This window comes from Novosphingobium sp. 550D (assembly GCF_057401885.1).
In genome coordinates, this window is the sequence record NZ_CM171613.1 from 1,346,565 (window position 1) to 1,404,032 (window position 57,468).

The window sequence follows — 57,468 nt, forward strand, 5'->3', positions numbered from 1 at the left end:
TGACACCAAGGATTTCGCCGGTCTGGGCAATGGAAAAATCCTCAAGCTGGTTCAGCAACAGCGCCTGACGCGGAAAGCTGGGGACGCGGGCGATTTGCGATGATGTCTCGGCGGCAAAGGCGCCGGCATCGCGGGCAAATCCGGCGTCCGATGTCGTCCATACCTTGGTAAAGGCGCGGAACAATCCCACCGCCCCGCCGTTAATTTCGGCAAGCAGCGCAGGATCGTTGAGCGAAGCCTCCAGCGTGGCGCGGACAATGGCATCGCCACTGGACTGACGCCCGGTGACCGAGCGCGCATAGCGGCGCAAAAAGGGAAGCGACGAGGCAAGATCGCCGGACTTCCGGGCAGAACCGGCACGCTCAGTTGTCAAAGTCATATATTCCTCGAAGCGAGTATGTGTAGGCGAGTACCATACACTTGGGAAAGACGGGCACGCGGGACGAATCCCGCATGCGTTCCAAACAGATTATCCGGCGCAGGGTTCCATGGCGCGCGCAAATTGCGAAGATTTTTTTGATTGAGTCTGGACGATTGACTAATATACTGATTTATAATAATAAAAAATAATGAAGAAAATCCAACCCCCGATGGAACCTTCATTGCGGCGGGGCGTTAGGCTGAGTGAGGACCTTAAAAGGAAAATCCCATGACCGAGCGTTCCGACAAATCCAGCAAGCACGGCACTCTGTCTGGCGCACCACTTTGTGATGCCGACTTCCACAAGGAGCTGACCGCCGCCATCCCGCATCTTCGCGCTTTTGCCCGCACGCTTTGCGGCAACCGCGACCGGGCGGACGATCTGGCGCAGGAAACCTTGATGAAGGCCTGGGCCGCGCGCGACCGTTATGTTGCCGGCACCAGCTTTCGCGCATGGACCTTCACGATCCTGCGCCACCACTATTTCGGCCAGTTGCGCCGCGAGCGCTTTGTGGGCGAATATGACGAAGGCGTGGCCGAAACCATTCTGAATACGCCGGGCGATCAGGAAGGCCAGATGGAAGCCACCGACGTTCTGCGCGCGCTCCAGACCCTGCCCGATGCACAGCGTGAAGTGTTGATCCTGATGGCCGTCGGCTCGGTCAGCTATGAAGAAATCGCGGAAATCTGCGGCGTGGCCGTGGGTACCGTGAAAAGCCGCATCGCCCGCGCCCGTGCCGCCCTGTCGGCGGTGCTCGAAGGCGGCATCCTCCCCGACTTCCGCCACAATTTTGTTCTGGAAGGCGAGGTGTTGGAGGCGTTCATCACCCAATTTCGACAGATTGCGCCCGCGCACATGACTTTGCGATTGGCAGCTTAACCCCCCGCCAGCCAATGCAAATGCGCCGACGGTTCTCCAAAGTGGGAGCCGTCGGCGCAACCCGTTTGGGGCCGAATTTTTTATCAGTCAGCGCAAAGCTGGATCATCGGAATGCGCGCCTGCATGATCAGGCCGTCGGCGTGCCACTGGCGCGAAATCACCCCGCTCAACTGACGCTCGATCGTCATCTGGATCAGGCGGGTGCCGAAACCGGGGGCGGGATCGCCCGCAATCGCCGGTCCGCCGCTTTCGCGCCAATCGATAACGACCGCATCTTCATCGCGCCCGATGGACAGGGCGATCTGGCCACCGGCGGTGCCGAGCGCGCCATATTTGACCGAATTGGTCAGCATTTCGTGCAGGAACAAAGCGATAGGCGTCGCCGCGGAATCGCCGACCAGCACATCCTCGCCTGAAATCACGACGCGTGTTTCGCCTTCGGGCTGAAACGGCGCGATCAGATATTTGGCCAATTCGCGCAACATGGTCTGCGACGAGGATGGCCGCCCATTGACCACCCGCGGCCGCACCAGATCATGCGCCCGGCCCAAAGCCACCATGCGCGATTGCAGCGCCCGGCTCACTTCGGTCATTTCGGGGAATTGCCGCAGGCCCATCGTGACAAGGCTCTGCACCACCGAGAACAGGTTCTTGATCCGGTGGCTCAATTCACGCGACATGATTTCCAGCGATTCGGACGTCGCCACCCGGTCGTTGATGTCGGTGCATGTCCCGATCCAGCGCGCCACATGGCCATCGGCGTCCAGCACCGGCAGGCCGCGCGCCAGCATCCAGATATATTCGCCATCATGGCGCCGCATCCGATATTCGATCTGATAGGGCTGGCTGGTTTCCACCGACTGGCGCCAGGCGGTTTTGGTCAATTCGACATCGTCGGGATGCAGGAAATCCATCCAGCCGGTGCCGAAACTGGCGCTGGCCTCCTTGCCGGTGAATTCGACCCACTGGCTGCTGAAATAATCGCTCATCCCGTCGGGGGGCGTCGACCAGACCAGTTGGGGCAGGGCATCGGCCAGCGTGATGAAGCGGCGCGTCATCACGTCAATGTCGCGCTGCGCCTGTGCGGTGCGTTCGCCATGGGCGCGTTTTTCCGCCCAGTTTTCCAGATAGAGCGTCGCGGCATCGGCCAGCGTCGCGAGATGATCGAGCTGTTCCTGTGTCAGCCCATCCTTGGGCGCGGTATCAATCACGCAAAGGCTGCCCAACGGAAAGCCTTCCTTGTTGCGCAAGGGGTGGCCGGCGTAAAAGCGGATATGCATGTCGCCGGTGACAAGGGGGTTTTCCGCAAAACGCGGGTCAAGGGTGGCGTTGGGCACGACCATGGTATCTTCACCCACCATCGCGTGCAGGCAAAAGGAGACGGCGCGAGGCGGCTCGACCCCATCGAAACCCTGTCGCCCCAAAAAAGTTTGGGCATCGCGCCCGACCAGAGAGACCAGCGCGACCGGCGTACCGCATATCCGCGCCGCCACCCGCGCCAAGCCGTCCAGCTTGTCACGGACATCGCGATCGACCTCTAACAGGCTGTCGACAAACAGCTCACGCTCGGTTGACGATAGCGCACGCATTGTCGCTCCGAACAGCACAGTGCCATCCTCACCGACTGTATTCATAGATGATTTCATAGATAGCGCTGACCATTCTTGCTTCAGGTGTTCATCCCGAGGCCGGTCGGAGCCGCAGAGACAAGTGGCAAGGTGACAGGTGCGCCGGATAAGTCAATCGGTTGATCAGACGTAGGCGCGCGATAGATGTTGACCTGCAACCCTTTGCCCGTGGTGGAAAAGCTGTGTTTGGCGCCCAGCGAACGGGTCATGGCGGTGATGATCTGTGATCCAAGGCCGGTCCCCTGGGGCTTGGCATCATCCTGCATCCCCACGCCGTCATCCTCGACGCGCAGGTGATAGCCGTCGGTTCCTTCCAATTCGAAACGGATGCGCACTTCGCCCGATTCTTCCTTGCCATAGGCATATTTGCAGGCGTTGCTGACCAATTCATTGACCAGCACGCCCAGCGTGACCGCCGTGGCCGCGGGCAAGGTGGCATCCTGTGCCACCACCTTGATCGAGCGGGCCACGTTTTCGCTGGAAAAGGTTCCTGTCAGGTCGCGCGCCATTCCTTCGAGATATTCGCGCATGTTGACCGCCTGAAAACTCTCGCCGGTATAAAGCTGGCGGTGGATGCGGCTGATCGCCTGAATGCGGTGGCGCACGTCCTGCAACATGGCGCGCGCTTCCTGCCCCGTCGCCCGGCGGGTTTGCAGGCTGACCAGAGAGGAAACCATTTGCAGGCTGTTGGCCACGCGATGGTTCATTTCATGCAGCAGCGCTTCCAATTGCGCGTTGGTTTCGCGCAATTGCATCTCGAACTGCTCTTTCTGCTTGCGCAGGCGCAGCGTGCCCAGCGCCTGATGCAGCGTGCTGGTCAAAAGTTCGAAGAAATCACCGCTGCCGCTTTTGACCACATAGTCAACCGCCCCTGCCTTGAGCGCGGCCACCGCCACGCCCGTTTCATCCGACCCCGTCACATAAATCACCGCCGGCGGCGAGGGCAGCGCCATCAGATGGCCCAGAGCCTCCAGCCCGCCCATGCCCGGCATGATATGGTCCAGCGCAACCAGATCAAAAGGTTGCGCCCGGGCCAGTTCAATCCCGGCACAGCCCGAATGGGCAAAGGTCAGCGTGCAGCCCAGCCGTTCGAGATGACGCTTGGCCAGATGACACAAGCCTTCATCATCGTCGACATAGAGGATGCGGGATCCCGAAAGCGGCATCAGCCCCCCGTTTCCGGGATCTGGATCACCGACAGGAACAGACCCAATTGGCGGATCGCTTCGGCAAAGCTCTCATAATTCACAGGCTTGGTGATATAGACATTGCAGCCCAGATCATAGCAGCGCTGAATTTCCACCCGGTCGTCCGTGGTGGTCAAAACGACCACCGGCGTGCGGTGCAGCTTGGGGTCTTCCTTGATCCGCGACAGGATCGATGTCCCGCTCATATCGGGCAGGTTGAGGTCAAGCAGGATCAGCACCGGGCCATGGGTGGCCGGATCATGATCGGGCGAGAACAGATATTCAACCGCCGCAGTGCCATTGTCAAAATGGGTGATGTGGTTCGAAATCCCCGCACGCCGGATGTTCTTTTCGATCAGGCGCGCGTGGCCCAGATCGTCCTCGATCATGATAATCGTCACAGGCAATGGATTGCTCATGAAACCTGACTCTGCTCCTCGGAATAATGCAGGGGTATCGAAAGGATGAAGGTGGTGCCCACGCCCAATTCGGATTCCAGCAGGATAGAACCGCCCAGACGGTAAACTACCGCGCGGACATGCGCCAGCCCTATGCCTTCACCCGGACGGTCTTGAGTACCGGACCGGCGGAAAAGGTCAAATACGCGATCAAAGTCGCGCGCGTCGATGCCGCGCCCATTGTCCGATACGCGGAATTCGGCGGTATCGCCAATCCGGCGCCCGGCGATACGTACAATCGGGGGGCGGTCGGGGTGATTATACTTGATCGCGTTTTCGATCAGGTTCGACAGGATCTGTTCGACCGCCACCCGGTCGCCATAGATTTCGGGCTGATTGGGGCCGACGATGATCTGGGCATCGGCCTGTTCGGCGCGCACCTTCAGGCTTTCGGCGACGTCGGAAATCACCCGATTCATGTCCAGCCACGTCGGGTTGAGCGCGCGATTGCCTTGGCGGGACAATTGCAGGATGGCGTTGATCAACCGGTCCATCTTTTGCGTCGAGGAGCGGATGAAATGGATCGCTTCGGGCAAATCCTGCTCGATCAACTCCTCCGTGCCGGGAAACAGTGTGTCGGGGCGGGTCTTGCGCGCCTCCTGCAACATTTCGCCCAGCCGTTTGGTGGCGATTTCCAGCTCGGATGTAAAACCCATCACATTGACCAGCGGCGAACGCAGGTCATGGCTGACGATATAGGCAAAGCGTTGCAATTCGCCATTGGCGCGTTTGAGGTCGGATGTACGTTCCTGAACGGCTTGCTCCAACCCGGTGTTGGCGTCGCGCAGCGCCTGACGCGAATCCATCAGATCCTGGGTAAATCTGCGCAGGCTGGCAAAAGTCAGCAGACCCACGACGATCAACAGCACCCCCGCCGCGCCCATCACGACATAGAAACCATATTGGATCCGCCGCATTTCCGCGGCCCGAAATCCCTGCAGGCGCAATTCCTCATCCTGCATCGTCTTGGTCAAGACGTCGAGCATGTTGATCGGGTTTTCAAACCGGATACCCTCGCCAAATTCGGCTTTGGTGATCGCGCCGACCTCCAAAAGCACCTGCGCCTCCAGCCCTTCGAGCATTGGAACGCGCGCCTGTTGGCGGGGGTTGTCCTTGGTCAGTTCGCCAAAATTGTCGATCGCGCTGTCCAGCCGCATGCGATAGGTTTTCAGATCATCGGCATTGCGTTCGGCTTCCTTCTTGCGGCGGAAACTGTCGATACGCAGCAGGGACAGGCGCATCTGCGCCACCTGACGCTCGACCTGATAGGTATGGGCGACACCGTCCATCTGGCGCTGGTTCATGATCATCAGGATCGCCGCCGAACCGACAATCCCGGCCAGAGCGACAAAACCCAGCACGATCATGCCGATCAACTTGCTGCGAAACTGACTTTGGGCTTCGACCATCTGGGGCATATCAGCGCACGACTTCCTGACAATTGGCGATGACGCCGTCCTGTGATGGTGCGCATCCACGGGCACAGGCAAAGCCGGAGGTTACTTTGGCCTCCAGCGTATAATCCTGCATCGCGGCGCGGCATTCCTGGGCTGATTTATAGGGGCGGGACATGGCGCCTTCGGCATTCTGCCTCAGGTCGTCGTAATAATAACCGTACCAGACGTCATCATCGGTTTTGCCATCAAGGCAACCGCCAAGCAGAAGGCATGCCGCCAGCGCAAAAAAGGCGCCTTTCGGCCAGAATTTCATAGATACCCCCCGCGCGTGTCACGCATGAACCATGAGGTTAGACGCGCCAGAATCCAAAAGGTTTCATCGCGGCGCGTCAATTTTGAAAATAATTCATTCATGGAACCCGCGCCCCTGTCCAGACATTCCCCCTTCCGAAGGCTGACCTTCAAGTTTCCAAACTTTGAAACCACAGGAGAGATATCATGGGTTCTGTCAGCGATCGTATTTCGGGCGCCACCAACTCGCTGGTCGGCAAGGCCAAGGAAGCCATCGGCAAGGAAACCGGCGACGCCAAGCTGGCTGCTGAAGGCGCGGCCCAGGACGCCAAGGGCAAGATTCAGACCGCCACCGGCAAGGCCAAGGCCGCGCTGGGCGAATAAGCTGCCGCAAGGCAGGGCGTTGGCCTCGCTGGCGAGAGCGGGGTCAACGCTTGCCTTTACAGGTCGGGGCCGCAGATAGCGTATGACAGACACAGCACTCCCCAGATCGCTCGCCCGGCTTCGCAATTGGGGTATCGGCATCCTTGTGACGCTGGTTGCCCTGGTTGCGGCCATCTGGCTCGTGCTGTTCCTTACCAAAGGGCGTTTTCTGCGGCCCTATTTCGAAAAATTCGCCAGTTCCTCTCTTGGGCGACCAGTGGGCGTAACGGGCGAATTCAATCTCTATTTCGCCCCCATCGACATCGCCTTTCGCGCCGATGGCCTGACCATCGCCAATGCCGATTGGGCGGGGGCAAAGCCTTTCCTGCACGCCGACCATCTGGGGCTGAGCCTTGAAACCCTGCCTTTGCTGACCGGCAAGCGCCGGATTTCGACCATGCAGGCCGATGGCTTTCAGGTGGCCGCGCAATGGGACAAGGCGCACAGGCGCAACAACTGGACCTTTGGCTCCGGCCCGCCCAAGCCTTTGACCATCCCCGACATCATTCAGGCCAGCTTGCGCAATTCGTCGATCACCTATGATGATCCGTTGCTGCAACTGAATGCCCAGATTGCGATCAAGCCGCTCTATGCCGCCAATTCGGTGTTGCAGGGCGGATTGATGTTCGATGGCACGGGCCGATTGCGCGGCCGCCCGATCCGCTTTTCCGGCAATATTGCCCAGGCCGACCGTGCCCTGCTGCGCGGCGGTTCCTCGCGCGTGACGCTGCATGGCGAAGGCGCGCGCACCCGTATCGATCTGACGGGCACGATGCCGGGCATCACCAGTTTTGATGACGGGCGCTATCACCTTGAGGCGCATGGCCGCAACATGGCCGATCTGTTCAACCTGATCGGTGTGGCGGTGGTGGAAACCCGCCCCTATGTGGTGGAGGCCGATGTGTCGCGGCCAAGCGCCGATTGGACCTTTGAACGCATCCGCGGGCGTTTTGGCGACAGCGATCTTGCCGGTCTGCTCCGCGTCGGGCTGCGCGGTGAACGGCTCTATCTCAAGGCCGATCTGCAAACCCGCGCGCTCAACCTGCTCGATGCCGCGCCCTTTCTTGGCTATGATCCCGAACGGCTCGACCGGCTGGGCACCAAGGGTTTGGTGACGCAGGAAAATGGCCACCCGCGCATCCTGCCCGATGCGCCGCTGCGTTCCGATGCGATCAACCGTTTCGATGCCGATGTGCGCTATCGTGTGACGCGGATCGTGGCGCAGGATTTCCCGGTGGGCGATATCGATGCCACGCTGCATCTCGATCATGGCCTGATGCGGCTTGATCCGGTGACGGCGGTGGTCGCCACGGGCAAGTTTGACGCCAAGGTCACGCTGGACGCCCGCGCGCCGCAGGTCATCACCGATTATGCCATGCACCTTTCTCCCACCCCCATGGGCAAACTCCTCTATCGCTTTGGCGTAGAGGAATCGGGCACCACCGGCACATTGGGCGCGCGGCTGGCCATGCGCGGGGTGGGCAACAGTTTGCGCGACAGTCTGGCCCATGCCGATGGGCGCATGGCCTTTATTATCCCGGCGGGCACGATGTGGGCGCGCAATATTCAATTGGCTGAACTCGACCTTGGCACATTCCTGCAAAAGATGTTTGCCAAGAAGCTGAAGGAGCCGGTGCAGATCCGTTGCGGCCTGTTGGGCTTTACGGTCAAGGATGGCATTTCCAGCGCGGACCCGATCCTGATCGACACGAAAAAGAATGTGATCACCGGGCGCGGCCAATTCAGTTTCCGCGATGAGTCGATCAACATGGGCCTGCGCGCCGATGCCAAGACGTTCAGCCTGTTTTCCCTGCAATCGCCGGTCGGCATCAAGGGCTATTTCGCGGCGCCGGGTTTGAAGGTCATCACCCCGCAATTGCTGACCCGCATGGGCGCGGGCGCGGCGCTGGGCGCGGCGGTCAATCCGTTTGCGGCGCTGATCGCCTTTGTCGATCCGGGCGATGCGCAATCGGCGGCCTGCGGCCCGGTGCTGGCCGGTGCCCGCGCCTCGGCCCAGCGTACGGTCAAGGGCAAGGTGCGCAAGGATGTCGGTCCGGTAAAGAAGTGATGGAGTAACAGGGCCGGTTATCTCCGCCTCGCACATGCAACAATTTGTCCGCCCGAAAGTTAGTTCAGCAGATGATCGAACATTCGGAGGCATTATGGCCCGCACTTTGCTGCAATTCTTTCACTGGTACTATCCTGCGGGCGGCCAGTTGTGGCGCGAGGTGGCGGAAAAGGCCTCTGATCTGGCACAGATGGGCGTCACCGACATCTGGCTGCCGCCTGCGACCAAGGGTGCGTCCGGGGGCCATTCGGTTGGCTATGACACCTATGACCTGTTCGACCTTGGCGAATTTGACCAAAAGGGCAGCCGCGCCACCAAATATGGCCCGCGCGAGGAATTGCAGCATGCCATTGCCACCGCGCGCGAGGCGGGACTGCGCGTGATCCATGACGCCGTTCTCAACCACAAGATGGGCGCCGATGAAACCGAGCGTGTCCGTGTCCAGCGTGTGCGAGAGGAAGACCGCAACGTGCTGGACGGCGAACCCTTCGAGGCCGATGCCTATACGCGCTTCACCTTTCCGGGGCGGGGCGGGGCGCATTCGCAATTCGAATGGAACGCCTCCTGTTTCTCTGGCGTCGATTATGTCGAGAACCCCGATGGCACCGGCGTCTTTTCGATCCTGAACGAACATGGCGATGGATGGAACGAAGAGGTCGATGAGGAACTGGGCAATTTCGACTATCTGATGGGGGCCGACGTCGAATTCCGCAACAATGCGGTGTATGAAGAGGTCAAGTTCTGGGGCCGGTGGATGGTCGAACAGGTCGGGGCCGACGGGTTCCGTATGGACGCGGCCAAACATATCCCGGCATGGTTTCTGCGCGATTGGGTGGGGCATTTGCGCGAAACAGTGGCGCCCGACATTTTTGTCGTGGCCGAATATTGGAACCCGGACCTGAACGCCCTGTCGCGCTATCTGGACCGGGTGAACCGGCAATTCGCGCTGTTCGATGTGGGGTTACAGCATAATTTCCACCACGCCGGGCGCGCCCATGCCGATTACGACCTGCGCCAGATTTTCGACGGATCGCTGGTGGCGGCCATTCCCGAACATGCCGTCACCATTGTCGCCAACCACGACACCCAACCGTTGCAGGATCTGGAAAGCCCGGTTGAGCCTTGGTTCAAACCGCTGGCCTATGCGCTGATCCTGCTGCGCGAGGGCGGCTTGCCCTGCCTTTTTTATCCTGATCTCTATGGCGCGGGGTACGAGGATAGGGGCGGCGATGGACAGATGCATCACGTCGACCTGCCCGCGATTCCCTGCCTCCCCGACCTGGTGAAGGCGCGCAAGGCTTTTGCCCATGGCCCCCAGACCGATCTGTTCGAGGAACCCAATTGCATCGGATTTATCCGCCACGGCACCGCCGAGCAGGGGGGCTGCGTCGTCGTCCTGTCCAATGCCGGCGACGCCGCGCGTGAGGCTGTTCTGGGGCAGGACCATGCCGGGGCCACTTTCGTCGATTTCCTTGGCCATCACCCGGATGAAGTAGTGCTGGACGAAGGCGGCAAGGGTGTTTTCCCGGTCTATGGCGAGAGCGTCAGCGTCTGGGTGCGCCGCGATCTGTTGTGATCTTCGCCCCGCTTTGATCACGGATGAACGCGGTTGCGGCGCGGGCGTGCAACCTTTCACCTTCCCCGCGCTTCTCTTTGTATAGCACCGGGCCTTTGCGCCCTGCCTCCCCACCGGCCTGATGACAGGCCCGCATGTACAGGAGCGCTTTATGGTTTTGACCCGTGATGGCACCGCCCTTTATTCCAAGTGCTGGGGATGGGGGCGGCCTGTCGTCCTTGTCCACGGCTGGCCGCTCAGCGCGGACAGCTGGGACCCGATTGCGACGATTCTGGCCAATGCCGGTTTCCGTGTGATCAGCTATGACCGGCGCGGCTTTGGCCGTTCGGATCAACCCTCGCATGGCTATGACTATGACACGCTCTCGGACGATCTGGCCGAGGTGATGGCCTTTCACGGGGTCAACGATGATGCCGCGCTGATCGGCTTTTCCATGGGCGGGGGCGAGGTGGTCCGCTACATGTCGCGCCACAATCGCGGCGTGGTTTCGCAAATCGCGCTGATCAGCTCGGTCGCGCCCGGTTTGATGCAGACGGACGACAATCTTGACGGCGTCGCGCCCGAAACATTTGTCGAAATGGAAAAGCAACTGGTCGATGACCGCGCCCATTTCTTCACCCGATTTTTCAAGCAATTCTATGGCGTCGGCCTGATCGACCGCCCGGTCAGTCAGGAAGTGCTGGACCACGCCCGCGCCATGGCGATGCAGGCGGGATTGTTGCCGACGCTGGCCGCGATGCGCGCCTTTTCGCACACGGATTTCACCGGCGATCTGGCGGCGATCAATGTGCCCACGTTGCTGATCCATGGCACGGCGGATGACATCGTGCCGATCCGGGCGACATCCTATCGCGTGGCCGACGCGGTGGGCATGGCGGGATTGGTCGAATATGCCGGGGCGCCGCATGGCCTGTTCGCCACGCGACAGGATGATCTGGCCAATGATCTGATCACTTTCCTGCGGCATCGCATGGCGCCCGTCCGCACCGTGGCCGAGCAGGCCGCTCTGGACGTGGAAACCGCGCGCACAATGGTTGCCCCCGCCATTTGATCGGAGGTGAGCATGGAAACAGTCGAAGCCAAACTGTCCGCCGAGGGGCTTGAAGCGCGCGAGCGTGACATCGCCCTGACCGAGAGCGAGCGCGCCTCTGTCGCATCGGCGCAGGGGGCCAATACCAAGGTGATCCACGAGGTCGTGCGCCGTCACGGCGACGAGGAAATGGAGCGCCCGGCCTTTTCCCTGCTGATCTCGGCGTTGGCGGGCGGCATTGCCATCTGCACCTCGATTTTGGCCGAGGCGCAGATGGAATTGCTGTTGCCCGATGAAAAGTGGCGGCCTCTGGTGGCCTGTATGGGCTATTCCACCGGCTTTCTGGTGGTGATCCTGAGCCATCTGCAACTCTTTACCGAAAGCACGCTCTCGGCGGTGATCCCGGTGGCGACCCATCCCGAACGGGCCAATGTGTTGCGTCTGCTGCGCTTTTGGGGGCTGGTGCTGGGCGGCAATCTGCTGGGCACTTTCATCGTCGCGCTGGCGTTTGAGCGGCAATGGATCGTTTCGGCCCCGTTGCATGAGGCGATGATCGAATTGTCGGCGCGTCTGCTGGATCGCGACTGGTGGCAAACCCTGCGCATGGGCATTCCGGCGGGCTTTCTGATCGCGGCGATTCCCTGGTCGCTGCCCACCACGCGGGGGCAGGAATTCTGGGTCATCCTCCTGCTGACATGGCTGATTGCGCTGGGCGGATTTGCCCATGTGGTGGCCGGATCGGGTGAGGCATGGCTGTTGATGCTCGACGGGCGGATCACCGCGTTTCAGGCGGTTTTCGACATTATCGTGCCCACGCTGCTGGGCAATGTGCTGGGGGGCACGGGCCTGTTCGCGGTGCTGGCCCATGCGCAGGTGCGCGGCGAGTTGTGATTCACCGATGGAACGATGGCGGCGCAGGACCATTCCATGACCATGGGGCCTGCACCGGCGGGCCATGGAAACCTTTCAAAATTAATGGAGAAATCCGATGGCAACCAAAGAAATCTCGAAAGAAGACGCTTTCACCTCGACCACGCAGCTGCGCGCTCAGGCCAAGCGCGCGATTGCCGATGGGCCGATCACCTCGACCTATCCGGACGACCGTGAAGTGATTATCCAGCGGCTCAATCTGGCGCTGGCCACCGAATGGGTCTGTGTGCTGCGCTATATGCGCCATTATTACTGTGTGACCGGCCCGACCTCTGGCCCGATCAAGGCCCATTTCCTTGAACATGCCGTCGAGGAACAGGCCCATGCCGACAAATTGGCCGAACGTATCGTGCAACTGGGCGGAGAACCCGACCTTGATCCCGCCACGCTCAGCAAGCGTTCACATGCCGAATATACGACCGGCGCATCGATTGAGAGCATGATCCGCGAAAATCTGATCGCGGAACGTATCGCGGTCGATTCCTATCGCGAACTCGTTCAATTCATTGGCGATCGCGACCCCACCACCCGCGCGCTGATCGAAGGCATTCTGGCGCAGGAAGAAGAACACGCCGACGAATTGCGTGATCTTTTGCCCTGATCGCATCGGCCACAGGACAGGATAATATGAGCAACACCACCCCCACCGCCGCGCCATCGGTCATGCCGACAAGCCACCCGCTTCGCCCATCCGAAGTGCCGGGCCTGTTGCGCGACCTGACGCAGACGACGCTGAACTGGGTTGCCGATTACTGGCTGCAAATCGCCATTTCGGCGGCGGCGGCCTCGGCGATCATTTTCGTGCTGTTCGCGTTGCGGCGGTGGGGGCGGCATAATTACGATCCGCTGGTCGGACCCGCCTCGATGCGCGCGGTTATTGCCCAGGTGGTGATGCGGACCAAAACCTTCTTCATCGTCATTCTGGCCATTCGCGTGGTCAGCAAATATGCCCAGATGCCCGACAGCCTTGAACACTGGATGTATGTGTTCTTTGCCATCGCAGCGGTGATTCAGGGCGCGATCTGGACCCGCGAACTGGTGCTGGGGATGATTGAGCATCGCACCTCGGCCAAGAATTTTCAGGGTGAGGCGATCCTCAATGCCATGGGCCTGATCCGCATCATGGTCAGCTTTACCATCTTTGCCATCGCGGCGGTGGTCTTGCTGGGCAATATCGGGGTCAATGTCACGGGCATGGTCGCGGGTCTGGGCGTGGGCGGTATCGCCATCGGTCTGGCGGCGCAGGGTATCTTTGGTGACCTTTTTGCCGCGCTGGCCATCATCTTTGACCGGCCATTCAACCGGGGCGATGCGATCAGCTATGGCGATTCCAGCGGCACGATCGAGGCGATTGGTCTTAAATCCACCCGCATCCGCGCCTATACCGGCGAATTGCGCATCATCGCCAACCGCAACCTGCTGGACAAGGAAGTGCTCAACGTGTCCGGGCGCGACCATATCCGGCTGCCCTTTATGATCGGCGTGGCCTATGAAACGCCGCCCGACACGCTGGAACGTCTGCCCGGCATTCTCAAGGAACTGGTCGAGGCGGAAGGCGGGATTGCCGCGCGCGCCGGGTTTGAAAAGTTCGGCGAAAGCTCGCTCGACTTTGCCGTGCTGGTCGATGTGCCGGGCAATGACTGGCCGGTGGCGCATGATCTGCGCAATCGCCTGCTGGTTTCGATCATGCGCCGCTTTGCCGCCGAAGGGATCTCGATCCCCTATCCCACGCAGACGACCTATACCGCCGCGCCCGATGGCCGTCTGGTCATGCCCTATGCCGATCAGGCCAATACGTCGGCATAATCGGGATGCCTTTTGGCCCAGGCCACCATAAAGGAACAGCGCGGGACCAGCTTTAACCCCTGATCCCGCGCCAGATCAAAGACACCGCGCGCCAATGCCCCGCCAATGCCGCGCCCTTCAAAGGCGGGCGGCACTTCGGCATGCTGCAGGTGATAGGCCCCGCCGTCATCGACGCGATAGGTGCAAAAGGCCATGGCATCGCCCTCAATGGGCAATTCAAAGCGCTGCTTTGCGGAATTGAGCGTCACGGGGGCGGTCATCGATACGTCTCCTTCATCGCAAAGATGTGGATGACACGCCCGCCCCGCAAGGGTTCAGCGCAATTGCCGCGCCAGCAATTGCAGAACGCAGCCATAATAATCCTGCGCCAGTGCCTCGGTCTTGAGCGGCTGGTTCAGCGTGCGCTGGACGATGTTGATGCCGCCCGGCGACAGCGGAAAACCGGCCTCTGCCCCGGAATAGACATCGACCCACGCCGGGATTGGTTGCCCGGACGCCTGCTTGTTGCGCCAGTAATCGGCAATCGGCGTGACCAGATGGGCCCGCTTGCCCGCCACGGCATAGAGCGGGATGCGCACCGCATCGAAACCGAATTGCGGCGCCTTGTCGGGCGCGGGCTGCGGCATGCCGTCATTGCCCACCACGACCCAGTCGGTGGGCAGGCCAAAGGCGCCGAAGCGGGCCTTGCGCAGGATATCCTCGCATGTGGCGATGACCGGACCCCATGTGCCTGCGCCGTCCAGTTGCGCAAAGGCGTCCAGCGCCGGAAAGATGAAATAGCATGGGTTGATCATCAACCGGTCGCCCAGATCGAAACCCATGATGCCGGGCATCAGATAATGTTGCCCACCGCGCGCGATCACCAGCTTTTCGCGGATCGCCTGACGGATCTGGCGCGAACGGGTCTCCCACGCGGCCACGCCCCACCGGCGCGCCCCGCGCGCCAGAGCCAGCGCGATCAGCATGTCGCCATCGGTCGCATTGTTGGGATCGGCCACCGGATTGTTCGACCGCGGATCAAAACGCCACGAATAAAGCGCCATGTCGCCACGGGCCAGATGGCTCTGGGTCCAATTGTACATCGCCTCGAACGCGGCCCGGTCGCCCACCGCCGCGGCCAGCAGCATGCCATAGCCCTGACCCTCGGTATGGCTGACCCCGCCATTGCCGGTGTCGATGATGCGGCCCGATGCGTCCAGATAGATCTGGCGGAAACTGGTCCACATGCCGTCCAGAACCTTGGGCGTGGCGTTGGTGCTGGGTTGGTCGGGGGTCACAGATTTGCCTTCCCCCTTGCGCGAACAACCCACCATCAAGGCGGCGCTGGCGGCCATCAACATATGGCGACGGTCAAACAACATGGGCTTGTTCTGCATCAGATCTCGGCGCCGTGGCGGATTTCAATCGAATTGGCGGAATAGGACACGATACGCGTGACCAGCGCGTCGGGGCTGCCCATGGCGCGCATCCACCCGTCATAGGCCCCGACCAGAAGCGAGGCCAAGGCATCGCCCCAGTTGAATTCGGGATCATTGGGAATAGCCGCCGGCGCATCGTGATGGTTGATCAACACGCCCTGAAGATCGAGCGTGATGTCCGCCTCGCCCAGACCCAGCCGGCCCCAGACCGCGTTCACCGCCCCCTGAAGTTCGCGCAGGTCGCGCATCGCCGGAATCGGGTTCTGTTCGGCCAGCCGCTTGCCCACCGCACGAAAGAAGCCCTTGGCCTGCGATTTATCCGCATTGGCAAATATTTCCGAAACCGCCAGCGCCGCAATCACGGCCAATCCGCGATCCGAAGTGTCTGGTGGGAAAGGCAGGTCTTCCATTATGCGCCCCCCGTTCGTTGTCCCGTCATATGCAAGCCTCATGGGTTCTCTCCCTTATTTGGTGCTGCCCAAGGCCTGACGAATGCCCAGCATAGAGCGGAATTCGTCATAGGTGCCAAATGTATTATAGCTGACTTCGCCGCCGACGCGGGTGGCCGGGCTGATCTTGTAATAGAGCGAACCCTGCGCCGACATGCCAAAGCCGGTCTTGCTCAGGCTGTCGTAATAGTTGCGCACATCGCTGTTGGTGGCTTTGAGCGCGTTGAGACGGGCCTGCGCGGCCGGATCGGTGGGATACAGATCGGTGCGGTTCTGCGAAAAGCTCTGGAAACCGGGGGTGCCGGCAACCTTGAGGTCCAGATTGCCCTTTTCATAGGAATAACGGACCGGGAAGCTGAGCGCGAGGAAGCTTTGCGGGCTGAAATAGCCGCCCTGACCCCATGTGAACTGGTTCTGGCTGTTGGCATAGGTCTGATAATTGACGTTCATGCCCGCCGTGATCGACGAATGCTCGTTGCTCCATGCCCGCATATAGCCGCCGACATTGACCTCGACATTGCGGTTCGAGGCGACATTGGTGCCGTTGTAGCGGTTATAGCTGACATCGCCATAGGCGCCGTTGCCGTTGCTTTCATACGAATAGCCAACGCCGCCGCCGGTGCGCATCACCTGGCCCCATGTCTGGCCGGTTACCGGATCGCGCGTCCCGGCATAGGAAACGACGCTGTCGGTGACGGGCTTGCGTTCAAACCATGCGCGCGCGGTGGCATGCTGTGACACTTGCGGGGTTACGGCCACGCGCCATGTCGCGCGGGTGTTGCCAAAACCGACCGGCGTGGTGCCGCCTTCGATCTGAACCAGCTTGTCGGCATAACCGGCGCTGAGCGCGACGCCCGATGCGCGCTGGGTTTCGGCATTGATCAGCGCCGATGCCGTCTTGTCGACGATGGCCTGCGCCTCGATTGTGGCATTGCGGCCAAACCGGGCCAGAGACGACCCCGTCGGGCGCCCCGCATCGATCATCACCGCTTCGGCGCGGGCAAATACGCGGCCACGGCCAAGCCCGGTGGAAAGCTGGGCGGTGGTCTTCATCTCGCTCAATTGCGACAGGCCGGTTTCACCCTTGCGCGCACGGAACGATGCGTTGACCTCGGCGCGCGGACCATTGTCGGCGGCAAGCCCGGCGATGTCGCGTTCAATTCCCGCCAGAACCGGATCGACCGGCGCTTGCGGGGGTGCGGCGAAAGGGGCGGCGTTGTTCTGCGCTCCTCCGGCAAAGCCATTGCCCGGCAGGCCGCCCCACGTGGCCGGGGCCGGGACGGATTGCGGGGCGAAACCGTTGGGGGCCTGATAATTGCCCTGTGCCGCTGCGCCATTGAAATTGCCTTGGGGGGCAAAACCGGCCTGATTGGCCATGGCGCCTTGGGGTGCGAAACCGTTCTGCTGTCGCGGCGCGGTCATCTGCAAACGCGTGCCGCCGCCCAGTGCAAAGGGATTGGGCATGGCGGGGGCGGCGGCCTGCTGGGGCTGGGCCTGCTGTGCGCGGAAGGGGTTGCCGTCGGGGGCTTGGGCTGCCACCTGCGCCGTGCCATCGGCGGCAAAGGGCGATGCGGCAAACGGGTTGGCGCCATTGCTGGTCCCGCTGCTTTGTTGATAGACGTCGCGGGCCTGCTTGAAATAGCGCGTGGCGGCCGAAGCATTGCCGCGCGCCTGTTCGGTGCGGGCCGCGGCCAGCCAGACTTCGTAATTGCTGCCATATTCGCGCAGCAATTGCGTCTGGGCCTGCTGGCTCAATTGCTTGTCACCGGCGGCCTGCGCGGTTTCCATCAGACCGGACAAAGCATCGCGGTTCTTGGGATCACGGGCCAGGATCATCTGGAACGTCTGCGCCGCGCGGGCGTTCATCCGGCCCGATTGATACAGGCGCGCCAGCGAGGAGAGGATCTCGTTATTGTCCGACGCGGCATTGAACGCGGTTTGCAGCACGTCAAAGGCCTGCGCAAACTGGCCTGCCTGACGCAGGCGGTCGGCCTGCTGGGCGGCGGCGCTGGCGGCCATGCGGGCCACGGCGCGCTGGCCATTGGGGTCGCCTGCGGCCAGCGCGGTGGCCTTGGCCATGGCGGTGCGGGCCAGATCATCGCGGCCCGTACGCACGGCGACGCGCAGGATCGATTCAAACCCGGCAATTTCCGAGATTTGTCCGTTGATTGCACGTTGAGCCAGAGCGGCGGCGTCGAAATTGTCGCCCATATCGATCAGCGCTTCGGCAATGGCCGCCTGTTTGAGCGGCGAAAGGCCCTGCGTGTTGCTCAATTGCTTAAGCACGCCGACCGCTTCACCCTTCTGGCCGGTGGCGGCAATCTGCTTGGCGCGGATGATGGCGGTGTCGATCTTCAAACCGATGGCGAAATTGCGGATCGGGGCCGAACGGGCCTCGTCGGGAATGCGGTCGATCAGGCCCTGCGCCATGGCGGTGCGGCCCAGTTCGGCATTCAGCATCGCGGCGGCATAAAGCGCATCGGGATTGGTCGATGCGGCCAGCGAGCCGAGCAGGCTTTCGCTTTCCGACACGCGACCGCGACGGATCATGAAACGGGCAAATTCATAACGGATCCACGGGTCGTCCTGATCCAGCATGATGCCCTGTTGAAACGCCTGTTCCGCGCCGAAATCGTCGCCGCGTGCCGCCGCCGACAGGGCGGCCCCGCGTGCGGCGCGGCTTTGCAGGCGCTGGCCATTGGGCGTTTCCTCGCCGCCGGCCTGACGATAGAGGTCGGCAGCGTCGGCATAGCGGCCCTGACGTTCGTAAATGTCGGCCAGCAATTCATAGGCCCCGCCATTCTGACTATAGCCCGAACGGATCAGCGCCTCGGCGGCCTTGCGCGCATCGTCCAGAGCGCCGCGTGTTACCATCGCCTGCGCTTCCTGCAGCGAGGCGAAATAGCGGGCCGATTCCAGCGCTTCCTTCCACTTGGACGCATCGCCCAACTGGCTGGCCTGGGCCAGAGCGTCGCGGGCCTGTGCAAAGCGGCCACGCTTGAGATCGACAAGGCCCAGACCGCCCAGCGCATCGGCATCGCGCTTGTTGCGGTTCAGGGCCGACTGGAACTGACGCTCGGCGCCTTCAAGGTCATTGTCCTGCAAGGCGCGGAAACCCACCACTCGCGACTGGCCCGCACGGTCGGCGGCCGAAGGCCCGGCAGGCGCCGCAGTGCGCGGCGCGGGGGCGGGCTTTTCCGCAACCGGGGCCGGTGCCGGACGGGCGGCAACGGTGCGCGGCGCGGGTGCACGCACCGGCTGGGGCGCGGGCGCGGCCACCGGGGCGGGGGCCGGAGCGGGAGCAGCGGGCGAGAGGGCCTTCTTGGCCACTGCATTGGCCGGGTCGATCTGCAACGCGCGACGCCATGCCTGCTGGGCCAGATCGTGGCGCCCCTTGCCTTCCCAATATTGCGCCTGATCCAGCAGGGCCTTGACCCCCGATGCCTGCGCATGGGCCGGTGCCGAAGTGAGCCCGGTGGCCATCAGGGCCGCGACCAGAGCCACGCCCGAATTGCGGCGCAGCGAGCGGCGATTAAAGACGGGGCTCACTTCTTGTCTCCCTTATTGTTTTTTTGGCTCAGATCGGCGGGTGCCTCACCTTGCAGGCGCTTCTTGGCCTGACGGGCAAAGACCAGATAGACGGGGCCGGTCAGCAGCAGGGCCAGCATCACCCCGCTCAGCGCCATCAACAGCGGGCGCTGGCTGAACCAATAGGCCAGCTTCATCCAGAAGGGCAGGCTGCCCGCCCAATAACGCGGGCCCACGGCAAAGCTGGTCATGCCATCGCCGGTGGTGACGGCAAGGTCGCCCTGGATCTGGGCATTGATCTTGTCATCATTCATGCCTTCGACCAACTGGGGCAGGGTGGCGGTATCATCGGCGATCATCGCCACCACGCTGCGGCCCGAAGTCAGGGGCGATTCAAAGGCGGTGATGCCGTTAAAGCCCTTGGAGGCATAGACGGTGTTCTCGACATCTTCCTTGCTGTTCTTGCCCCAACCGCCCAACAGCGATTCGACATATTGCAGCGCAGAGCGTTCGATGACCTTGAGCGTGCCGCCTTCGTTACGCAGCGGCGCATTGGCGAACAGTGAGCTTCCGGCCAGATTGGCGCTGCCGATGACCAGAATGTCGTGATCGGACAGTTGGTCCGCATTGCCGCCCAGCGTCACGGTGACGCCGGTGGTGGCAACGCCCGTCGAATCGCCCAGACGGCCCATGACATCAAGGAAAGCCTCGATGGCGGCCTCGGTCGGGTGATCGTCCATCATCACGATCGTTTCCGACAGGTCGGGGCGCACGGTAAAGGGATAGCCCGCACCGGCAAAGCTGGCCAGATCGGGCATTTCCAGACCGTGCCACGCGCCGGTCAGGTCGATGGTCGAATTGGGATCAAGGCTGACGCGGACATTGTCGGGCAACGTGCCGGTGCACTTCTGCTTGTCGGCCATGATCAGGTTATAGTCGAAGACGACTTCATTCGATCCGAACAGGTTATAGCGGGGCAGGCCCACGCTGCCGCGGCCATTGACGCTGTTGGCGCCCGAACCATACCACAGGCGCTGCCACCAGCTCATGCCGGTCAGGGGCAGGGTCTTGAGGAACTGGCCGTTGATCGACACGTCCATGCGCGAACCTTCGCGGTCCAGCCACTTGGCGTCGGGATAGCGATAGCCAAGGCTGAGCGAACCACCCTGACGCGGCCAGAAGAACAGGTCGGGCGCAAGGCGGAAACGCGCGGCCAGCGGACCCGGCGGCAGGCCCATGCCCTGCAGCGCATAAGGCGCCATGATCTCGCCCAGCTTGACCTCACGGTCGGTGGTCAGCCAGCGCGGCGCGGAATAGCGCGGCCAGGTGGGAATGCGGGCGCTGTCAAAGCTCATCAATGCGCCGCCCGGAATGCCCTTCGCGCTGGCCAGAGCGGCGGCGGCAAGGCGGATTTCGGCATCATTGCGACCGGCAATCACCAACAGCATGCCGCTGGGGTCGGCCGGATTGCGCACCATCGTGGCGGTCGCGCCATTGATCGGCACGGCCAGTCCAAAGGCGGGCGTCTTCATGAAGACGATGGCATTGCCCGCAGGCAGGCGGCCAATCATCGGCTTGAATGCAAAGCCGCGATACGAGGCAAGGCTGCCCATCCACGAGGAAATGCTGGCCGCCGCTTCCAGATCGCCATGGCTGGGGGCCGAGGCAAAGACGAAGGGCAGGCGCAGCGCGCCATTGTCGTGGCGGTCAAAAAACGGGCCGGGCAGGCTGGAAAGATCCGGCGCCTTGGGCAGCGATTGCACGGTCAGGTCAAAGCCCGACTGAACATTGCTGACATTGGCCCAGAGCGAGGAATGGAACGGATCTTCGCAATCGCGCGCATAATGGGCGATCAGGCGAATGTTGAGCTGATTATCACCGGGCAGGAACAGCGCGGGATTAACCGGCACCTTGAGCGTGACGCCGCCCGCGTTTTCGCGGGTCAGGGGAATGGTCTGCACCACTTCGCCGTTGAGCAGCACGACCATCTGCGACACATCGGCCAACAGCGCCGGGCTCCATGCCGCGCGCAGCGTGACCATGGCCTCGGTGACGATGTCATTGGGGCGCATGCCAAAGGGAATGCCGATTTCGCCGCGCGTGCCCGCCAGACGGATCGGCATCTTGATGCGCAGATCCTTGAACGTCATGTGTTCGCGGCGCGTGCCCGTGGTGCCCGCAATGATCAGCGGCGTGGTGCCGGTGGTCGTATCGGTCTGGGGCGCGGCGACGGCGGCGGTGGCCACCGTCGGTGTTTGCGCGCGGGCTTCCTGATGCGGGGCCAGGATCGAGGCGGCCACGACCGCAAAGGCGCAGGCGGCGGCCTTGACCGTCGGGCGCGCGATCAGCGACGGGCGCACCGGCGCGGCGGGGGCCACATCGACGGCTTCGGGCTTGGCCTTAACCTCTTCCTTGGCGACGGCGACGGTGGGCAATTCGGCCTTGGCGGCGGCGGCCTGTTCACGCTGGGCGCGCATGCGGCGGCGTTCCGCCACGTTCAGACCTAGAATGCGCTTAAGCGTCATCAGATCAACCGAAAGGATATCTTTCACCGAGCGCAATTCCCCAACCTGCTCAGGCGCCGACATTTGCCATGCATCCGCCCGTCCCATAACGGCACGCACTAGCTTGCGGCCCATGGCCATGTCCAGCGTGTGGAACCGTACAAATGCGTATCCGCGTGCGGTGCGAATAGTATCCACAGGAATAACCAAACGGTCGGCATCCATGTCCAACGCAATGTGGGTCAATTCAGGGTCGCGCACCGGCAGATCGGCGGGCAGGACGATGGCCGCGCCGCCCATCGAAATGTCGCGAGTCACGCCCGAAATGGCATGGCCCGATTTCAGATAGAGCGTGACGGGCAATTCGGCATGGATACGGATATCCTTGCGCGCCTGACGGGTTTCACGCGCCACCGATACGGCGGCCAGCAGGATGATCAGCGAGAAGCTGGCCCATGCGGTATTGAGCAGCAGCGTGTCGATCTGGATGTTGAAGCTGGACTGAAAGAACAGCAGCTTGATCCAGCCCATCGACACAGCCCCCGCCAGCAGCGCGATGGCCACCAGATGCGGCTTGACAATGGCCCAGTCAAAGAAGGTCTGATCGAGAAGGTCGCCCTTGTCGGTCACGTTGAACTTGCCCTTGCGCGGCTGGAACCAGGTCATCACCGTGGGCTTGACCAGATGGAAAGCCAGCATGGTTTCATAGACTTCGCCCCAGAACGGACGGCGCCAGCCCAGTTGCGAACGGCCGCTGAACATTTGCGAACAGACCAGATGCGGCATCGAGAAGGCGAAGATCAGCGAGGCTGATGCCTGAATGATGTTCTGGCCAAAGATCAGATAGGCCAGCGGGCTGGTCAGGAACACGATGCGCGGCAGCGGAAATTGAAAGTGCATCATCGCGTTGAGATAGCACAGGCGCTGAGTCAGGCTCAGGCCCTTGCCCAGCAGCGGGCAGTCGATGCGCAGGATCTGCGTCATGCCGCGCGCCCAGCGGATACGCTGGCCCACGTGCAGAACGAAACGTTCGGTGGCCAGACCTGCCGACAGGCGGGCTTCGAGATAGCCGGTGTTCCAGCCCATGCGCTGAAGCTTGAGCGCGGTATGGGCGTCCTCGGTCACGGTTTCACCGGCAAAGCCGTTGGTGATTTCCAGCGCCTCGCGACGAATGATGGCGCACGAACCGCAGAAGAAGGCCGCGTTCCACAGGTCGTTGCCGCCCTGCACCGGGCCATAGAACAGGTCGCCTTCGCCCGGCATGTCGCCCAGGACGCCGCCCAGATTGCGCTGGACCGGATCGGGCGAATACATGTGGTGCGGCGTCTGCATCAGCGCCAGCTTGGGGTCTTTGTCGAACCAGCCCACCGAGAGTTGCAGGAACGAACGCGTCGGCACGTGGTCGCAGTCAAAAATCGCGATCAGCTTGCCGTCGGTCTTTTTCATCGCCGCGTTCATATTGCCCGCCTTGGCGTGCAGATTGTTGTCGCGGGTGATGTAACCGCATCCGGCCTTGCGGGCGAAAGCCTTGAATTCCGGGCGCTTGCCATCGTCCAGAATATAGACGTTGAAGCGATCGGCCGGGTAATCCATGTCCATCGCGGCATAGACCGTGTTGCGCACGATCGAGAGGCTCTCGTTATAGGTGGGGATGTACACATCCACCGTCGGCCATTGCGAAGGATCGCCTTCGGGTTCGACCACCGGGCGATAAAGCGGCCAGCTGGTCTGGACAAAGCCCAGCACCAGAATGACCCATGCATAGGCTTCGGCCAGATACAGGCCCGTGCCCAGCGCCGCTTCGAGCGGACCGCCAAAGGACAGCGTCTGGGTCGTGCGCCAGAACAGATAACGCGTCGAAACGATCAGCGAGAGCAGGCCGATGGCCAGCATGCCCTTTTGCGATTTCCAACGGTTGATGACCAACGCCCCAACGATCGTGGCGCCGGCAAATTGCCACTGCGACTTGGCATCCAGAGGCACGGTGATGACGGCCATGGCGATCATCGCCAACACCGCCCATCCGGCCCAACGGGTCAATTTAGGGGCGATGTCGATCACGCAGCTTCTTCCTCTGCCTGATGGGGGGCGCAGACGCTGACGATGGTTTTGGCCAGTTTGCGCATGTCGGCCATCGCGCCGCTGGCGGCCGATTGGGCGGGCAGCAGCTTGCCCATGGCGACGGCCTCGTTGACCGATTCGTCCTCAAGGATCGACCCGATCAACTTGCCGCCCAGCAGTTCGCGCAGGAAGCTGTGCGCGTTGCGGGCAAAGCGGCGGGTTTCATCCAGCCGGTTGATGACAAAGGCGGTGTAATCCAGATCGATCAGCGGCGTACCGGGCATCACCTGCGTCAACGAGGCAAGGCCGAGGCCCGTGGGCGAAACCGGCACCACCATCAGCGCGGCATGGGGCAGCAGTTGGTCACGCAGCGCGCTGTCGTCGCTGGCAATATCGGCCACCACATAGGTGTCGGGCGTAAAAGGCAGGTCGCCATTGTCCAGCGCATCGGCAAACGAAGGGTCATGCGCCGCACGATAGCCCTGACGCAGAGAAACGCCGCCGATCAGCAGGCGTTCACTGTCCGATGCATGCAGGTCGGGAATGGCGTTGATCGGCTTGATCCCGAAATACAGCTTGAGGCTGTCCTGGCGGGTCATGTCGACCGCCTTGGTACGCAGGCCCATATCGGCCAGAGCCATGGCAAGGTGGGCGGCCACAAAGGTCGTGCCGACGCCGCCCTTGGGCGAATGACAGAGGATCAGCGGCATCAGAGCTTTCCTTGTTCGATTTGCTGGGCCAGCTTTTGCAGCAAGGCGTGGACATCACCGGGGGCTTCATCGGCATTCTGGCCGCCGTAACGGGCAAACAGATTGCTCAGGTCCTTGGCCGTGGAGGGCGCGGGCGCGGGCACCTGTTCGGCGGCCGGTTCAACGGGGGCGGCGGGGGCGACCGGCTTGGGCGCGGCAACGGCAACCGGGGCGGGCGCATTGGCCGTCACCAGAGCTTCGCCATTGTCTTCGGCCGGAGGCGCGGTCAGAATGCGCGGATCATTGATCAGCGTTTCAAACAGGGGCCACAATTCCACGTCGCTGAAGCGATCGGCAAATTCCTGATAATGGAATTCCCGCTTGCCCAATTTGGCCAGCAGATTGGCGACGTCCTTACGCATGCATAGACCCCTAGGTTTGTTCACCTATAATCCTGCATGCAAATGGTTAACAAACACTAAGTTTCGTTTGTTTCAGGGCGCAGATTCTTAGGAAAACGGGCTTTTTGGGCTCTCAATTCCTTAATGATGGCGATTCCCGATCCCATGGCGCAGATTAACGATTAACTGCGAATCGGCCATCAGTTTGTCCGATTCTTCGTCCAGAATGGTGTGCAGCATATTCTGGACGAATCGATTGCAATCATCGGGCGTCAACACGCCCGGCGCGGTGGATGTCAACAGATCGACCATGCGCGATGCGCCATGCAACCGCCCCATCAGGTAATCATGTTCACGATAGGCGCGGCTGAAAAAGGCGGCGAAATGGTGAAACTCCTCGCCCTTTAACCGGCGTGACAGGCCGATGTCGGGCGTGCCGCCGGGCACGTCGCGGGGGGATATGCGGTCGATCTTGACCGGGTTCATCTCCGCCTCGCCCATGCCGCGCGTCAGGGTCAATGTCGCCACATCGTAAAAGGCAAAGCCCAGATAGGCCAGCAGCATCACCCGCCCCAGCGAGGCCGGAACATGGCGGATCGCCTCGACCAGAATGGCGTCGATGCGCCCGTCCATATGCGGCAATGTCCCCGGCGCCGCCATATCGCGCAGCACTTCGCCCGGATAGGACAGCACGCGTTCGGGGATCGCGGGCGCCACCGGCCCGGTGCTGAGCGCGAGGGACAGCCCCTGCCATGCCGCGTCGCGGGCGGTGTCATGGTGGTGGGCGGGCACATCGGACAATTCCTCGCGCGCTTCCTCCAACCGGCGGATCAGGTGGCGCATCCGGCGCAGGCGAAATCCGGCATCATGGCTGCGCAAAAACGCCAGCATCTCGCTCGATATCGCCTGACCATCGGTGCCCCTTGGCCGCAAATTGGCCTGTGCCCAGCGGCCCAGCGCCGCGCGGATCGCGTCACGCCTTGTATCATCACGTCCCGTGCCATCGTGCGCCAGAACATCGGCCAGAGCATCCAGCGTGATTTCCAGCTTCATCCGCGCATAGGCCTGATAGGCAAATCCGGCCTGATCCATGGCGGCATGATGGGATGCATGGCGCCACGCGGCCATCTGCATCCCGTCGGGACAGGTGTTGAGAACATCTGCCCCCAACGCCATGCGCACCGAATCCTCAACCTCTGGCTGGATCGCGGCCATGATCTGACGCACGCGGGCCATATCCTCGGATTGCCGGGCCAGAGCTTCCAGATTGTCGCGGATCGGTTGTTCGCGCGGGATGGTGGAAATGGCGCGGAAAATGACGCTGAAAAAACCCGGCGCGCCCGACGGGCGCAATGTGGCGGGCGTATTTTGCGTCGGGTCGATATAGAGCAGGCGGCGATCCACTTCGCGTTCTGCCGGGCGGGATGGCAGGGCGGCAATCGCCTGTGCAAAGGGGGCGTTGACCAGAATTGAGCCATCCATCAACGCGGCCTCATTCTCCGTCCCGGCGGTAAAATGCGCGGGCAGGACGCGGGCGAGAAAGGCGCTGCGCCCGGTCCATTCCTCTTGCCGTTCCACCATCAGGCGGTCGATTTCCACGGGCAGCAGAGGCGGGAAAGCACCGGGAAAGCTGGCCGATGCGCGTGCGGCAAAGACCAGTTCGGGCAGGGCGGCAAGATGGCCTTCACCCGCGTGTGCGCGAAAGCTGATATCGACGCGATGTTCGCGTTCTTCGACCCAAGGCGGGCTGTGCAATGCGACCTTTTCGGGGTGGCCCGCATAATCGGTGGCCGTGGTGAACAGGTCGAGCGGGTGGCCCTTGGGCAACAAGGGCGCACCGCATGCCCCCTGTGCCATGGCATCCAGCGCCTCGGCGATCAGGCGGGAAAAGCCGATGCCGGAAAAGGGCGCATCGAACCATCGCGACCGGACAAGGCGGTTGAGCTTGGCACGGATTTCGGCGTCAATATCGCTTGATGTTGCCGAAACCGGCGATGTGCGCGTCAACAACATGCGCACCAACGGCACCGCCCATTGTTTGGCAAATCCGGTCCAGCCGCGATCATCGGGATCGAGCAGGCAATCAATATCGGCCCGATCCAGCCACAACCGGGTCAATGGCTCAAGCGATTGACCGCTGTGAATGGCCTGGGCCAGAAACACGCCATTGAGCCCCCCCGCGCTGGCCCCCGCGACAATATCGGGCAGAACCGACAGCCTCGTTCCGCTGCGCTGCGCCAAGAGGTCGAGCAGGTCGGCATAGATCTTTTCACTGGGCAAGAGCAGGTCGGGATTGTCGCGAAACCGGCTGGCACGGGCCAGTTTCCACACTTCCTTGGTCACGCCATGCATGTAAACCGCAAGGCTGATCCCGCCGTAACAGACCAGAGCGAGACGAAGCTCTTTGTGCCGCATAGGTTACTGTTTGCGCCCAATAGAGCGTGCAGGCAAGCGTCTAAATATCGCGATAGGCCGGAAGCCCCAATTGCCAGCGAATGGCCGCAAAACGCAGGATCAGCCCGCCCATAAAACCCGCCGCCATGGCCATGCCGTCATGCAGCCCCAGACTGATCAGCGTGACATAGCCCCCCGCAGCCAGCGCGGCCGCCGTTACATAAATCTCTGGCCGCAGCACGATTGAGGGAACCCCCGCCAGCATATCGCGGAAAATCCCGCCCATACAGGCCGTCACCACCCCCATGATCGCGGCGGGCAAGGGCGGAATGCCAAAGGACAGCGCCTTGGCCGCGCCAAACACGCTGTACGCCGCCAGCCCAATCCCGTCGAACCATTCCAACGCCTGTTCCGGCCAGATCCGGCGCGGGGTGAACCACACCACCAGCGCCGCGCCAAGGCAGATTGCAATCGGCGCGGAGCGATGCATCCAGAACACCGGCGCCCCGATCAACAGATCGCGCAACGTGCCCCCGCCCACCCCGGTGATCGCGCCAAAGAACATGAAAGTGACCAATGTCTTGCGCATCCGCGCCGCCGCCAGCGCCCCCGATATGGCAAAAACCGCCGTCGCGGCCATGTCCAGCCAAGGCCCCAGAACGGGCATGACCCAGGCCGAAGCCTCTACTACGGGCTGAACAGAGAGGGTTGCGGGCACCATTCATCGCTTTTTGGTCAAGAGGGGCGAATATGCAAGCGTATGCGTATCAGACAGAACTTGACAGCGTTGTCGCAATTGCCGAGTGCAAGGAGCGTCTGGCGCCTATGGGCAAATGCTTCAGCTTGCGCCATGTCTGCAACGGGATCTGCCGAAAACGGCAGGCGCATAGAGGTATGAGAGGAGGGGGATCTATCCCATGGCTTTGGCTCCAAACACAAATGGCGACGCGCAGGCGGGCCAGAATATTGACGCCCCCGAACTGCGCCTGTTCGTGATGGCGCTGTTCTTCATCTTTGGCGGGATCACCAGTCTCAATGACGTGATCATCCCCAAGCTGAAGGACCTGTTCACGCTGAATTATACCCAGGCGATGCTGGTGCAGTTCTGCTTCTTCACCGCCTATGCGCTGATCGGCCTGCCGGGGGCGGCGCTGGTGAAACGGATCGGCTATATGCGCGGCGCGGTGGCGGGGCTGCTGACCATGATGGTGGGCTGCCTGCTGTTCATCCCGGCTTCGCAAAGCGCGACCTATGCGCTCTTCCTTGCCGCGCTCTTCGTGCTGGCCAGCGGCGTGGTGGTGGTGCAGGTTGTCACCAACCCGCTGATTTCCTTGCTTGGCCCCGCCAAGACCGCGCATAGCCGTCTGACCTTTGCGCAGGCTTTCAACAGCCTTGGCACGGTGATCTTCCCGCTGGTGGGCGCGCCTTTGATCCTTGGCCGTCTGAAAGATGTGAAGGCCGAGGAACTGGTCGGCCCGGCGCTGGACGCCTATCGCATGGCCGAAACCCAAACCGTGGTGAACACCTATACGGCTCTTGCCGCGGCGCTGGCGCTGGTGGCGGCGGTCGTGTGGTTCAACCGCAATCGCCTCAAGGGTGAAAAGCATGAGAAGACCTCGCTCGCCTCTGGCTTTGCGCTCCTCTCGGAAAAGCGCTTTGGTCTGGGCGCGCTCTGCATCTTCCTTTACGTCGGCGCGGAAGTGTCGATCGGCTCGCTGATCGTCAACTATCTGAAACAACCCAGCGTGATGGGTCTCGATGATGCGGCGGCCGGTAATTACATCCCCTATTACTGGGCAGGCGCGCTGGTGGGCCGTTTTGTCGGTTCGGCCGTGCTGCGCATGGTGTCGCCGGGCAAAGTGCTGGCCTTTAACGCGATTGGCGCGATTGCGCTGATCCTGATTTCGACCAACACGTCGGGCCATGTCGCGGCCTACAGCCTGCTGCTGATCGGTCTGATGAACTCAATCATGTTCCCCACCATTTTCAGCCTCGCTTGCGAAGGTCTGGGGCCCAAGGCCGCCGATGGTTCGGGCATCATCAACATCGCCATTTTTGGCGGCGCGGTGGTTCCTCTGGCCACGGGTGCGATTGCCGATGGCATGGGCAGCCTTGCCCTGTCGCTGGCTCTGCCCGCGATTTGTTATGCCGTGATTGCCTATTTCGGCTGGTTCACGCGTCATCCTTCGGTGGCTGCGGAGGGTTAAACCCTCCGCCCCATCGGGGCATACAAAAAGGGCGGCGGAACCGGGTTGGTTCCGCCGCCCTTTTTCATGGGCCTATCCCGGCTCAATCGCGACCGCGCGGGCCCTTCTTGAAGCCGCCGCCAAAGCCGCCACGGCCGCTGCCGCCGGCGGGCTTGGGGCGATAGGGCTTGACGCCATTGGGATGCTGGGCGTGACCTTCGCTGTGCGGAGGACGGCGCGCGCCGGGAGCATGGCGACCCTTGCGATGTTCGCGGGCCTGTTCACGCGGGCCGGTGGCGCTGGGCTCGATGTTGACGCCGGACTCATCGTCGCTGCCCGGAACGGCGGTGCGCGCCACGGCATTGCCAAAGCGTTCGGCCAGATTGCGCGGGATCTGCACAAAGGATTCGTTGGGACCGATGCGGATCGCCCCGATTTCGCCGCGCGTCACATGGCCACGACGGCACAGCAAAGGCAGCAGCCAGCGCGGATCGGCGTTCTGATGACGGCCAATGTCCAGACGGAACCATGCCACATCCTCGAAACCGGCGCGGTGATGCGCCTGACGGATGTTTTCCGGGGCCGAAGCGATCAGCTCTTCGGGCTGGGGCAGCGAGGCGCGATGCGCCCGCACCAGCGCCATGGCCAGATCCTGCGGGCTGCGCTGGCTCAGCAGTTCTTCGGCGATGGCCAGATCTTCTGCGTCATCCTCGGACTCAACCGGGGCCAGCAGCTTGTCGAGCATACGCTGACGGTCGGCGGCGCGGATCGATTCGGGGCTGGGCACGTCGGTCCATGCCGCTTCGATACGCGCACCGCGCAGCATCATTTCCACCCGGCGACGGCGCGGGAAAGGAACGATGAGAACCGCGGTGCCCTTCTTGCCCGCACGGCCGGTACGGCCCGAACGGTGCTGAAGCGTTTCGGCATCGCGCGGAATTTCCACGTGAACCACCAGCGTCAGGTTGGGAAGGTCGATACCGCGCGCGGCAACGTCGGTGGCCACGCAAACGCGGGCGCGGCGGTCGCGCAAAGCCTGAAGCGCGTTGTTGCGCTCGTTCTGACTATGCTCACCCGACAGGGCGACGGCGGCAAAACCGCGTTCGACCAGCGTGGCGTGCAGGTGGCGCACATTGTCACGCGTGGCGCAGAACAGGATCGCGGTGTCGGCTTCGTGGAAACGCAGCAGGTTGACCACGGCATGTTCGATGTCGGCGGGCGCAACCGTGCAGACCTGATAGGCGATATCGCCATGGCCGCGGTTTTCGCCAACCGTCGAAATGCGCAGCGCGTCACGCTGATAACGGCGGGCCAGCGCGACGATCTGACCCGGCATCGTGGCCGAGAACAGCAGCGTGCGGCGGCTTTCCGGGGTGGCTTCCAGAATCTGTTCCAGATCCTCGCGGAAGCCCATGTCGAGCATTTCGTCCGCTTCGTCCAGAACGATGGCCTTCAGACCCGACAGGTCGAACGCGCCGCGTTCCAGATGGTCGCGCAGACGGCCCGGCGTACCCACAACGATATGGGCGCCCATGTTGAGCTGGCGGCGTTCCTTGACGGGGTCCATGCCCCCGACGCAGGTGACGATGCGGGCGCCGGCCTGTGCATAGAGCCAGGTCAGTTCGCGGCTGACCTGAAGCGCCAGTTCGCGCGTGGGGGCGATGATCAGCGCAAGCGGGTCGCGCGCGTGGGGCAGCATGTCGCCGCCATCAAGCAGGTCCTTGGCCATGGCCAGGCCAAAGGCCACGGTCTTGCCCGATCCGGTCTGCGCCGAAACGATGAGGTCGCGGCCATCCGCTTCCTCCGTGATGACCTGCGACTGGACTTCGGTCAGCGAAGTATAGCCTTGGGCCTCGATGGCGCGGAGGATACAGGGGGCGAGCGTGGCGGGAAGGGTTGATTCAGTCATGCAATCTCTTGTGGCTCTGTCCCGATGGGACAGGAGGAATGGGGTCAATCGGTAACAGGGCCGACCAAGGGCCGAAATGGGGCGCGGCAAAAGCCAGCAGCCCGTCCTATGGCGCGCCCATAGCGGGAAAATTGCCGTTTGGCTTGTTCTTTTTTCGGGATAGGCCGAGTCGAGCGGTCCTGTTTGGCACAAAACCTAGTTTTGGCGCGCAAATTCCTCGATTGTCGCCAGATGGGTGGCAATGTCGCTTTCGCTCAGGAATGATCCGGTAAAGCTGTTTCGTGCCAGTTGCACGATCTGCGCTTTGCCAAGGTTGCGTGCATGCGCCACCGCGCGGTAATTTTCGGCCACATAGCCGCCGAAATAGGCCGGATCGTCCGAATTGATCGTCGCGGCAAGGCCAAGGTCCAGCATCCGGTCAATCGGATGATCGACCAGATCGCGCACCACGCAAAGCTTGAGATTGGACAGCGGGCATACGGTCAGCACCATGCCTTCCTTGGCCAGACGGGCGGTCAGCGCGGCATCTTCGAGCGACCGGTTGCCATGGTCGAGTCGGTCCACCTTCAACAGGTCGAGCGCTTCGTAAACATAGGCGGGCGGGCCTTCTTCACCGGCATGGGCGACGCGTTTCAGCCCGGCGTCCCCGGCGGCGGCAAAGACGCGGGCGAATTTGCTGGGCGGGTGGCCGACTTCGGACGAATCGAGGCCCACCCCGGCAATATGGTCCAGCCACTTTTCGGCGCTGTGCCATGTGGCAAAGGCCGCCTCCTCGTCCAGATGGCGCAGGAAACACAGGATGAGCTTGCAACTCACGCCCATGCCCTCGGCCTGTTTCATGCCCGACAGCAGCCCCTGCATCACCACGTCAAAGGGAATGCCGCGGTCGGTATGGGTTTGCGGGTCGAAAAAGATTTCCGCATGGCGCACCCCATCGGCCCGCGCGCGGGTGAAATAGGCCAAGGCCAGATCGTGGAAGTCCTGCTCGGTCTGCAAGACCTGCGCCCCGGCATAATAGATGTCGAGAAAGTCCTGAAGGTTCGAAAACTGATAGGCGGCGCGCACTTCCTCGACGCTGGCAAAGGGGATGGCCACTTTGTTGCGGCGGGCAAGCTCGAACATCAACTCCGGCTCAAGGCTGCCTTCGATATGCAGGTGGAGTTCGGCCTTGGGGATGGCGGTGATGAATTGGTCGAGGGAAGTCATGCCTCTATCCTATCGCGAATGGGCAAGGATGCCAGCAATATACGTGTGCGCCACGGTGCGGTCGTCGCCAAGGATTTGCATCGCAAACAGCCTTTCGGCCAAAGGCACCCCCCGTGTGCGCAGCGCCAGCAGCGGCGTTGCCGCGTCATCCAGTACGATGAAGTCGGCCTCCTGTCCCACCTGAAGCCCACCGATCCGGTCCGACAGGCCCAGCGCCCGCGCCCCTCCGGCTGTGGCCAGATAGAGCGCCCGGAACGGGTCCAGCACGCTCCCGCGCATCTGGCACACCTTATACGCCTCGCCCTGGGTCGAGAGCATGGAAAAGTTGGTGCCCGCGCCGACATCGGTGCCCATGCCCACCTTTACATCGAAACGGTCGGCATGGGACAGGTCGAACAGGCCCGAACCCAGAAACAGATTGCTGGTCGGGCAAAAGGATATGGCGCTGCCCGCATCACCCATACGGCCCATGGCGGCATCATTCATATGGATGCAATGGGCGAACAGCGATCGCGAACCTACCAGCCCGAACCGGTCATAGGCATCGATATAATGCGCCGCATCGGGAAACCGGCCCAGCACGGCGGCGCATTCGCCTTGGTTTTCGGCCATATGCGTATGCATCAGAATATCGCCATGCGCGGCCAGCATCTCGCCCGCCACCGCCAGTTGCGCATCGCTGGATGTCAGCGCAAAGCGCGGCGTCACCGCATAGCCGAGCCGCCCGCGCCCCCGCCACCGCGCGATCAGCGCCTCGCTTTGCCCACGCGCCGTTTCGGGCGTATCGCACAGCCCTTCGGGGCCAAGGTCCATCAACACTTTGCCCGAGATGATCCGCATATTGCGCGCCAAAGCAGCCTCGAACAGGGCGTCCACGCTGCCCTCATGCACGGTGGCAAAGACCAGCGCGCTTGTCGTGCCATTGCGCAGCAATTCGTCGAGGAAGAAGGCCGCCACTTCATCCGCATGGGCGCGGGTTGCAAAGGCCTTTTCCGCCGGGAAAATATGCTGCTCCAGCCAGCTCAGCAATTGCTCGCCATGGGCGGCGATGCGGCTGGTCTGGGGGTAATGGATGTGCGTGTCGACAAAACCGGGGACGATCAGGCCCGCCAGAGTCTCAGTCTCAACATCGGCAAACCTGTCGGCCAGATCTGCATAATGGCCCAACGCCACCACCAGCCCATCCTCGACCACCAGAAGCCCGTCGGGATAATGCTGCACCGCATCCGGGTGGCTGGCCGGGTCCTGCGGCACACTCAGGATTTCGCCGCGAAAAGCATGGATCATGCCGCCTGCTCCATGCTGGCGGCCAAGGGCAAGGTCAGCAATTGCGCCAGAACGGCGATGGCGATGACGTCCGGTTCCTTGCCTGTGATGCCCGGCACGCCGATGGGGCAAGTGAGGCGCGAGGTGTCCACCCCATCACCGCGCAACCGCGCCAGAAAACGCGCCCGTTTGGTTGCCGATCCGATCAACCCCACAAACCGCGCCCGCGAGTGCAGCGCCGCCGCCGTCAGCCGGTAATCCAGCCCATGATCATGCGTCAGGATCAGCACCGCGTGATCCGGCCCCGCGCTGCCCGCACAGGCGACGAGTTCGGCCTCCGATGCGATCATTACGCCGGGGGCGTTCTGTTCGGCGCGGCTGTCATACCAGCCAAGCGACAGGGGCAATCCATCGATCCGCCCCGCAATCGCCCGCCCCACGTGCCCTGCGCCAAACAGCATCAGCGGCAGGCGCGGCATATCCTCCGGCTCGGCAAAGGCAAAGCCGGGGGAGGGCAGGGGGCCGCGGGCGGAAAGGGCGGCAACCGGGCCATGGCCCAAAGGCGCCCGCACCACTTTCGCATCGCCCAGCACCGTGCGCGTCGGCGCGTCAAACCATGCCGCATCCTCCAGATGTTCGACCAGCACCCGCACCCGTCCGCCGCAGCATTGGCCCAGCAACGGCCCCAGCGGATAATCCTGCACCCGCCAGCTGCCCGCCGGATGGGCAAGGATGGCGCGCGCCTGCGCCACCAGTTGATATTCCAGCCGCCCGCCGCCGATCGTGCCCGCCATGGTGTCCGCCGTAATCGCCATGCGCGCACCCGGCCCGCGCGGCGCCGACCCCTCGGTGGCCAGCACGCTGACCAGTGCAACGGGTTCGCGGACAATCGCGTTGCGGGCGAAATTCTGCCACCCGCTCATCGCGACGAAAGCTCTGCAATGGCGTTCAGGATGCGTTCGGGCGTTGCGGGCGCGTCCAGCGCGGGCAGGCCAAAACCGGGGCGCACCGCCATCACCGCCTCGCTCAACGCCGAAAACACGCTGATGGCCAGCATGAAGGGCGGTTCGCCCACGGCTTTGGAGCGGTGGATGGTGGGTTCGACATTCTCGCCCCGTTCCCACAGGCGGATGTCCATATGGGCGGGGCGGTCGCTCGCGGTCGGGATTTTATACGTGCTGGGCGCGTGGGAGAGGAGGCGCCCATCGGGATGGAACACCAGTTCCTCCGTCGTCAGCCAGCCCATGCCCTGAATGAACCCGCCCTCGACCTGTCCCAGATCGATGGCCGGGTTGAGCGAGCGGCCCGCATCGTGGAGAATATCGGTGCGCAGCACCTTATGCTCACCCGTCAGCGTGTCGATCACCACCTCGCTGCAAGCCGCGCCATAGGCGAAGTAATAGAAGGGGCGGCCCTGATGCGCGGCGCGGTCATAGTGAATGTCGGGCGTGGCATAAAACCCGCTGGCCCACAGTTTGACCCGGCCCATATAGGCCATGCGCGCCAGAGCCGAGAAAGGTAGGACGGCATCGCCCGCCACCACCCCTTCGGGGGTAAAGCGCACATCGCGCGCCTCTACTCCGTTTTGCGCGGCCATGAATTGCGCCATGCGGTCGCGGATTTCGACCGCCGCGTAATAGGCCGCCATGCCGTTGAGATCCGACCCCGAAGAGGCCGCCGTCGCGCTGGTGTTGGGCACTTTGTCGGTGCGCGTGGCGGTGATGCGGATGCGGCTTAACGGCACGGCAAAGACATCGGCCACGACCTGCGCAACCTTTGTATAAAGGCCCTGGCCCATTTCGATCCCGCCATGGTTCAACTGGATCGAACCATCGGCATAGACCAGCACCAGCGCGCCCGCCTGATTGAGGTGGGTAGCGGTGAAACTGATGCCGAATTTGACGGGGGTAAGGGCAATGCCTTTTTTCAGCACGCGATGGGCGGCGTTGAATTGCGCCACCGCCTCGCGCCGTGCCTCGTAATCACACGATACGGCGAGGTCCGCCATCAGTTCGGGCGCGACATTGTCGGCCACCCGCATGCCATAGGGCGTGATATCGCGCCCCGGCGCATAGAGATTGGCGCGGCGCACGCTGAACGGGTCACGCCCGACGGCGGCGGCGACATCGTCCATGATGCGCTCGATGGCGATCATGCCCTGTGGCCCGCCAAATCCGCGAAAGGCGGTGTTCGACACGGTGTTGGTGCGCAAACGGTGGCTCAGGATCTCGACCGCGGGCAGCCAATAGGCATTGTCGGCATGGAACATCGCGCGGTCATTGATTGATGCCGACAGGTCCGCGCTGATCCCGCAACGTGCGGCAAGGTCGAGTTTGAGGGCCGTCAGCACGCCCTGATCGTCAAAGCCCACGTCGTAATGGATGACGAAATCATGCCGCTTGCCCGTCAGCACCATGTCATCGTCGCGGTCATAGCGCAGGCGGGCCGGTCGTCCGGTCTTCAGCGCCACCAGCGCGCAGGCGGCAGCAGGCGCGGTCGCCTGCGTTTCCTTGCCGCCAAAGCCGCCGCCCAGACGCCGCGCCTCGACCGTCACATCCGCGCTGGGTTTGCCCAGAAGATGCGCGACCAGATGCTGGATTTCCGAAGGATGCTGGGTCGATGACCAGATATGGGTTTGGCCATCCTCCATCGGCATGGCCTGGGCGATCTGACCTTCGAGGTAGAAATGCTCCTGTCCCCCGATTTCCAGCCTGCCCGACAGGCGGTGCGGGCTGTTGGCCAGCGCGGCCTGTGCATCGCCGCGCGCCATGCGTTGGGTCGGTTCGAGGTGGTCATCCGCCGCCAGCGCTTCGGCCACGGTCAGATGGGCGGGCAAGGGCTCATAATCCACCTTGCCCAGACGCGCGGCGCGGCGGGCCTGATCATGGCTATGCGCCGCGACAAGGAACAAGGGCTGGGCGGCGAAATGGACCTCTCCATCGGCCAGCAAGGGTTCGTCATGGCGCAGCGGGCCGACATTGTTGTCGCCCGGAATATCGGCGGCGGTAAAGACCGCCACCACGCCGGGCGCATCACGCACCGCCGACAGGTCCATCGACAGGATGCGCGCATGGGGCTTTGCCGAAAGGCCAAAGGCCAGATGCAGCAATCCGGCGGGCGCGGGCAGATCGTCGATATAGGTCGCATGACCTGTCACATGCAGGCGGGCGCTGTCATGGATATGGGGGGATGCCACCTCAGCCATGGCGCACCTCCAGCACGCTGACCGCTTCGCCAATGTGGGCGAGGAACAGGCGGCGCAGCAGGTTCCCCGCCACCTGCAAACGATAGGCCGATGAACCGCGCACATCGGTCAAGGGCTGATAATCCTGCGCCAGAACGGGGATGGCCGCCTCGATGGTGGCTTCGTCAAAGGGCTGGCCGATCAGCGCTTCCTCTGTGGCCAATGCGCGTTTGGGCGTGGCCGCCATGCCGCCAAAGGCGATGCGTGCGCCGGTAATCACGCCGTCATCCAGCATCAGGTGAAACGCGCCCAGCACGGCGGAAATATCGCTGTCGAAACGTTTGGAGAGTTTGGTGATGGCAATGACGGCATCGGGCGCCGGACGCGGAATAAACACGCCCTCGACAAATTCGCCCTCGCGCCGGTCTTGCTTGCCATAGGCGAGGAAGTAATCCTCCAGCGCCATTTCGCGCCGCACATCGCCCCGGCGCAGCGTCAACCGCGCGCCCAATGCGATCAGCGCAGGCGGCATGTCGCCGATGGGCGATCCATTGGCGATATTGCCGCCGATCGTGCCGGCATTGCGCACCGGCGTCCCGGCGATCCGCCGCACCAATTCGCCCATGTCCGGGTGCAGCGGCGCCAGCACATCCCACGCATCCGAATAACGCACCGCCGCGCCCAGCGTGACGCCCGCTTCGCTTTCCTCGATCCCGCGCAGGTCGGCCACATCGCCGATAAAGATCACCCGGCCCAGATCGCGCAATTGCTTGGTCACCCACAGGCCCACATCGGTGGCCCCCGCGACAATCCGCGCATCGGGATATTGCATCAGCAAGGCGGCAAGATCATCGCCCGTTTTGGGCGCGTGCCACAAATCCCCACCGCCCGGCTGCATCGCCCGCAGCGCGTTCAGAACATCGCCATCCTCGCGGCGCTGCGGTCCTGCCGCCTCACCACTGGCCAAAATGGGGCCATAGCCGGTGCAGCGGCACAGATTGCCCGACAGCACATCGGCCACCGGCCGCCCGACCGTGCCAAGCCCGCAACGCGCGCGCCCTTCAAGGCTCATGATAAAGCCGGGGGTGCAAAATCCGCACTGGCTGCCATGGCGTTCGACCATTTCGCTCTGCACCGCGCAGAGCTTGTCCGGCGTGCCAAGGCTTTCCACCGTGACCAGCGCCTTGCCGTCCAGCATGGGGGCAAACAGGATGCAGGAATTGACCGCGCGCCATTGCACGCCATCATCCCCCGCCTCGCCCAGAAGGACCGTGCAGGCCCCGCAATCGCCTTCGCCGCAGCCTTCCTTGGTGCCCTTGCGGCCCAATCTTTCGCGGATCAGATGCAGCGCGGTTTCCTGTGCGCCGACCTTCATTTCGATCACTTCACCATCCAGAAGGAAACGGATCATCTCAGCTCCCGCGATAGGTGGAATAGGAAAAGGGTGAGACGAGCAAAGGCACATGGTAATGGCCTCCGCCCTGCGAAATGCCGAAATCAATCGCCACATCTTCAAGGAAGGGCGGTTCGGGCAAGTCCACGCCTTTGCCCCGGAAATAGGCCGCTACGGCAAAGGTCAGCCGATAGCGCCCCGGCGCCAGATCAGCGGGCGCCAAACCCGGTGCGCGCCCGTCCTCATTCGTCACCCCCCGCGCCGCCAGACCATCCGGCCCGGTCAGCGTGATGGCCAAACCCGCCGCCGGCGTGCCGTGCATTGTGTCAAGGACATGGGTTGAAAGCGTGCTCATGGCTGATCCTCCAGCCGCAATTTGGTGATCTTTCCGATCTCGGCCAGCGCGGTGGCGATTTCGGTTTCGGTATCATGGCCTGCGCGGGCCTCCATCGCGGCCAATATACCAGCCTTGTCGGTCAACCGCACGCAGATGATGAAAGGCATATCATGGGCCGCGCGATAGGCGTCATTAAGCGCGTGGAACCGGGCAAACTCCTCCGGCGTCAACCGGTCCAGCCCGGCGCTGGCCTGTTCGGCGGCGCTGGCGCTGGTCAGGGTGCCGTCCATCGCCGCCTTGCCCGCCAATTCCGGGTGGGCGCGGATCAGGGCCAATTGCTCCTCGCGGCTGGCGGCATAGACCACCGCCATCAGATCCTTGTGCCGATCCCCGCAGGATGGCGCGGCATCGGCGCGATCCTCTACCCATGGCGAATGTTCAAACAGGGCGCTCAATGGCTGCTTCCTTCAAGGCTGACATGGGCCGACACGACTTTCCAGCCATCGGCGAATTTGACCCAGCTTTGCGTTTGCCGCCCGCGCCGGTCTGACCCTTCGCGATAGAATTCCGCATCCGCCGTGGCAAAAGCATCGCCATAGGTGGTGATCGAAACCCGGCCCAATCTGCGCTGGGGCGAACCGCCGCGCCCCCGGCGAAATTCGCGGATTTCCTCGATGCCATAAAGGACTTCGCCCACGCCGTAACGGTTGGTGGTGGGCGCATCGTGAAACAGGGCGTCCATCGCGGGAATGTCATCCTCCATCAAGGCGCGCTCATATTCGTTAAACGCCGCCGTCACTTCGGCCAGAAGGATGGGATCATCGATCCTCATGCGCCGCCTCCATAAGGATGGTTCGCGATCCAGTGGCGGGCGATGTCGCGCCGCGTGGTGATCCATGCCTGACCGCTTTCCATCACATGGTCGAGGAAACGCGCCACCGCCCGCGTCCGTCCGGGGCGTCCCGCGATGCGTCCGTGCAGGCCGATGCTCATCATCCGTCCGCCCTCGTCGGCCAATTGGTCGAATGTGTCACGCAAGTATCGGAAGAACTGCTCCCCTTCGGTAAAGCCGTTGAGGGCGACCATCTTCATGTCATTGGCGTCAAGGCTGTAGGGGACGATGAGCTGCGCCCGCCCTTCATTGAGGTGGCCAAAGCGGTCATCCCAATAGGGCACATCGTCGGCATAGGAATCGGCGTCGTAAAGAAAGCCGCCCTCCTGCGCCACCAGCCGGGCGGTGTTGGGGCTGGTGCGCCCTTGATACCAACCCAGCGGGCGTTCCCCCGTCAGGCGGGTGTGGATCTCGATGGCCTTGGCAATATGCTCGGCCTCGATTTCCGGGGCGATGTACTGATAATCGATCCAGCGATAGCCGTGGGTCGCCACCTCCCAATCGGCCTTGAGCATGGCCTCGACCGCATCGGGGTTCTGTTCCATCGCGGCGGCCACGCCAAACACGGTGACCGGCGCCCCGCGCTCGGTGAACAACCGGTGCAGCCGCCAGAAACCGGCGCGGCTGCCATATTCATACAGGCTTTCCATCGCCATGGCGCGGGCCGGATGGCGTGCCGCGCCCACCATGTCGGACAGAAACCCTTCCGACAGCTCATCGCCATAAAGCGTGCTGTTTTCCGCGCCTTCCTCGTAATTGATGACGAAATTGACCGCCACCTTTGCCCCGCCGGGCCATGATGCCGCAGGAGGCGTCGCGCCATATCCGATGAGATCGCGGTTCATGCCCCCATCACCTCTTCCCACGCGGCCAGAGCCGCCGGAACCGCCGCGCCCAAGGGCAGCTTGTACCCTTGCGCCGCCAGACAAGCCTCAAGCCCGCCCAGCGTGATCAGCACCTTATGCTTCATCGCATTGTACCCCATCGCGCCAAGACGCCAGATCTTGCCGACCAGCGGGCCAAAGGCGGTGCCGATCTCGATTTCGAAATGGTCGCGCATGGCGGTGCGGATCGCCTCGCCATCGATGCCTTGGGGGATATAGACGCCGGTGACATTGGTCATGCGATGCGCATCATCGCCAAACAGCGTCAGGCCCATCGCGACCAGCCCCGCGCTCATCGCCGCGCCGGCCGCACGGTGGCGTTTGTAGCGCGCCTCCAGCCCTTCGCCCAATGCGACGCGGGCGCATTCGCGCGCGCCATACAGCATGGTCGTCGCCTCGGTATGGTGGTTCAGGCGCTTTTCGCTCCAGTAATCCATGATCATGGCCAGATCGAAATAGTTTGAACCAATGCGCGGCCCATGGCCATCGACGGCATCGGGGCTGCGAATGCCCTTTTCATCATGGCGGCGGGCAAAAATCCGCTCGGCGGCGGCGTCGGATACGGTGATCGGCGCGCTGCCCGATGGCCCGCCAAGGCATTTTTGCAGCCCCCCCGTGATGACATCCGCGCCCCAACGATCCGCGGCGATTTCCATGCCGCCAATCGTCGCGGTGGCATCGACATAGACCAGCGCGCCGACCTCTTTGGCAATATCGCCAATCCCGTCGAGGGGCTGGGCCATGGTGGTTGATGTGTCGCCATGGACGCTGCAAATGAGGGTGGGGCGGATGCGCAGCGCCGCGTCGCGGATCGCCTCCATCGCCGCGACTTCGCCCCATGGCGCATCGACGGTTTCAAATTTTGCGCCGATGCGGGTCAGGATTTCCTGAAGCAACAGGCCAAAGCGCCCGAAATTGACCACCAGAGCCGTCTCGCCCGGCTGGATCATGCTGACCAAGGCCGCCTCGATCCCGGCGCGCGCGGTGCCGTCGATCAACATGGTCCAGCGGTTTTGCGTGCCAAAGATCGGGCGATAAAGCGCCATCACCTGATTCATATATCCGGTCATTTCCGGGTCGAACTGGCCCAGCAGATCGGCGCTCATCGCGCGCAGCACGCGGGGGTGCGCATTGACCGGCCCCGGCCCCATCAACAGGCGCTGGGGCGGGTCGATTTCGCCAAAGAGCGCCGGATCAAGCATATTTCGCTCCCAATTTTTCGATAAAGCCCAGCATGACGGACAGCGCCGCATCGGCATCGGCATGGTCGACATGTTCGGCAGGATTGTGGCTGATGCCATCGCGGCATCGGATGAACAACATGGCGGTGGGGGCGATTTCGGCCATGATCATCGCATCATGCCCCGCCCCCGACACCAACCGCCGCGCCGGGTGGCCGCATTCGACCAGCGCTTCCTCCAGCAAGTCCATCAGCGCATCATCGCAAGGGCTGGGGGGAAGGTCGTGGATCTGCTCGACGCTGAAATCGAGGCTGCGCCTGTCGGCAATGGACTGGATCTCTGCGATGATCGCTTCGGCGGCCCGGTTGCGTCGGCCTGCATCGCCCGAACGCACGTCGATGGTGAAACGCACTTCGCCGGGAATCACATTGGCCGCGCCGGGCAAGGCCTCGATCCGCCCCACCGTGGCGACCAGATCGCTTTCGTCGGCTCGTGCAATACTCTCCACCGCCAAAACCATTTCCGCCGCCCCGGTCAAAGCATCGCGGCGCAAGGGCATGGACGACGTGCCCGCATGGCCCGCCATCCCGCGCACCACCACGCCATAGCGCAATTGCGCGGCAATGCCTGTCACCACGCCCAGCGCCAGCCCATCGGCCTCCAGCACTGGCCCCTGTTCGATATGCGCCTCCAGATAGGCGAGCGCGCCAGGGTGCCTTGCCCCCGCCAGTCCATCGGGCGACAGGCCATATTCGGCCAGCGCCTCGCCTAGCGTCACGCCCTTGGGATCGGCCATATCGGGCACTTCGCCCAGCACCCCCGCCACCGCCTTGCTGGTCAACATGGCGGCGGGAAAACGGCTGCCTTCTTCATCACCAAAGGCGATGATTTCGATGGGGAAGGGCATGCGCCGTCCTTCTGCCGACAGGGCCGCCACGCATTCCACACCCAGCATGATGCCCAAAGGTCCATCGTAAAACCCGCCATCGCGCACGCTGTCCAGATGGCTGGCGATGATGAGAGGGGGCAGATTGCTCGTCCCTTCATAACGCCCGATCAGATTGGCGGCGGCATCGGTGCGCGGGGTCATGCCCGCTTGCGTCATCCACGCGGCCAATTGTTCGAGCGCGGCGCGATAGGCAGGAGATAGCCATCCCCGGTAAAGCCCGCCTTCCATGTCGGAAAAGGGGGCGCGGCCCAAAGCCTCGCAGCGCGTGACGGCGCGGTTGGGGCCTACCATGCGGCCGCCTCACCGTCGCTGCGCGGGTCGGTGGCGCCTTCGAATCCGCCGTCGGGGTGGCGGACGATGGCGCCCGCATGGCCCATCATCGGCGTGATCGGGCCGACGCGTTCGACATCATGGCCCGCCGCACTCAACGCTTCGTAAAGTTCGGGCGCAAACCCGTCCTCGATCTTCAATGTGGTGGATTGATCCCCCCATGTCCGGCCCAGCAACCAGCGCGGGGCGGAAATCGCCGCCTGAAGATCACCGCCGAAGCGGGCATAGCGGGAAAACAGCGCGGCCTGTGTCTGGGGCTGTCCCTCGCCGCCCATCGTGCCATAGGCCATCACGCGCCCATCCTCGAACAGGCACAGCGCGGGGTTGAGCGTATGGAACGGCTTGCGCAACGGCCGCAGCGCATTCCACCCACCCTTGGCCAGACGGAACGATGCGCCCCGGTTCTGCCACGTAATCCCGGTTTTCGGCAGGACGAGGCCCGATCCGAATTCGAAATAGGTGCTCTGGATACAGGACACAACTTGCCCGTTGCCATCGGCGGCGGCGAACCAGCAGGTGTCACCCCATTGGCTGGGTTGCGGCCATGGCAGGGCCTTTGCCGGATCGATCCGCGCGGCCATGGCGTCCAGCGCTTTTGCATCGTTCAGCAAATCCTGCGGGTCGCTCTCCATATAGGCCGGATCGCCGCAATGACGGTCGCGCCACAGGAACGCCTGCTTGGTGCTTTCCACCAGACCGTGGATGTGGTCGAAACCGTCCATCTGCTCTGCTCGTAAACGGTCGAACAGCGCGAGGATCAACAAAGACGCGATGCCCTGCGTCGGCGGGGCGGCATTATACAGCGTGCCATGGCGGGTTTGCACATGCGGCGGGGCGGGGCGCGTGGCGCGATGCGCGGCCATGTCGCGGGCCGATACCGGGCTGCCCAACGTTGCCAGATCCTGGGCAATATCGGTGGCCAGCGGGCCGTTGTAAAAACTATCCAGCCCTTCATCGCACAATCGGCGCAAGGTCGCGGCCAGCAAAGGCTGGCGCAGCACATCGCCTTGCGCGAGAGGGCGTCCTTCGGGTTCAAACACCGTGGCATAGGCGCCGGGCTGGATGCGCAATTCCGGCCCCTTGGCTTTGGCAATATCGGCCCCGCCGCGCGTCACGGCCACGCCCGCCTCGGCATGGGCAATCGCATCGCGCAGCAGGCGCGATAGCGGCATCGATCCGCCATCGCTCTCCAGTGCCGCCTGCCATCCGCTGATCGTGCCCGCCACAGTGTTCGCCGCCAGAGGCCCGCGCCATGGCACCGCATCAAGGCCCGCATAGAGAGCCAGATCCGCCTTTTCCGCCGCGCCGCCACAGCCATGGATGCCGTGGACGCGCCCATCGCCCTCGCGGATCACCCAGAAGCCATCGCCGCCGATCCCGGTCATATGCGGATAGACCACCGCCAGCGCGGCGGCCACGGCGACACATGCCTCGACCGCGGTGCCGCCATCCTGAAGCACTGACAGGCCCGCGCGCGATGCCAGATAATGCGGCGCGGTGACGATGCCCTGAGCGCCGCGCGCCGTCTCCTTGGCGGTTTGCATCATGCCGCTCCGGACAGCCAGACGAAGCGGGCGATGAACAGGCCGGCCAGCAGAAGGAGCAGCCAGTCCTTTTGCGTGATCTTGCCGCGCACCAGCTTGATCAGCGCATGGGCGGCAATGCCAAAGGCCAGACCATTGGCGATCGAGAATGTGAAAGGAATGCCCACCAGCGTCAGGAAGGCCGGAATCGCGGCCTCTGGATCGGTCCATTCGACATCGGCCAAAGGCACCATCATCAACGCGCCGACAAGGATCAGCGCGGGCGCCGTGGCCGCGCTGGGCACCAATTGCGCATAGGGGGCCACAAACATCGCGGCCAGAAACAGGATGCCGGTGATGATGGCCGTCAGGCCCGTGCGTCCGCCGACCTCAACCCCGCTGGCGCTTTCGACATAGGATGTGACGGTCGATGTGCCCGCCACCGCGCCCACCATCGTCGCCACCGAATCGGCAACCAACATGCGGTTGAGGCCCGGAATATTGCCCGCAGGCTCGATCAACCCGGCGCGGCGCGTGACCGCCATCAGCGTGCCCAGATTGTCGAACAGATCGACAAACAGAAACACGAACAGGATTTCAAAAATCCCAAGCCCCGCCTTGCCGCCAAAGCCAAAGACGCCCGCCAGGTCCAATTTGCCCACCGTTTCAGTCATCGAGGCGATGGAATAGGGCTTCACGTCAAAACTGACCGCGCCGACCACCCAGGCCAGAACCGTCGTGGCCGCAATCGCGATCAGGATGGCGGCATTCACCCGCCACACATGCAGAACCACCACCAGCACAAGGCCGACCAGCGCAAGGATCGGCCCCATGTCATGCAAATTGCCCAGCGCCAGACCCGTGGCCGGGCTGTTGACCACCAGCCCGCCGTTTTTCAGACCGATCAGCCCGATAAACAGGCCGATGCCCGCTGCCACCGCCGCGAACAGGTGCGACGGAATGGCCGCCACGATCATCTGTCGAATGCCCGCCAGCGTCAGGATCAGGAAAATCGCCCCCGACACAAACACACATCCCAGCGCAATCGGCCAAGGCACATGCATCGATTGCACCACGGTAAAGCTGAAATAGGCGTTCAGCCCCATGCCCGGCGCCAGAGCCAGCGGCGTATTGGCGATCGTTCCCATCAGGATGCTGGCAAAACCGGCGGCGAAACAGGTGGCCGCCGCGACACTGGCCACCGGCATGCCCGCAAGGCCCAGAATTGAAGGGTTGACCAGAATGATATAGGCCATGGTCAGGAATGTCGTCGCCCCGGCCAGCACTTCGGTGCGGATCGTGGTGCCCCTTTCGGAAAGGGCGAAATGTCGGTCGAGCGTGGCGGATAGGCTCATTGGGTGGGTCCAGTCACGGGGCGGGGGCCGGTGATTCCGGCACGGTGGAGATGATGGGCGGTGTGGATCAGGCGCGCTTCGGCCCATGCCGGCGCGATCATCTGAACCCCGATGGGCAAAGGCGTGTCGGCCAGCGCAGGAACAGCCAGAGCAGGCAGGCCGATAAAGCTGATCGGTTGACAGAACATGCCCAGATTGGCGCGGACGGGAACCTGCTTGCCCTCGATCTCGATGGTGGCCTCGCCCATGCGCGGCGCGCTGCAAGGCGTGGCGGGGGTAAGCAGCAGGTCGAAATCGGCGAACAGAGCACGCGCTCGCTGCGCCACGATCCGCCGCACCCGCCGCGCGGCCAGCAACAGATCGGCGGGCATCAGCAATCCGGCCAGCATCCGGTCGCGCACCGCCGGATCGAAATCCATCGGGCGGGTCATCAGATCGGCGCGGTGCAGGCTGCCCCCCTCCATCGCGGTCAGGCAGAAGGCGGCGGAGCGCGCCTCACTGGCGCCATCGAAAATCGCAGGCCGCACGTCACAGCCCAGCGCGGCCAGACCATCGGCGACATGGGCCACGGCGGCATGGGCCTCCGGCGCGGCGTCAGTTGCGAAAAATCCGCCCAGCACGCCGATGCGCAGTTTGGGCAGGTCTTGTTCAAGCTCTGGCTCGACCGGTTCCATCATCCGCTCGGTCTGGGCCGGGTCGCGCGGGTCGTGGCCCTGCAACACGTCATAGGCCGCCGCCATCATGGCCGGATCGCGCGTGAACAGGCCCGCATGGTCAAGGCTGGCGACAAAGGGATAGACACCCGCGCGCGACAGGCGGCCAAAGGTGGGTTTCAGCCCATAGACCCCGCAGAGCGAGGCGGGCACACGGATCGAACCATTCGTGTCCGACCCCAGAGCAATATCGGCCAGCCCCGCCGCCACCGCCGCCGCCGATCCGCCCGACGACCCGCCCGCGATGCGCGAAGGATCATGGGGATTGCGCGTCGTGCCGTAATGGCTGTTTTCCGTGGCAAAGCCATAGGCATATTCGTCCATGTTGGTCATGCCCACCAACCGGCTGCCCGCCGCCTTTAACCGCGCGACCAGCGTGGCGTCACGCGTGGCCAGTTTGCCGTCATCGGCATTGATTTTGGACCCGGCCAGCGTGACATGGCCCGCCACGTCATAAAGATCCTTGGCGGCAAAACTGGTGCCCGCCAAAGGCCCGTCAACCGTTGGCGCATCGGTCAGAACAGTGGTGAAAATGTTCAGCGGATCGATCACGGCTGGATCAACTCCGCCGGGTCTTCCATCGGGTCGTCAAGCCCGCGAAAATTGGCGGCATGAGAGGAAAGCAGCGCAAGGTTGGCCATAATTCCGGCTCGGCATTCTTCGGGCGGTGACAGGTTCGCCACGCGCAGCAGGACGTCCAGTGTCGCCCCCTCGATTGCCTCGCTCATAAAAGCCCCCTTTGCGCTCAGCTTCCTTCCTCTTTGCCTTGGCGTGAGTGTTCGAGAAAGCGCAAATTTTTGCCCCCTGTGTTGCAAAAATTCGCGCACCCCTCGATAATACGCTCACTGTTCCGCGCTTATTCCTCGCGCAGGATGATTGCGGCTTCGGGCTTGTGCTTGCGGATTTCCTCCACCGTCAGCCCGTCCACCTCATGCGGGAACACCAGCCATTCGTCGGTTTCATAGACATAGAAGTCGGGCTTGATATCGACCTTGGACCGGCGCGGTTTGTAATAGACCGTGGCGCTGCGGATGGTTTTGGGCGTGTTGTGGCGGCAACGCGCGGCCAGTTCCTTCATAAAGGCGGCAATCGAGCGCCCGCTGTCGAACACATCGTCGATCACCAGCAACTTGTCGGTGGGTTCGAGCGTGTCGATCAGATAGCCCAGCGAATAGACCTGCACCTCGTCCTTTTGCGCGTCGATGCCGGTATAGCTGGCCGTGCGGACCGCGATATGGTCGGTCATCACGCCGTGATATTCCAGCAATTCCTGAACCGCGATGCCCACCGGCGCGCCCCCGCGCCAGATGCCCACGATATGGGTCGGGCGGAAATCGGATTCCAGGATTTTATTGGCCAGACGGAAGGAATCCGCCAGCAGGTCATTGGCCGAGAGGTAACGCTTTTCAATCATGGTCGAACGGCTCGTTTGATGTCAGATGGGGTCACGGATAACGGGTTTGGGCCGCCATGAATAGCGTGGCGTTTACGGCGGTTGCGGCAAAAGCGCGTAGGACCAAAGGGCAAATGGCCTCTCGCGGTCAATTGCGGCACTCTGTGTTCCAATAAGCGAACCGGCGTGACCGGTTGCGGGACGAGGAGATTATCATGCCTACTCTTGTTGTCAGCTATCCTGCGGGGGACGGCACCCAATTTGACGCGCAATATTATGTCGAAACGCATATCCCGCTGGTCGATAAATGCTGGACCCCCTATGGGCTGAGCAGTTGTGAAATCCTGCTGCCCGAAGGGGATCAGCCGTGGCATGGCGGCGTCTTGCTGCGTTTTGAAAGCAGCGCGGCGATTGACGCGGCGTTGAACGGGATCGAAACGCCCAAGGTTCTGGGCGATCTGCCGAATTTTACCAATATTGCGCCGGTGATCTATCGGGCGGTTTGATCGCCCATCAATCGGGCAGCGCGGCCACAAATTTCTGGACCACCGTGGCCGCATTGCGCGCGGCAAGGCGGCCGAACACCCATGACTGGTTCGGCCCGGAATCGCCGCCGGCAAGGTCGGATAATGAGCGGAAACCGATAAACGGCACCTGATTGGCATAGGCGACATGGGCGGTGGCCGCCGTTTCCATGTCCAGCACCTGCGCCTTGAACTGGGCAAAGAGATATTCGCGATATTCGGCATTGTCGGCAAAGGCGGGGCCGGAAATGCCGTTGCCGCCCACACTCACGCGGGGTTGGTGGTCAAGGCACCGCCCCGCATCGGCCGAAACGCCGCGCGTCTGGGGGATGGGTTCGTTGGCGGGCAGGCAGCGTTCGAGCGCAAAGCCCCCAACCGCCTTTTGCGCCAGAGCCAGCAGCGCCGGATCGGCCTTGAACCAGCGGTGGCGGCTGGGCTTTTCGGCGGCATTGCCCACGCGCACGGTGCGCGGGATCATCATGCCGTAATTGGTCAGGTGATCGGGGTCGGGATAGATGTCCGGGCTGATGAACTGATCGCCCTTTTTGCGGCCCAAAGACACTTCCATATATTGCGCCCATTGGTCGGCCACCACCACATCGCCCACCGAGAGCGCCGGATCAATCCCGCCCGCAATGCCGGAAAAGACGATGCGTTTGACGTTGAAACGGTCGATCACCAATTGCGTGTTCATGGCCGCATTGACCATCGACACGCCCGATTCCAGCAAGACCACAGGCCGCACAGCCCCCTTTGGCCCCGCCATGGTCCCGGTCAGGATGGTCAGCCCGTTGATGTGATAGGCCTTGGGCCCTTTGACCGCGCCTTCGAGCGCCACCCATTCGGGTTCAAAGGCGGTGATGATGACGGTGCGCGACGTTGCGTCCAGCTTGCCCGACGCGGCGCTGATCTTTGCGGCCGGATGCGCGGCCTGCGCCGGGGCGGATGCCATGCCAAGGACAGATGTCATGCCAAGGACAGGGGCCAGAGCCAACAGGGATTTGCGCGCGATCATCACCAACTCCATTTCGTTCGGCCCAGAGCGATGGGCAGGCCGCGCCAATGTGTCAACAGCGCCGAATTGCGGATTACATCTGGCCAATTCGGGCGGGATGCCGCATGGCGTGGGCATGGAACTAGACGCTTTGCTCGCCCATTATTTCAAGACCGATGATCTGGCCTCGGTGGATGATGTGTCCCTTGTGCTGGGTTGTGAACAGCTCGCGCTGGATTTCGGGGTGGAGCAGGAGGGCGGACGCAAATTCGCGCTCTGGGTGGTGCTGGACGCGCTGGGCATGGCGCCCCCGCCCGCCGAAGCGTTCAAGGATCACCCTGAACTGGTCGAACCGGCCTATGATTGGCAACGCACCGCCGATCGGGCGGAGCGCGACCAGTCCTAAGCCAATTGGTTAACGCGGCGCGCAGGTGAAGCGGCCCGGCGTGCCGCCAAATTGGGCAAATCCGGGATAGGGGCATAGCGGCATGCTGTCCGTGCCGGTGCGGCGATAGGCGGAGATGGCTTCGGGCGCGTTGCCCTTTTCCACCCAATCGACCACCGCGCCCAGCAGGTCGAATGTGTCAAACGCATTGCCCCCGCCGCAATGGCCCATGCCCGGCACCATGTAAAACCGGCTGGCATCGGTGAACGAGGCCCCATTGGCAGCGGCGGCGCGTTGCCAATAGTCCCATGTGTCAAAAGCGGAGAACCACGGATCGGAAACACCGTGGTAAAACAACATCTTGCCGCCATGGCCCAGAAAGCTGGACAGGTTGGTCCAGCGGTCGGTGTCGGTCAGCCCTTGTACAAAATCGGCGCGGATGGTTTCGATGCGGGCGTCGGGGTCAAAAGTCAGCGCGCGGATCGGCGGCCCCAGAGGTCCGGGCATACCCGTGGGCAAAAAGCCCGGAATGCCGCCATCGGTCGCCACAATGCCGGTGTCGAATGGAAAGGGCGAATAAAGCGCATGGCCCGCCTTGTCGCGCGGCGGTTGAAAGGCGCGCTCCAACACTTCGGCCTGTATCGGCGTCAGGCAATTTTGGCTGTTGCCCGACGCGCAGATCAAGGCGGCGGGGCGGAAATGACAGGCGGCCACATTGGCGATCATGCCATCCTTTACCCCATCCAGCGCGTCACATTGATCGAGCAGTCCGTTAAGGATCACCTTGCGATCATTGGCGGAAAAAATCTGGGCCGGGATGGGCAATCCGGCGCCGTCACGCGGGGCGGCTTGATTAAACGTGACGGCGGCATGGGTCGTGGCCAGATTGGAATGGCCGGTGCGCATCGCGGGGGCGCCCACCACCAGCCCGTCGAACAATTCAGGATAGCGCTGCGCCGCCAGCATGGTTTCGCGCCCGCCGGTCGAACATCCGGCCATATAGGACCGGGCAATCGGGCGGCGGTAATAGGCCCGCGTGATGGCCTTGCCCAACAGGGCCACCTCGCGCACGCTGCTTTCGGCAAAGTCCAGTGCGGCGCGTTGGTCGGCCATGAAGGCATTGTCGAACACCGCGCCCTTGTGGCCGCTGTCATGGCTGATCACGGCAAAACCGCGGGCCAGCGCCGGGACCTTGCCCGCCGCCGCCGCGCCAATGGGCGGGCGGACAGAGCCGTTCAACCCGCCGCCGCCTTGCAGCAGAAAACGGCCCTGCCAGTTGACGGGCAGGGCGATGGCAAAGCCGATGCCATAGGTGCCGCCCTTGCCATGGCGGTGGTTTATCGTGCCTTCGACGCGGCAATGGGCGGGCAATTGGACGGCGGGCGCGCCCATTTCGCCCGGCATGGAGCCCGCCGGGACCATCTTGGCCGATTGCACGGTGACGCCGGGGCCGAAATTTTGATGCGCCATCGCGGTGCATTGGCTGCTGGCCATGGCGGGGCTGGCGGCGGCCAGCATGGGCGTGATCAGCATGCGGCCGGATACGGCGGACACAAGCGGGCCTGCAAAAATGGGCATGGGATCCTCTCAGCGCAGGCCGTTTATACGCCTTGCACCGTAAGATATCTCAATCATGCCCGGATTTGGCAAGCGCTTTCAAAGGGGTAGTTAATGTAACAGGGTGCTTGCCGGAACCTCGAATTGAGACATGGCGGCCGGTCGCGGTATGTCATTGGTCAAGGCGCCGACCAGCGCGCCAAGGCAGGCAAGACCAAGGCTGGCGCCACCCGATGTGCATTCCTCAAATTGATAGGGCAGCAGGACCGAGGCGAGGGGGCGGCCATCGGCCCCGCGTGACAGGCAAAATCCGCTGTCATCGCCCATCAGAAACAGGGCCGCGCTTTCCAATGCGCCCGCGCTGATGGCGGCTTCGACGCGGCGGCGGTCGGGGGGCATCATGCCTTGCAGCAAGGTGCGATCCGGCACCCGTTCGGCAAGGTCGAGAAACAGGCGCAGCAAATAGATTTCCTGTCCGCTGCATGCACCGGCTATGGCACAGCCAAGCCCTTCCATGCGGTGAAGCCAGGCGGATCGATCCAGCGGAATACCATTGCGCGAGCCCATTTTGGTCCTTTCTTTATACGGGCGATTTAGCACAAAGGCTTGGGCAGATTATTGCGGTCCCCCCCTGTATTTAGCAGGAGGGGATATTAACCTTATCGCTTAGAAAAAATTAAGCTTTAAGCCGCTCGGCAATGCGTTCATCGACCCGCTTTTCCAGCATGGCCAGCGGCAGGATGCCTTCCTTGAGCACATCATGGAACCAGCCCATCGTGAATTTTCCGCCCAGCGCCTTTTGCGCCTTTTCGCGTTGTGCCACCCAGACATTGTGGCCGATCTTGTAACTGCACGCCTGTCCGATCATGCAGATATAGCGTTCGATTTCGCTCTGGCTGCGGCCACGGACAAAGCCGGTGGTGTCCATCATATAGCGCGTCGCCTGTTCGCGCGACCAGCGCTTGGCGTGGATGCCAGTGTCCACCACCAATCGCGTGGCGCGGAACAGCAAAGATTGCAGATAGCCCGCCTCGTCCAGCCCCGGCAGCGCGCCCAGTTCATAGGCGACCTGTTCGGCGTAAAGCGCCCAGCCCTCGGTATAGGCCGAATTGCCCGTGTTGCGCAGCAGCAGCGGCAGATTGCCCGCACGCCGCACATAGGACAATTGCAGGTGATGGCCCGGCACGCCTTCGTGATAGGTCAGGTCCGGCAGGCCATATTTGGGCCAGTTGGCATTGTCGCGCAGGTTGATCCAATAGATCGCCGGGCGTGATCCGTCGAAGGGTGCGCGGTAATAATAACCATTGGGCGCGCCATCCTGAATTTCGACCGGAACGCGGCGGATTTCCAGCGGATCATTGGGCACATCGTTAAAGGCCGTCCCCAGCTTTGCCTGCATCGCCGATACGCTGTGATTAAGGCTGGCGAGCAAAGCGCTGCGCCCTTCATCGCTGTTGGGATAAAGCTGATCGGGACGGGTGTTGAGCGCGGACAGACGCGCGCCGATGGTCCCCTGCGTCATGCCATTGGCGCGCAGCACCTTGTCCAGGCGAGCGGAAAGGTCGGCGACCTGTGCAAGCCCGATCCTGTGGATTTCCCCGGATGTGAAATTGGTGGTGGTCGCCTCGGCCAGAGCAGCGGCATAGATCGCCTCGCCATCCTTGACGCGCCAGATGCCGTCGCCCGCCGGGGTCTGCCCCTTCAGGCTTTCGACAAAGGCGATCTGGCGGTCGAGCGCGGGATAGACCTTGGCCGCGATGATGGCCGCGGCGCGCGCCTGCCAGTCACCCGCGATGCCCGCCTTGGCCGCGCGGCGGGACAGCGATGTGGCCATGCCGCTCTCCTCCGGCTTTGCCCCGCGTAATGCCCGCAATTGCCCCAGCGTCAGATCGAGCGACCAGCCCGGCGCGATCAGCCCGCGTGCGATGCGCGACCTTTGCTTCTCGCTGTCTTGGTCAATGGCGTGGTCAAAGGCATCGAGCCGCGCCAGATAGGCTTCGGCATCCTCCTTGGTGTCCACCGGATGCTGGCTGTCGAGGAAATCGGGGATCTCGAAGTAGGCACCGTCGGCTTGCGAGAGGACGTAGGGGTTCTCGACAGATTCGAGGCCGAACTTGCCCGAAGCGACGGCGCGATCCTCATACCACAGCGCCAATTCACGTTGCCGGGCCGTCGTGGGCGACAGCGTGGCCGGATTAACGGCGCGCAGCGCAGCGGCCGCCTTGCGGCGGTTGGCCAATTGGCGCTCGAAAGCGGCCTGACTGCGGTCGGTCAGTTGTGAGCGCAGCGCTTCGCGCTCGCCTTTGTCCATGCCGATCGATGTGGCATCCTGCGGCGTGAGGGTAAGGCGGTCGTAAAAAATCCGGTCGGTCAACGCGGTAAAGTCCGCATCGGCATTGGCCGTTGCCCGCGCTGTGACGGGCAGGCTTGCCCCCAGAGCGAGTGCGCCGCCGTAGGAGAGGAATTGGCGTCTTTTCATGACTGTTGCCCCCGCAAAACTCTTGACCGGGGTGGTGTATCAGTGGGGTCTTAATTGACAAGGGTGAAAGTAGCGCAGGCGCATAAAGGAAGGCCCGGCGGATCGCTCCACCGGGCCTCAAGTCAACTCCTCCCCAGGAGTCTTGCGAAAACTTGTCTTGCGAAAACTTGTCTTATGGAACCTTATCGACGGGCAACGCTGCCCAGACGGTGGTAAAGGTTCGAGAACTTGGCGCTGCCCGGAGCATCCTCATGGGCGCGAAGATAGAACAGTACCGCTTCCTGCAAGAGCCGGAAGTCCTCGGTCGAGAGGACGGCGCGGGCGCGGGCGGGTTCGCGAACTTCAGTCGTCATCGTCATTCTCCTCTATGCAGAAAGGGTTGGTAATTCAAAAAGGTGGGAACGGCCCCGGCCTACTGGGGCCGTTCCCTGCGGAGTTTATGCCGCAAACTGGTTCATCGTATTGTGGATGCCGCCGGCCTTCAGAGCCGCTTCACCCGAGAAATATTCCTTGTGATCATCGCCAATGTCGCTGCCCGACATGTTCTGGTGCTTCACACAGGCGATGCCCTGACGGATTTCCTGACGCTGCACGCCCTTGACGTAACCCAGCATGCCAGCCTCGCCGAAGTATTCCTTGGCCAGATTGTCGGTGCTGAGCGCCGCCGTGTGATAGGTGGGCAGGGTGATCAGGTGGTGGAAAATCCCCGCCTGAGCCGCTGCGTCACGCTGGAAGGTGCGGATGCGCTCGTCGGCTTCTGCGCCCAGTTCGGTGGCGTCATAATCGGCGCTCATCAAACGGGTGCGGTCATAGGCCGACACATCCTTGCCTTCAGCCGTCCAGGCGTCGAACACCTGCTGGCGGAAGTTCAGCGTCCAGTTGAACGAGGGGCTGTTGTTATACACCAGCTTCGCGTTCGGGATTACTTCGCGGATGCGGCTGACCATGCCACCGATCTGGCCGATATGCGGCTTTTCGGTTTCGATCCACAACAGGTCCGCGCCGTTCTGAAGGCTGGTGATGCAGTCGAGAACGCAGCGGTCTTCCCCGGTGCCAGTGCGGAACTGGAACAGGTTGGAGGGCAGGCGCTTGGGACGCATCAGCTTGCCTTCGCGGGTGATCAGCACGTCGCCGTGGGTGATCTGATCGGCGGTCACTTCGTCGCAGTCGAGGAAGCTGTTGTACTGATCGCCAATGTCGCCCTTTTCGCGGACATAGGCGATCTGCTTGGTCAGCCCCGCGCCCAGCGAGTCCGTGCGGGCCACGATCACACCATCGTCAACGCCCAGCTCGAGGAAGGCGTAACGCACCGCGCGGATCTTCGCGAGGAAGTCTTCGTGCGGAACGGTAACCTTGCCGTCCTGGTGGCCGCACTGCTTTTCATCCGAAACCTGATTTTCGATCTGGATGCAGCAGGCGCCAGCTTCGATGAACTTCTTGGCCAGCAGATAGGTGGCTTCGGCATTGCCGAAACCGGCGTCGATATCCGCGATGATCGGAACGATATGCGTCTGGAACTCGTCGATCTTGTGCAGGAGACGATGGGTATTGACCGCATCGCCGGCTGCCTTGGCCGCATCAAGTTCGCGGAACAGACCGCCCAGTTCGCGGGCATCGGCCTGACGCAGGAAGGTGTAAAGTTCCTCGATCAGATCCGACACGCTGGTCTTTTCATGCATCGACTGGTCCGGCAGCGGGCCAAACTCGCTGCGCAGCGCGGCCACCATCCAGCCCGAAAGATAGAGGTAGCGGCCCTTGGTGCTGCCGAAATGCTTCTTGATGCTGATCATCTTCTGCTGACCGATGAACCCGTGCCAGCAGCCCAGCGACTGGGTGTAATTGGCAGGGTCCGCATCATAGGCGGCCATGTCCTGACGCATGATCTTGGCGGTATAGCGCGCAATGTCGAGGCCCGTGCGGAAGCGGTTCTGAAGGCGCATGCGGGCCACATTGGCCGCGTCAATGCCGCTCCACGTGTCGGTGTTAGGACCAATGGCCGTGTTGGCTTCGGCAATGGTGGACTGGTACGTCATGGCTTCAACTCCCGCTGGGTGTAACGCGCCCATGAATTAATGGGTGTCTGCGTTGTTGAAGCCTGTTTATGCCGGGTCGCGATTCGAGAAAATTCATGGCGAAGTGCGGCTGTAAAACTTTACATATTTTGCCTGTAAAGTTGTATAGGCATGACAAAGCCCGCATGAGAGGAAGCCGCCATGTCCGGACCTAAGCCCTTGTATATGGGGCCTCGACTCAAACGCCTGCGTCGCGAATTGGGCCTGACGCAACAGGCGATGGCGGCGGATCTTGACATCTCGCCCTCCTATGTCGCGCTGCTCGAACGCAACCAGCGGCCCTTTACCGCCGATCTGGTGCTACGCCTCGCGCGGGCCTATCGCCTCGACCTTGACGATCTGGGGGGGGACGAGGGCGCCGATTATGGGCGGCGATTGCAGGATGTGCTGCGCGACCCGATCTTTGCCGACATCGACCTGCCCGCGCTGGAGGTGGCGGATCTTGCCACCTCCTTCCCCGGCATTTCCGAGGCTTTGCTTCGCCTCTATGGTGCCTACACCCGCGAACAGGCGGCGCTGGCCGACCTTTCGGCGGGTGGGGGATCGCAAACCCCCGACCCAGTGGCCGAGGCGCGGCGCTTCATTTCCTCGCGCCGCAATTGGTTCCCCTCGCTCGACGCCCGCGCCGAGGGCATTGCCGCCCTGGTGGGTGAAGCGGGCGACCCCAAAGCCTATCTGGCCCAACGCCACGGCATCCGCACCCGCAGCCTGCCCGACCATGTGATGATGGGCGCGATCCGCCGCTTTGACCGGCATAATCAGCAATTGCTGCTGGTCGATACACTCTCGCCCAATACGGCGCGGTTTCAGGCGGCGCTGCAAGTGGCCTATCAGGAATGCCGGGGCGACATCAACGCCCTGACCCGCGAGGGTGGCTTTGCCAGCCAGACCACCTCGAACCTCGTCCGCCGCGCTTTGGCGGGCTATGTCGCGGCGGCGATCCTGATGCCCTATGACGCCTTCGCCCGCGCGGTCGAGGATAGGCGCTATGACATCGAGGCCGTCGCCCGCCTGTTTGGCACCAGTTTTGAACAGACCGCCCATCGCATGACAACCCTGCACAAGCCGGGCGCGGACAAGGTGCCCTTCTTCTTCCTGCGCCTCGATGCGGCGGGCAATATCTCGAAAAGGCTCGACGGGGCGGGCTTTCCCTTTGCCTCGCACGGGGGCGGGTGTCCGCTGTGGAACGTCCACGATTGCTTCGCCGCGCCGGGGCGG

At 62.8% G+C, this 57,468-nt stretch carries 50 protein-coding genes (2 of these 50 running past the window's edge); 12 read left to right on the forward strand and 38 right to left on the reverse strand.

All coding sequences use genetic code 11. From position 1 onward, the window contains the following. On the reverse strand, positions 1-379 hold the 5' portion of the coding sequence (locus AC2S2E_RS06415) for a response regulator (protein ID WP_476101134.1). 434 nt of this gene lie to the left of the window's left edge; only the first 379 of its 813 coding nucleotides appear in the window; the start codon lies at positions 377-379; its stop codon lies beyond the left edge, outside the window. 270 nt (positions 380-649) lie between these two features. On the opposite strand from AC2S2E_RS06415, the gene AC2S2E_RS06420 reads away from it, so the two are divergent. Then, positions 650-1,300 (forward strand): sigma-70 family RNA polymerase sigma factor, encoded by a 651-nt coding sequence (locus AC2S2E_RS06420; RefSeq protein WP_476101136.1) that lies wholly within the window; start codon positions 650-652, stop codon positions 1,298-1,300. A gap of 83 nt (positions 1,301-1,383) precedes the next feature. On the opposite strand, the gene AC2S2E_RS06425 is transcribed toward AC2S2E_RS06420, so the two are convergent. From AC2S2E_RS06425 to AC2S2E_RS06445, 5 genes are read right to left on the reverse strand one after another with little or no spacing between them, the layout of a single operon-like run. Beyond that, positions 1,384-2,934 (reverse strand): PAS domain-containing protein, encoded by a 1,551-nt coding sequence (locus tag AC2S2E_RS06425; protein WP_486524158.1) that lies wholly within the window; start codon positions 2,932-2,934, stop codon positions 1,384-1,386. Between the two features lie 35 nt (positions 2,935-2,969). After that, the gene (locus AC2S2E_RS06430) at positions 2,970-4,094 is read right to left on the reverse strand and encodes a histidine kinase dimerization/phosphoacceptor domain -containing protein (protein ID WP_486524159.1); all 1,125 of its coding nucleotides are present in this window, start codon (positions 4,092-4,094) and stop codon (positions 2,970-2,972) included. After that, a complete protein-coding gene (locus AC2S2E_RS06435; protein ID WP_476101142.1) occupies positions 4,094-4,534 on the reverse strand; it encodes a response regulator in 441 nt (146 codons plus the stop codon). Before AC2S2E_RS06435 ends, AC2S2E_RS06430 begins: the two co-directional genes overlap by 1 nt. Continuing rightward, positions 4,531-5,991: a sensor histidine kinase gene (locus AC2S2E_RS06440; RefSeq protein WP_486524160.1), complete on the reverse strand. Its 1,461-nt coding sequence runs from the start codon at positions 5,989-5,991 to the stop codon at positions 4,531-4,533. Before AC2S2E_RS06440 ends, AC2S2E_RS06435 begins: the two co-directional genes overlap by 4 nt. A 1-nt stretch (position 5,992) precedes the next feature. Continuing rightward, positions 5,993-6,283 carry a hypothetical protein gene (locus tag AC2S2E_RS06445; protein ID WP_476101147.1) on the reverse strand — a complete coding sequence of 97 codons (291 nt, stop codon included), beginning with the start codon at positions 6,281-6,283 and terminating at the stop codon, positions 5,993-5,995. A 185-nt stretch (positions 6,284-6,468) separates the two neighbouring features. On the opposite strand from AC2S2E_RS06445, the gene AC2S2E_RS06450 reads away from it, so the two are divergent. The 7 genes from AC2S2E_RS06450 (at position 6,469) to AC2S2E_RS06480 (ending at position 14,094) form a co-directional block, all read left to right on the forward strand. Next, positions 6,469-6,645 carry a CsbD family protein gene (locus AC2S2E_RS06450; protein ID WP_476101148.1) on the forward strand — a complete coding sequence of 59 codons (177 nt, stop codon included), beginning with the start codon at positions 6,469-6,471 and terminating at the stop codon, positions 6,643-6,645. An 82-nt stretch (positions 6,646-6,727) separates the two neighbouring features. Further along, on the forward strand, positions 6,728-8,752 hold the full coding sequence (locus AC2S2E_RS06455; protein WP_476101150.1) for an AsmA family protein: 2,025 nt from the start codon (positions 6,728-6,730) through the stop codon (positions 8,750-8,752). A gap of 94 nt (positions 8,753-8,846) precedes the next feature. Beyond that, positions 8,847-10,328 (forward strand): alpha-amylase, encoded by a 1,482-nt coding sequence (amyA, locus tag AC2S2E_RS06460; RefSeq protein WP_486524161.1) that lies wholly within the window; start codon positions 8,847-8,849, stop codon positions 10,326-10,328. Positions 10,329-10,479: 151 nt separating this feature from the next. After that, on the forward strand, positions 10,480-11,379 hold the full coding sequence (locus AC2S2E_RS06465; protein WP_486524163.1) for an alpha/beta fold hydrolase: 900 nt from the start codon (positions 10,480-10,482) through the stop codon (positions 11,377-11,379). Between the two features lie 12 nt (positions 11,380-11,391). Next, a complete protein-coding gene (locus tag AC2S2E_RS06470) occupies positions 11,392-12,249 on the forward strand; it encodes a formate/nitrite transporter family protein (protein ID WP_486524164.1) in 858 nt (285 codons plus the stop codon). 97 nt (positions 12,250-12,346) lie between these two features. Then, a complete protein-coding gene (locus AC2S2E_RS06475) occupies positions 12,347-12,889 on the forward strand; it encodes a ferritin-like domain-containing protein (protein ID WP_486524165.1) in 543 nt (180 codons plus the stop codon). Between the two features lie 26 nt (positions 12,890-12,915). After that, positions 12,916-14,094 (forward strand): mechanosensitive ion channel family protein, encoded by a 1,179-nt coding sequence (locus AC2S2E_RS06480; protein ID WP_486524166.1) that lies wholly within the window; start codon positions 12,916-12,918, stop codon positions 14,092-14,094. On the opposite strand, the gene AC2S2E_RS06485 is transcribed toward AC2S2E_RS06480, so the two are convergent. The 9 genes from AC2S2E_RS06485 to AC2S2E_RS06525 form a co-directional block, all read right to left on the reverse strand. Continuing rightward, entirely contained in the window at positions 14,073-14,354 is a 282-nt protein-coding gene (locus AC2S2E_RS06485) for a GNAT family N-acetyltransferase (RefSeq protein ID WP_486524167.1), read from the reverse strand. The two genes, AC2S2E_RS06480 and AC2S2E_RS06485, sit on opposite strands and share 22 nt — an antisense overlap. A 54-nt stretch (positions 14,355-14,408) precedes the next feature. Continuing rightward, complete coding sequence (locus AC2S2E_RS06490) at positions 14,409-15,470, reverse strand: family 8 glycosyl hydrolase (RefSeq protein ID WP_486524168.1); 1,062 nt, start codon at positions 15,468-15,470, stop codon at positions 14,409-14,411. Further along, complete coding sequence (bcsD, locus tag AC2S2E_RS06495; RefSeq protein WP_476101165.1) at positions 15,470-15,922, reverse strand: cellulose biosynthesis protein BcsD; 453 nt, start codon at positions 15,920-15,922, stop codon at positions 15,470-15,472. Before bcsD ends, AC2S2E_RS06490 begins: the two co-directional genes overlap by 1 nt. A 54-nt stretch (positions 15,923-15,976) precedes the next feature. Continuing rightward, the gene (locus AC2S2E_RS06500) at positions 15,977-19,510 is read right to left on the reverse strand and encodes a cellulose biosynthesis protein BcsC (protein WP_486524169.1); all 3,534 of its coding nucleotides are present in this window, start codon (positions 19,508-19,510) and stop codon (positions 15,977-15,979) included. Then, positions 19,507-24,000 carry a UDP-forming cellulose synthase catalytic subunit gene (gene bcsA, locus AC2S2E_RS06505; protein WP_486524562.1) on the reverse strand — a complete coding sequence of 1,498 codons (4,494 nt, stop codon included), beginning with the start codon at positions 23,998-24,000 and terminating at the stop codon, positions 19,507-19,509. Before bcsA ends, AC2S2E_RS06500 begins: the two co-directional genes overlap by 4 nt. 50 nt (positions 24,001-24,050) lie before the next feature. Next, positions 24,051-24,764 (reverse strand): ParA family protein, encoded by a 714-nt coding sequence (locus AC2S2E_RS06510; RefSeq protein WP_486524170.1) that lies wholly within the window; start codon positions 24,762-24,764, stop codon positions 24,051-24,053. Further along, the gene (locus tag AC2S2E_RS06515) at positions 24,764-25,165 is read right to left on the reverse strand and encodes a hypothetical protein (RefSeq protein WP_486524171.1); all 402 of its coding nucleotides are present in this window, start codon (positions 25,163-25,165) and stop codon (positions 24,764-24,766) included. The genes AC2S2E_RS06510 and AC2S2E_RS06515 overlap by 1 nt, the downstream gene beginning before the upstream one ends. Before the next feature lie 120 nt (positions 25,166-25,285). Beyond that, positions 25,286-27,559 (reverse strand): patatin-like protein, encoded by a 2,274-nt coding sequence (locus tag AC2S2E_RS06520; RefSeq protein WP_486524172.1) that lies wholly within the window; start codon positions 27,557-27,559, stop codon positions 25,286-25,288. 40 nt (positions 27,560-27,599) lie between these two features. Next, complete coding sequence (locus AC2S2E_RS06525) at positions 27,600-28,259, reverse strand: trimeric intracellular cation channel family protein (RefSeq protein WP_486524173.1); 660 nt, start codon at positions 28,257-28,259, stop codon at positions 27,600-27,602. A 196-nt stretch (positions 28,260-28,455) separates the two neighbouring features. Here AC2S2E_RS06525 and AC2S2E_RS06530 point away from each other — a divergent pair, with 196 nt between their 5' ends. Then, a complete protein-coding gene (locus tag AC2S2E_RS06530; RefSeq protein WP_476101179.1) occupies positions 28,456-29,745 on the forward strand; it encodes a sugar MFS transporter in 1,290 nt (429 codons plus the stop codon). An 82-nt stretch (positions 29,746-29,827) separates the two neighbouring features. Here AC2S2E_RS06530 and AC2S2E_RS06535 read toward each other — a convergent pair whose 3' ends face one another. The 17 genes from AC2S2E_RS06535 to AC2S2E_RS06615 form a co-directional block, all read right to left on the reverse strand. Continuing rightward, complete coding sequence (locus AC2S2E_RS06535) at positions 29,828-31,633, reverse strand: DEAD/DEAH box helicase (RefSeq protein ID WP_486524174.1); 1,806 nt, start codon at positions 31,631-31,633, stop codon at positions 29,828-29,830. 195 nt (positions 31,634-31,828) lie between these two features. Then, entirely contained in the window at positions 31,829-32,839 is a 1,011-nt protein-coding gene (locus AC2S2E_RS06540; protein WP_486524175.1) for an adenosine deaminase, read from the reverse strand. Between the two features lie 9 nt (positions 32,840-32,848). Continuing rightward, positions 32,849-34,126, reverse strand: coding sequence for a guanine deaminase (gene guaD / locus AC2S2E_RS06545; protein WP_486524176.1), 1,278 nt, complete (start codon positions 34,124-34,126; stop codon positions 32,849-32,851). Next, positions 34,123-35,028, reverse strand: coding sequence for a xanthine dehydrogenase accessory protein XdhC (gene xdhC, locus AC2S2E_RS06550; RefSeq protein ID WP_486524177.1), 906 nt, complete (start codon positions 35,026-35,028; stop codon positions 34,123-34,125). The genes guaD and xdhC overlap by 4 nt, the downstream gene beginning before the upstream one ends. Further along, a complete protein-coding gene (xdhB, locus tag AC2S2E_RS06555) occupies positions 35,025-37,310 on the reverse strand; it encodes a xanthine dehydrogenase molybdopterin binding subunit (protein ID WP_486524178.1) in 2,286 nt (761 codons plus the stop codon). Before xdhB ends, xdhC begins: the two co-directional genes overlap by 4 nt. Next, positions 37,303-38,700, reverse strand: coding sequence for a xanthine dehydrogenase small subunit (gene xdhA / locus AC2S2E_RS06560; protein WP_486524179.1), 1,398 nt, complete (start codon positions 38,698-38,700; stop codon positions 37,303-37,305). Before xdhA ends, xdhB begins: the two co-directional genes overlap by 8 nt. Before the next feature lies 1 nt (position 38,701). Then, entirely contained in the window at positions 38,702-39,037 is a 336-nt protein-coding gene (gene uraH, locus AC2S2E_RS06565) for a hydroxyisourate hydrolase (RefSeq protein ID WP_486524180.1), read from the reverse strand. After that, positions 39,034-39,474 (reverse strand): 2-oxo-4-hydroxy-4-carboxy-5-ureidoimidazoline decarboxylase, encoded by a 441-nt coding sequence (gene uraD / locus AC2S2E_RS06570; protein WP_486524181.1) that lies wholly within the window; start codon positions 39,472-39,474, stop codon positions 39,034-39,036. The genes uraH and uraD overlap by 4 nt, the downstream gene beginning before the upstream one ends. Then, positions 39,471-39,851 carry an oxalurate catabolism protein HpxZ gene (gene hpxZ, locus AC2S2E_RS06575; protein ID WP_476101197.1) on the reverse strand — a complete coding sequence of 127 codons (381 nt, stop codon included), beginning with the start codon at positions 39,849-39,851 and terminating at the stop codon, positions 39,471-39,473. The genes uraD and hpxZ overlap by 4 nt, the downstream gene beginning before the upstream one ends. After that, a complete protein-coding gene (gene puuE, locus AC2S2E_RS06580) occupies positions 39,848-40,756 on the reverse strand; it encodes an allantoinase PuuE (protein WP_486524183.1) in 909 nt (302 codons plus the stop codon). The genes hpxZ and puuE overlap by 4 nt, the downstream gene beginning before the upstream one ends. Then, on the reverse strand, positions 40,753-41,997 hold the full coding sequence (locus AC2S2E_RS06585) for a pyridoxal-phosphate-dependent aminotransferase family protein (RefSeq protein ID WP_486524184.1): 1,245 nt from the start codon (positions 41,995-41,997) through the stop codon (positions 40,753-40,755). Before AC2S2E_RS06585 ends, puuE begins: the two co-directional genes overlap by 4 nt. Then, entirely contained in the window at positions 41,990-43,216 is a 1,227-nt protein-coding gene (locus AC2S2E_RS06590; RefSeq protein ID WP_486524185.1) for an allantoate amidohydrolase, read from the reverse strand. The genes AC2S2E_RS06585 and AC2S2E_RS06590 overlap by 8 nt, the downstream gene beginning before the upstream one ends. Next, the gene (locus AC2S2E_RS06595; RefSeq protein ID WP_486524187.1) at positions 43,210-44,802 is read right to left on the reverse strand and encodes a gamma-glutamyltransferase family protein; all 1,593 of its coding nucleotides are present in this window, start codon (positions 44,800-44,802) and stop codon (positions 43,210-43,212) included. Before AC2S2E_RS06595 ends, AC2S2E_RS06590 begins: the two co-directional genes overlap by 7 nt. After that, positions 44,799-46,133 carry an NCS2 family permease gene (locus tag AC2S2E_RS06600; RefSeq protein ID WP_486524188.1) on the reverse strand — a complete coding sequence of 445 codons (1,335 nt, stop codon included), beginning with the start codon at positions 46,131-46,133 and terminating at the stop codon, positions 44,799-44,801. Before AC2S2E_RS06600 ends, AC2S2E_RS06595 begins: the two co-directional genes overlap by 4 nt. Further along, positions 46,130-47,398, reverse strand: a complete 1,269-nt coding sequence (locus AC2S2E_RS06605; RefSeq protein ID WP_486524189.1) for an AtzE family amidohydrolase — start codon at positions 47,396-47,398, stop codon at positions 46,130-46,132. The genes AC2S2E_RS06600 and AC2S2E_RS06605 overlap by 4 nt, the downstream gene beginning before the upstream one ends. Beyond that, entirely contained in the window at positions 47,395-47,574 is a 180-nt protein-coding gene (locus AC2S2E_RS06610; RefSeq protein ID WP_486524190.1) for a hypothetical protein, read from the reverse strand. The genes AC2S2E_RS06605 and AC2S2E_RS06610 overlap by 4 nt, the downstream gene beginning before the upstream one ends. 128 nt (positions 47,575-47,702) lie before the next feature. Then, positions 47,703-48,260 (reverse strand): phosphoribosyltransferase, encoded by a 558-nt coding sequence (locus tag AC2S2E_RS06615; protein WP_486524192.1) that lies wholly within the window; start codon positions 48,258-48,260, stop codon positions 47,703-47,705. 194 nt (positions 48,261-48,454) lie between these two features. Between AC2S2E_RS06615 and AC2S2E_RS06620 the strand changes: the two genes are divergently transcribed. Further along, positions 48,455-48,745, forward strand: a complete 291-nt coding sequence (locus tag AC2S2E_RS06620) for an EthD family reductase (protein ID WP_486524193.1) — start codon at positions 48,455-48,457, stop codon at positions 48,743-48,745. A gap of 7 nt (positions 48,746-48,752) precedes the next feature. Here the strand turns inward: AC2S2E_RS06620 and AC2S2E_RS06625 are convergent, their stop codons facing one another. Then, on the reverse strand, positions 48,753-49,715 hold the full coding sequence (locus AC2S2E_RS06625; RefSeq protein ID WP_486524563.1) for a 5'-methylthioadenosine/S-adenosylhomocysteine nucleosidase: 963 nt from the start codon (positions 49,713-49,715) through the stop codon (positions 48,753-48,755). Between the two features lie 178 nt (positions 49,716-49,893). On the opposite strand from AC2S2E_RS06625, the gene AC2S2E_RS06630 reads away from it, so the two are divergent. Next, the gene (locus tag AC2S2E_RS06630) at positions 49,894-50,163 is read left to right on the forward strand and encodes a hypothetical protein (protein ID WP_486524195.1); all 270 of its coding nucleotides are present in this window, start codon (positions 49,894-49,896) and stop codon (positions 50,161-50,163) included. Positions 50,164-50,172: 9 nt separating this feature from the next. Here the strand turns inward: AC2S2E_RS06630 and AC2S2E_RS06635 are convergent, their stop codons facing one another. The 5 genes from AC2S2E_RS06635 to AC2S2E_RS06655 all read right to left on the reverse strand — a co-directional run bounded on the left by AC2S2E_RS06635 (position 50,173) and on the right by AC2S2E_RS06655 (position 56,211). Beyond that, positions 50,173-51,675, reverse strand: coding sequence for a tannase/feruloyl esterase family alpha/beta hydrolase (locus AC2S2E_RS06635; protein WP_486524196.1), 1,503 nt, complete (start codon positions 51,673-51,675; stop codon positions 50,173-50,175). A 135-nt stretch (positions 51,676-51,810) separates the two neighbouring features. Continuing rightward, entirely contained in the window at positions 51,811-52,266 is a 456-nt protein-coding gene (locus AC2S2E_RS06640; RefSeq protein ID WP_486524197.1) for a hypothetical protein, read from the reverse strand. 109 nt (positions 52,267-52,375) lie between these two features. Further along, positions 52,376-54,178 (reverse strand): DUF885 domain-containing protein, encoded by a 1,803-nt coding sequence (locus tag AC2S2E_RS06645; RefSeq protein WP_486524198.1) that lies wholly within the window; start codon positions 54,176-54,178, stop codon positions 52,376-52,378. Positions 54,179-54,360: 182 nt separating this feature from the next. After that, on the reverse strand, positions 54,361-54,531 hold the full coding sequence (locus AC2S2E_RS06650) for a hypothetical protein (RefSeq protein WP_486524199.1): 171 nt from the start codon (positions 54,529-54,531) through the stop codon (positions 54,361-54,363). A gap of 84 nt (positions 54,532-54,615) precedes the next feature. Further along, the gene (locus tag AC2S2E_RS06655; protein ID WP_486524201.1) at positions 54,616-56,211 is read right to left on the reverse strand and encodes an isocitrate lyase; all 1,596 of its coding nucleotides are present in this window, start codon (positions 56,209-56,211) and stop codon (positions 54,616-54,618) included. Positions 56,212-56,391: 180 nt separating this feature from the next. Between AC2S2E_RS06655 and AC2S2E_RS06660 the strand changes: the two genes are divergently transcribed. Beyond that, a protein-coding gene (locus AC2S2E_RS06660) for a helix-turn-helix domain-containing protein (protein WP_486524203.1) crosses the window boundary here: on the forward strand, positions 56,392-57,468 show its 5' portion. It continues 321 nt past the right edge of the window; 1,077 of the gene's 1,398 nt are visible here — the first part of the coding sequence; it begins with the start codon at positions 56,392-56,394; its stop codon lies beyond the right edge, outside the window.

Coding starts and splice junctions, on each gene's coding strand:
- uraH (WP_486524180.1), bottom strand. CDS start 39,037: ATGAGCACGCTTTCAACCCATGTCCTTGACACAATGCACGGCACGCCG.
- AC2S2E_RS06430 (WP_486524159.1), bottom strand. CDS start 4,094: ATGCCGCTTTCGGGATCCCGCATCCTCTATGTCGACGATGATGAAGGC.
- AC2S2E_RS06535 (WP_486524174.1), bottom strand. CDS start 31,633: ATGACTGAATCAACCCTTCCCGCCACGCTCGCCCCCTGTATCCTCCGC.
- bcsD (WP_476101165.1), bottom strand. CDS start 15,922: ATGGAAGACCTGCCTTTCCCACCAGACACTTCGGATCGCGGATTGGCC.
- AC2S2E_RS06620 (WP_486524193.1), top strand. CDS start 48,455: ATGCCTACTCTTGTTGTCAGCTATCCTGCGGGGGACGGCACCCAATTT.
- AC2S2E_RS06510 (WP_486524170.1), bottom strand. CDS start 24,764: ATGCCGCTGATCCTCTGTCATTCGCCCAAGGGCGGCGTCGGCACGACC.
- AC2S2E_RS06475 (WP_486524165.1), top strand. CDS start 12,347: ATGGCAACCAAAGAAATCTCGAAAGAAGACGCTTTCACCTCGACCACG.
- AC2S2E_RS06525 (WP_486524173.1), bottom strand. CDS start 28,259: ATGGTGCCCGCAACCCTCTCTGTTCAGCCCGTAGTAGAGGCTTCGGCC.
- AC2S2E_RS06585 (WP_486524184.1), bottom strand. CDS start 41,997: ATGCTTGATCCGGCGCTCTTTGGCGAAATCGACCCGCCCCAGCGCCTG.
- hpxZ (WP_476101197.1), bottom strand. CDS start 39,851: ATGAGGATCGATGATCCCATCCTTCTGGCCGAAGTGACGGCGGCGTTT.
- AC2S2E_RS06425 (WP_486524158.1), bottom strand. CDS start 2,934: ATGAATACAGTCGGTGAGGATGGCACTGTGCTGTTCGGAGCGACAATG.
- AC2S2E_RS06450 (WP_476101148.1), top strand. CDS start 6,469: ATGGGTTCTGTCAGCGATCGTATTTCGGGCGCCACCAACTCGCTGGTC.
- AC2S2E_RS06470 (WP_486524164.1), top strand. CDS start 11,392: ATGGAAACAGTCGAAGCCAAACTGTCCGCCGAGGGGCTTGAAGCGCGC.
- AC2S2E_RS06630 (WP_486524195.1), top strand. CDS start 49,894: ATGGAACTAGACGCTTTGCTCGCCCATTATTTCAAGACCGATGATCTG.
- AC2S2E_RS06600 (WP_486524188.1), bottom strand. CDS start 46,133: ATGAGCCTATCCGCCACGCTCGACCGACATTTCGCCCTTTCCGAAAGG.
- AC2S2E_RS06455 (WP_476101150.1), top strand. CDS start 6,728: ATGACAGACACAGCACTCCCCAGATCGCTCGCCCGGCTTCGCAATTGG.
- AC2S2E_RS06615 (WP_486524192.1), bottom strand. CDS start 48,260: ATGATTGAAAAGCGTTACCTCTCGGCCAATGACCTGCTGGCGGATTCC.
- xdhA (WP_486524179.1), bottom strand. CDS start 38,700: ATGATCCGTTTCCTTCTGGATGGTGAAGTGATCGAAATGAAGGTCGGC.
- AC2S2E_RS06420 (WP_476101136.1), top strand. CDS start 650: ATGACCGAGCGTTCCGACAAATCCAGCAAGCACGGCACTCTGTCTGGC.
- AC2S2E_RS06435 (WP_476101142.1), bottom strand. CDS start 4,534: ATGAGCAATCCATTGCCTGTGACGATTATCATGATCGAGGACGATCTG.
- AC2S2E_RS06625 (WP_486524563.1), bottom strand. CDS start 49,715: ATGGCATCCGCCCCGGCGCAGGCCGCGCATCCGGCCGCAAAGATCAGC.
- AC2S2E_RS06465 (WP_486524163.1), top strand. CDS start 10,480: ATGGTTTTGACCCGTGATGGCACCGCCCTTTATTCCAAGTGCTGGGGA.
- AC2S2E_RS06650 (WP_486524199.1), bottom strand. CDS start 54,531: ATGACGACTGAAGTTCGCGAACCCGCCCGCGCCCGCGCCGTCCTCTCG.
- puuE (WP_486524183.1), bottom strand. CDS start 40,756: ATGAACCGCGATCTCATCGGATATGGCGCGACGCCTCCTGCGGCATCA.
- AC2S2E_RS06485 (WP_486524167.1), bottom strand. CDS start 14,354: ATGACCGCCCCCGTGACGCTCAATTCCGCAAAGCAGCGCTTTGAATTG.
- AC2S2E_RS06520 (WP_486524172.1), bottom strand. CDS start 27,559: ATGCGGCACAAAGAGCTTCGTCTCGCTCTGGTCTGTTACGGCGGGATC.
- AC2S2E_RS06445 (WP_476101147.1), bottom strand. CDS start 6,283: ATGAAATTCTGGCCGAAAGGCGCCTTTTTTGCGCTGGCGGCATGCCTT.
- AC2S2E_RS06515 (WP_486524171.1), bottom strand. CDS start 25,165: ATGCGTAAGGACGTCGCCAATCTGCTGGCCAAATTGGGCAAGCGGGAA.
- AC2S2E_RS06480 (WP_486524166.1), top strand. CDS start 12,916: ATGAGCAACACCACCCCCACCGCCGCGCCATCGGTCATGCCGACAAGC.
- AC2S2E_RS06645 (WP_486524198.1), bottom strand. CDS start 54,178: ATGAAAAGACGCCAATTCCTCTCCTACGGCGGCGCACTCGCTCTGGGG.
- bcsA (WP_486524562.1), bottom strand. CDS start 24,000: ATGATCGCCATGGCCGTCATCACCGTGCCTCTGGATGCCAAGTCGCAG.
- xdhB (WP_486524178.1), bottom strand. CDS start 37,310: ATGGCTGAGGTGGCATCCCCCCATATCCATGACAGCGCCCGCCTGCAT.
- AC2S2E_RS06590 (WP_486524185.1), bottom strand. CDS start 43,216: ATGGTAGGCCCCAACCGCGCCGTCACGCGCTGCGAGGCTTTGGGCCGC.
- guaD (WP_486524176.1), bottom strand. CDS start 34,126: ATGATCCATGCTTTTCGCGGCGAAATCCTGAGTGTGCCGCAGGACCCG.
- AC2S2E_RS06440 (WP_486524160.1), bottom strand. CDS start 5,991: ATGCCCCAGATGGTCGAAGCCCAAAGTCAGTTTCGCAGCAAGTTGATC.
- AC2S2E_RS06530 (WP_476101179.1), top strand. CDS start 28,456: ATGGCTTTGGCTCCAAACACAAATGGCGACGCGCAGGCGGGCCAGAAT.
- AC2S2E_RS06610 (WP_486524190.1), bottom strand. CDS start 47,574: ATGAGCGAGGCAATCGAGGGGGCGACACTGGACGTCCTGCTGCGCGTG.
- amyA (WP_486524161.1), top strand. CDS start 8,847: ATGGCCCGCACTTTGCTGCAATTCTTTCACTGGTACTATCCTGCGGGC.
- AC2S2E_RS06655 (WP_486524201.1), bottom strand. CDS start 56,211: ATGACGTACCAGTCCACCATTGCCGAAGCCAACACGGCCATTGGTCCT.
- AC2S2E_RS06490 (WP_486524168.1), bottom strand. CDS start 15,470: ATGCAGAACAAGCCCATGTTGTTTGACCGTCGCCATATGTTGATGGCC.
- AC2S2E_RS06540 (WP_486524175.1), bottom strand. CDS start 32,839: ATGACTTCCCTCGACCAATTCATCACCGCCATCCCCAAGGCCGAACTC.
- xdhC (WP_486524177.1), bottom strand. CDS start 35,028: ATGAGCGGGTGGCAGAATTTCGCCCGCAACGCGATTGTCCGCGAACCC.
- AC2S2E_RS06635 (WP_486524196.1), bottom strand. CDS start 51,675: ATGCTGATCACGCCCATGCTGGCCGCCGCCAGCCCCGCCATGGCCAGC.
- AC2S2E_RS06595 (WP_486524187.1), bottom strand. CDS start 44,802: ATGATGCAAACCGCCAAGGAGACGGCGCGCGGCGCTCAGGGCATCGTC.
- AC2S2E_RS06640 (WP_486524197.1), bottom strand. CDS start 52,266: ATGGGCTCGCGCAATGGTATTCCGCTGGATCGATCCGCCTGGCTTCAC.